Source organism: Cylindrospermum stagnale PCC 7417, from assembly GCF_000317535.1.
Lineage (GTDB): Bacteria > Cyanobacteriota > Cyanobacteriia > Cyanobacteriales > Nostocaceae > Cylindrospermum > Cylindrospermum stagnale.
In genome coordinates this window covers 1,957,472-2,015,142 of record NC_019757.1, presented here as the reverse complement: position 1 = coordinate 2,015,142, position 57,671 = coordinate 1,957,472, and the positions used below count along the sequence as shown (strand labels likewise).

General features: G+C 41.6%; 49 protein-coding genes and 1 pseudogene (1 of these 50 cut by a window edge). 20 read left to right on the top strand and 30 right to left on the bottom strand.

The annotated features are described in order from the left end of the window. On the bottom strand, positions 1-889 hold the 5' portion of the coding sequence (locus CYLST_RS08285; protein WP_015207263.1) for a pyridoxal phosphate-dependent decarboxylase family protein. It extends 686 nt beyond the left edge of the window; the window shows 889 of its 1,575 coding nt (coding positions 1-889); its start codon is at positions 887-889; its stop codon lies off the left edge, out of view. 1,268 nt (positions 890-2,157) lie between these two features. Between CYLST_RS08285 and CYLST_RS08280 the strand changes: the two genes are divergently transcribed. After that, positions 2,158-3,345, top strand: coding sequence for an NAD(P)/FAD-dependent oxidoreductase (locus CYLST_RS08280; protein WP_015207262.1), 1,188 nt, complete (start codon positions 2,158-2,160; stop codon positions 3,343-3,345). On the opposite strand, the gene CYLST_RS08275 is transcribed toward CYLST_RS08280, so the two are convergent. The 3 genes from CYLST_RS08275 to ilvD form a co-directional block, all read right to left on the bottom strand. Next, positions 3,342-4,079, bottom strand: coding sequence for a hypothetical protein (locus CYLST_RS08275; RefSeq protein WP_015207261.1), 738 nt, complete (start codon positions 4,077-4,079; stop codon positions 3,342-3,344). The two genes, CYLST_RS08280 and CYLST_RS08275, sit on opposite strands and share 4 nt — an antisense overlap. An 8-nt stretch (positions 4,080-4,087) precedes the next feature. Then, positions 4,088-5,404, bottom strand: a complete 1,317-nt coding sequence (locus CYLST_RS08270; RefSeq protein ID WP_015207260.1) for a cytochrome P450 — start codon at positions 5,402-5,404, stop codon at positions 4,088-4,090. Between the two features lie 185 nt (positions 5,405-5,589). After that, positions 5,590-7,281, bottom strand: coding sequence for a dihydroxy-acid dehydratase (gene ilvD, locus CYLST_RS08265; RefSeq protein WP_015207259.1), 1,692 nt, complete (start codon positions 7,279-7,281; stop codon positions 5,590-5,592). 186 nt (positions 7,282-7,467) lie between these two features. On the opposite strand from ilvD, the gene CYLST_RS08260 reads away from it, so the two are divergent. Further along, on the top strand, positions 7,468-7,758 hold the full coding sequence (locus CYLST_RS08260) for a YlcI/YnfO family protein (RefSeq protein WP_015207258.1): 291 nt from the start codon (positions 7,468-7,470) through the stop codon (positions 7,756-7,758). Here the strand turns inward: CYLST_RS08260 and CYLST_RS08255 are convergent. Continuing rightward, positions 7,715-8,488 carry a pentapeptide repeat-containing protein gene (locus CYLST_RS08255; RefSeq protein WP_015207257.1) on the bottom strand — a complete coding sequence of 258 codons (774 nt, stop codon included), beginning with the start codon at positions 8,486-8,488 and terminating at the stop codon, positions 7,715-7,717. The two genes, CYLST_RS08260 and CYLST_RS08255, sit on opposite strands and share 44 nt — an antisense overlap. A 98-nt stretch (positions 8,489-8,586) precedes the next feature. Further along, complete coding sequence (locus tag CYLST_RS35135; RefSeq protein ID WP_015207256.1) at positions 8,587-8,733, bottom strand: hypothetical protein; 147 nt, start codon at positions 8,731-8,733, stop codon at positions 8,587-8,589. A 651-nt stretch (positions 8,734-9,384) separates the two neighbouring features. On the opposite strand from CYLST_RS35135, the gene CYLST_RS08250 reads away from it, so the two are divergent. The 4 genes from CYLST_RS08250 to CYLST_RS08235 all read left to right on the top strand — a co-directional run bounded on the left by CYLST_RS08250 (position 9,385) and on the right by CYLST_RS08235 (position 12,862). Continuing rightward, positions 9,385-10,647 carry a general stress protein gene (locus CYLST_RS08250; protein ID WP_015207255.1) on the top strand — a complete coding sequence of 421 codons (1,263 nt, stop codon included), beginning with the start codon at positions 9,385-9,387 and terminating at the stop codon, positions 10,645-10,647. A gap of 110 nt (positions 10,648-10,757) precedes the next feature. Beyond that, positions 10,758-11,216, top strand: a complete 459-nt coding sequence (locus CYLST_RS08245) for a BON domain-containing protein (RefSeq protein WP_015207254.1) — start codon at positions 10,758-10,760, stop codon at positions 11,214-11,216. A 280-nt stretch (positions 11,217-11,496) separates the two neighbouring features. Continuing rightward, positions 11,497-11,937 (top strand): CAAD domain-containing protein, encoded by a 441-nt coding sequence (locus CYLST_RS08240; RefSeq protein ID WP_015207253.1) that lies wholly within the window; start codon positions 11,497-11,499, stop codon positions 11,935-11,937. 517 nt (positions 11,938-12,454) lie between these two features. After that, positions 12,455-12,862 carry a hypothetical protein gene (locus CYLST_RS08235; protein ID WP_015207252.1) on the top strand — a complete coding sequence of 136 codons (408 nt, stop codon included), beginning with the start codon at positions 12,455-12,457 and terminating at the stop codon, positions 12,860-12,862. 61 nt (positions 12,863-12,923) lie between these two features. Here the strand turns inward: CYLST_RS08235 and CYLST_RS08230 are convergent, their stop codons facing one another. From CYLST_RS08230 to CYLST_RS08220, 3 genes are all read right to left on the bottom strand, one after another. Beyond that, positions 12,924-14,498, bottom strand: coding sequence for a metallophosphoesterase family protein (locus CYLST_RS08230; protein WP_015207251.1), 1,575 nt, complete (start codon positions 14,496-14,498; stop codon positions 12,924-12,926). A gap of 6 nt (positions 14,499-14,504) precedes the next feature. Then, complete coding sequence (locus tag CYLST_RS08225; RefSeq protein ID WP_015207250.1) at positions 14,505-15,482, bottom strand: YegS/Rv2252/BmrU family lipid kinase; 978 nt, start codon at positions 15,480-15,482, stop codon at positions 14,505-14,507. A gap of 457 nt (positions 15,483-15,939) precedes the next feature. Next, positions 15,940-16,428, bottom strand: coding sequence for a hypothetical protein (locus CYLST_RS08220; protein ID WP_015207249.1), 489 nt, complete (start codon positions 16,426-16,428; stop codon positions 15,940-15,942). A 243-nt stretch (positions 16,429-16,671) separates the two neighbouring features. On the opposite strand from CYLST_RS08220, the gene CYLST_RS08215 reads away from it, so the two are divergent. Continuing rightward, a complete protein-coding gene (locus tag CYLST_RS08215) occupies positions 16,672-18,537 on the top strand; it encodes a DUF3352 domain-containing protein (protein WP_015207248.1) in 1,866 nt (621 codons plus the stop codon). Positions 18,538-18,540: 3 nt separating this feature from the next. Here the strand turns inward: CYLST_RS08215 and CYLST_RS08210 are convergent, their stop codons facing one another. Then, positions 18,541-19,308 carry a circadian clock KaiB family protein gene (locus CYLST_RS08210; protein WP_015207247.1) on the bottom strand — a complete coding sequence of 256 codons (768 nt, stop codon included), beginning with the start codon at positions 19,306-19,308 and terminating at the stop codon, positions 18,541-18,543. Between the two features lie 49 nt (positions 19,309-19,357). Continuing rightward, positions 19,358-19,912: pseudogene (locus CYLST_RS33210) on the bottom strand (zinc ribbon domain-containing protein). A 212-nt stretch (positions 19,913-20,124) separates the two neighbouring features. Between CYLST_RS33210 and CYLST_RS08200 the strand changes: the two are divergent. From CYLST_RS08200 to CYLST_RS08185, 4 genes are all read left to right on the top strand, one after another. Next, positions 20,125-21,390 carry a dihydroorotase gene (locus CYLST_RS08200; RefSeq protein WP_015207245.1) on the top strand — a complete coding sequence of 422 codons (1,266 nt, stop codon included), beginning with the start codon at positions 20,125-20,127 and terminating at the stop codon, positions 21,388-21,390. Between the two features lie 82 nt (positions 21,391-21,472). Continuing rightward, a complete protein-coding gene (locus CYLST_RS08195) occupies positions 21,473-22,111 on the top strand; it encodes a hypothetical protein (RefSeq protein WP_015207244.1) in 639 nt (212 codons plus the stop codon). 18 nt (positions 22,112-22,129) lie between these two features. Beyond that, the gene (locus CYLST_RS08190) at positions 22,130-23,305 is read left to right on the top strand and encodes a DNA cytosine methyltransferase (protein WP_015207243.1); all 1,176 of its coding nucleotides are present in this window, start codon (positions 22,130-22,132) and stop codon (positions 23,303-23,305) included. 32 nt (positions 23,306-23,337) lie between these two features. Next, the gene (locus CYLST_RS08185) at positions 23,338-24,792 is read left to right on the top strand and encodes a PDDEXK family nuclease (RefSeq protein ID WP_015207242.1); all 1,455 of its coding nucleotides are present in this window, start codon (positions 23,338-23,340) and stop codon (positions 24,790-24,792) included. Positions 24,793-24,900: 108 nt separating this feature from the next. On the opposite strand, the gene CYLST_RS08180 is transcribed toward CYLST_RS08185, so the two are convergent. The 3 genes from CYLST_RS08180 to CYLST_RS08170 form a co-directional block, all read right to left on the bottom strand. Then, the gene (locus CYLST_RS08180; protein ID WP_015207241.1) at positions 24,901-25,125 is read right to left on the bottom strand and encodes a type II toxin-antitoxin system HicB family antitoxin; all 225 of its coding nucleotides are present in this window, start codon (positions 25,123-25,125) and stop codon (positions 24,901-24,903) included. Next, complete coding sequence (locus CYLST_RS08175) at positions 25,122-25,352, bottom strand: type II toxin-antitoxin system HicA family toxin (RefSeq protein ID WP_015207240.1); 231 nt, start codon at positions 25,350-25,352, stop codon at positions 25,122-25,124. The genes CYLST_RS08180 and CYLST_RS08175 overlap by 4 nt, the downstream gene beginning before the upstream one ends. Before the next feature lie 214 nt (positions 25,353-25,566). Beyond that, positions 25,567-27,066, bottom strand: coding sequence for a phytoene desaturase family protein (locus tag CYLST_RS08170; protein WP_015207239.1), 1,500 nt, complete (start codon positions 27,064-27,066; stop codon positions 25,567-25,569). 233 nt (positions 27,067-27,299) lie between these two features. On the opposite strand from CYLST_RS08170, the gene CYLST_RS08165 reads away from it, so the two are divergent. Both CYLST_RS08165 and CYLST_RS08160 read left to right on the top strand, forming a co-directional pair. Next, complete coding sequence (locus tag CYLST_RS08165) at positions 27,300-28,082, top strand: ABC transporter ATP-binding protein (protein ID WP_015207238.1); 783 nt, start codon at positions 27,300-27,302, stop codon at positions 28,080-28,082. Positions 28,083-28,201: 119 nt separating this feature from the next. Then, entirely contained in the window at positions 28,202-29,743 is a 1,542-nt protein-coding gene (locus tag CYLST_RS08160; protein WP_015207237.1) for an MlaD family protein, read from the top strand. Here CYLST_RS08160 and CYLST_RS08155 read toward each other — a convergent pair. The 4 genes from CYLST_RS08155 to CYLST_RS32200 all read right to left on the bottom strand — a co-directional run bounded on the left by CYLST_RS08155 (position 29,714) and on the right by CYLST_RS32200 (position 33,834). Next, positions 29,714-30,985, bottom strand: coding sequence for an RNA-guided endonuclease InsQ/TnpB family protein (locus CYLST_RS08155; RefSeq protein WP_015207236.1), 1,272 nt, complete (start codon positions 30,983-30,985; stop codon positions 29,714-29,716). The two genes, CYLST_RS08160 and CYLST_RS08155, sit on opposite strands and share 30 nt — an antisense overlap. Positions 30,986-31,317: 332 nt before the next feature. Continuing rightward, positions 31,318-32,280 carry an aldo/keto reductase gene (locus tag CYLST_RS08150; protein WP_015207234.1) on the bottom strand — a complete coding sequence of 321 codons (963 nt, stop codon included), beginning with the start codon at positions 32,278-32,280 and terminating at the stop codon, positions 31,318-31,320. 59 nt (positions 32,281-32,339) lie between these two features. Continuing rightward, entirely contained in the window at positions 32,340-32,990 is a 651-nt protein-coding gene (locus CYLST_RS08145) for a L,D-transpeptidase (protein ID WP_085960764.1), read from the bottom strand. Between the two features lie 403 nt (positions 32,991-33,393). Continuing rightward, complete coding sequence (locus CYLST_RS32200) at positions 33,394-33,834, bottom strand: hypothetical protein (protein WP_015207232.1); 441 nt, start codon at positions 33,832-33,834, stop codon at positions 33,394-33,396. A 450-nt stretch (positions 33,835-34,284) separates the two neighbouring features. Here CYLST_RS32200 and CYLST_RS08135 point away from each other — a divergent pair, with 450 nt between their 5' ends. Together CYLST_RS08135 and CYLST_RS08130 are read left to right on the top strand one after the other, a co-directional pair. After that, positions 34,285-34,875, top strand: coding sequence for a DUF1802 family protein (locus CYLST_RS08135; RefSeq protein WP_015207231.1), 591 nt, complete (start codon positions 34,285-34,287; stop codon positions 34,873-34,875). Between the two features lie 367 nt (positions 34,876-35,242). Then, positions 35,243-35,503 (top strand): hypothetical protein, encoded by a 261-nt coding sequence (locus CYLST_RS08130; protein WP_015207229.1) that lies wholly within the window; start codon positions 35,243-35,245, stop codon positions 35,501-35,503. Here the strand turns inward: CYLST_RS08130 and ggt are convergent. Then, positions 35,497-37,227 (bottom strand): gamma-glutamyltransferase, encoded by a 1,731-nt coding sequence (gene ggt / locus CYLST_RS08125; RefSeq protein WP_015207228.1) that lies wholly within the window; start codon positions 37,225-37,227, stop codon positions 35,497-35,499. The two genes, CYLST_RS08130 and ggt, sit on opposite strands and share 7 nt — an antisense overlap. A gap of 174 nt (positions 37,228-37,401) precedes the next feature. On the opposite strand from ggt, the gene CYLST_RS08120 reads away from it, so the two are divergent. Together CYLST_RS08120 and CYLST_RS08115 are read left to right on the top strand one after the other, a co-directional pair. Continuing rightward, a complete protein-coding gene (locus CYLST_RS08120; protein ID WP_015207227.1) occupies positions 37,402-38,580 on the top strand; it encodes an AAA family ATPase in 1,179 nt (392 codons plus the stop codon). Then, a complete protein-coding gene (locus tag CYLST_RS08115) occupies positions 38,577-39,188 on the top strand; it encodes a DUF4276 family protein (protein ID WP_015207226.1) in 612 nt (203 codons plus the stop codon). Before CYLST_RS08120 ends, CYLST_RS08115 begins: the two co-directional genes overlap by 4 nt. Before the next feature lie 76 nt (positions 39,189-39,264). Here the strand turns inward: CYLST_RS08115 and CYLST_RS08110 are convergent, their stop codons facing one another. The 4 genes from CYLST_RS08110 to CYLST_RS08095 form a co-directional block, all read right to left on the bottom strand. Then, on the bottom strand, positions 39,265-40,002 hold the full coding sequence (locus tag CYLST_RS08110) for a phytochelatin synthase family protein (RefSeq protein WP_015207225.1): 738 nt from the start codon (positions 40,000-40,002) through the stop codon (positions 39,265-39,267). A 351-nt stretch (positions 40,003-40,353) separates the two neighbouring features. Next, entirely contained in the window at positions 40,354-42,276 is a 1,923-nt protein-coding gene (locus tag CYLST_RS08105) for an ABC-F family ATP-binding cassette domain-containing protein (RefSeq protein WP_015207224.1), read from the bottom strand. Positions 42,277-42,352: 76 nt separating this feature from the next. Then, positions 42,353-42,769: a DUF1824 family protein gene (locus tag CYLST_RS08100; RefSeq protein WP_015207223.1), complete on the bottom strand. Its 417-nt coding sequence runs from the start codon at positions 42,767-42,769 to the stop codon at positions 42,353-42,355. 80 nt (positions 42,770-42,849) lie between these two features. After that, a complete protein-coding gene (locus CYLST_RS08095; protein WP_015207222.1) occupies positions 42,850-43,698 on the bottom strand; it encodes a prohibitin family protein in 849 nt (282 codons plus the stop codon). Positions 43,699-43,827: 129 nt separating this feature from the next. On the opposite strand from CYLST_RS08095, the gene CYLST_RS08090 reads away from it, so the two are divergent. Together CYLST_RS08090 and ccmS are read left to right on the top strand one after the other, a co-directional pair. Further along, entirely contained in the window at positions 43,828-45,636 is a 1,809-nt protein-coding gene (locus tag CYLST_RS08090; RefSeq protein ID WP_015207221.1) for an ABC transporter ATP-binding protein, read from the top strand. A 111-nt stretch (positions 45,637-45,747) separates the two neighbouring features. After that, complete coding sequence (gene ccmS / locus CYLST_RS08085; RefSeq protein ID WP_041233509.1) at positions 45,748-46,176, top strand: beta-carboxysome assembly chaperone CcmS; 429 nt, start codon at positions 45,748-45,750, stop codon at positions 46,174-46,176. Positions 46,177-46,225: 49 nt separating this feature from the next. Here the strand turns inward: ccmS and CYLST_RS08080 are convergent, their stop codons facing one another. From CYLST_RS08080 to CYLST_RS08070, 3 genes are all read right to left on the bottom strand, one after another. Continuing rightward, entirely contained in the window at positions 46,226-46,633 is a 408-nt protein-coding gene (locus tag CYLST_RS08080) for a helix-turn-helix domain-containing protein (RefSeq protein WP_015207219.1), read from the bottom strand. Further along, on the bottom strand, positions 46,614-46,916 hold the full coding sequence (locus CYLST_RS08075; RefSeq protein ID WP_015207218.1) for a type II toxin-antitoxin system HigB family toxin: 303 nt from the start codon (positions 46,914-46,916) through the stop codon (positions 46,614-46,616). The genes CYLST_RS08080 and CYLST_RS08075 overlap by 20 nt, the downstream gene beginning before the upstream one ends. 275 nt (positions 46,917-47,191) lie before the next feature. After that, positions 47,192-48,490, bottom strand: coding sequence for a hypothetical protein (locus CYLST_RS08070; protein WP_015207217.1), 1,299 nt, complete (start codon positions 48,488-48,490; stop codon positions 47,192-47,194). A 523-nt stretch (positions 48,491-49,013) separates the two neighbouring features. Here CYLST_RS08070 and CYLST_RS08065 point away from each other — a divergent pair. Next, entirely contained in the window at positions 49,014-49,493 is a 480-nt protein-coding gene (locus tag CYLST_RS08065) for a hypothetical protein (RefSeq protein ID WP_015207216.1), read from the top strand. A 294-nt stretch (positions 49,494-49,787) separates the two neighbouring features. Here the strand turns inward: CYLST_RS08065 and CYLST_RS08060 are convergent, their stop codons facing one another. The 4 genes from CYLST_RS08060 to CYLST_RS08045 form a co-directional block, all read right to left on the bottom strand. Beyond that, positions 49,788-52,007, bottom strand: coding sequence for a GumC family protein (locus CYLST_RS08060; RefSeq protein ID WP_015207215.1), 2,220 nt, complete (start codon positions 52,005-52,007; stop codon positions 49,788-49,790). Positions 52,008-52,842: 835 nt separating this feature from the next. Then, positions 52,843-53,802: a ribonuclease Z gene (locus tag CYLST_RS08055; protein WP_015207214.1), complete on the bottom strand. Its 960-nt coding sequence runs from the start codon at positions 53,800-53,802 to the stop codon at positions 52,843-52,845. A gap of 950 nt (positions 53,803-54,752) precedes the next feature. Next, the gene (locus CYLST_RS08050; RefSeq protein WP_015207212.1) at positions 54,753-56,639 is read right to left on the bottom strand and encodes a CHASE2 domain-containing protein; all 1,887 of its coding nucleotides are present in this window, start codon (positions 56,637-56,639) and stop codon (positions 54,753-54,755) included. Between the two features lie 112 nt (positions 56,640-56,751). Next, positions 56,752-57,429 carry a response regulator transcription factor gene (locus CYLST_RS08045; protein ID WP_015207211.1) on the bottom strand — a complete coding sequence of 226 codons (678 nt, stop codon included), beginning with the start codon at positions 57,427-57,429 and terminating at the stop codon, positions 56,752-56,754. Positions 57,430-57,671 lie beyond the last annotated feature (242 nt).

The window sequence follows — 57,671 nt, the reverse complement described above, 5'->3', positions numbered from 1 at the left end:
AAAAATCTGCTAACTCAGAAAGTGGATCGATTGCTCCACTGTTGGTTGTTCCTGCATTTGCGACTACACAAAAGGGTTTTTTCCCTGCTGCACGATCAGCTATGACTGCTTGCCGCAGGTGTGTTACAGATAAACGAAAATCATCGTCGGTAGGTATTTTGCGAATCTGCTCTGGTTTAAACCCTAATATCTTTAGAGCTCGTGAAATTGATGAATGTGTTTGCTCTGAAAAATAAACAATTGCATTCTCAATCTGATTGTTGAGCTTTACCTGACGTGCAGTTGTTAAAGCTGTGAGGTTAGCTATCGAGCCACCGCTGACAAAAATTCCGCCTGCTGTATCTGGTAACTTAAAAATTTGTCGCAACCAATCAATGGTTAATAGCTCAATTTCTGATGCACCAGACCCTACTAACCATGCACCGGCAAACGTATTAAATCCAGATGCCAGAGTGTCAGCCATAACGCTGACAAAGTTACTCGGACCAGGAACAAAAGCAAAGTAACGTGGGTGATCTGGGTGAGCGATATTGCTGAAAACATCTTGCTGAAGCTGTTGAAGTATGTTTGCAGGATCAGTACCCGATTGAGGAATTGGTTGACTTAGGCGATTTTTTAACTCTGCTCGGCTAGCTTTGCGTGCTACAGGCTTGTTGGGTACACTTTCAAAATGTTCAACTAGCATATCAATAACTTGATATCCCAACGTCTGCATTTCTGTGCGAGTTAGCTGAAGGTTTTTCTTAGAACTCAACCCAGGAAATGACTTACTACACTCGTTTGTACTGGAATTTCGGCGCTTAATCTTGGCTACACCAAACCCTGGAGTAAGTCTGTAACTAACGAGTGTTTCCTGAATTGGTTCTGTTTGAGCTTGTACTTTTTTCATTAATAGAGACACCTTAATTTACGAAAATTGATTCGCGTTTTTCAGCGATACTCAGCCGAAATCTACACTATCCAGTGAAAATAACCACGAATAGTGTTTGCAGAAAGAAGAAACATTCTTTCTGGTTTTTAATTATTGACGTGTATACCTAAGTGCGATTTAGGCAGTTGCCATCTCGTTTATCAAAACAGGGGTTTTAGCTTAAAGGCTATCAGATTAGATTGTCTCAGTATATACGCCAGTAGTCAAGATACCGCAAAAAGAATATTACCGCGTTTTTACTACATTAATTCTAATAAATGTAGCTATTGATACAGTTTTTCCCTTAACTAAGATGCGGCAACAAGGTTTGTTTAATCCACTCTGGTCTTGGTATGGTTGGATAAATTTTCATGATAGCTCTGAGCTGTGCCCTCTTTTGCTGATTTTTGCGGCATCCACTAAGTTAAATGGGTAACAATAAAACTATACATTGAGATACTGATATTCGCAATTACTCTCAGCCTTATAGAGAAATTCTTCATCATCTCTTTAATAAATTGGCTGCATAAAGACTGCGAGCTACTACTGAAGTTTATATTTTTTAAAAAGTTTGATGTTCCCGCTTTCAGCATATTGTTACAAATTTTCATAATCAGTATTCTTGATGAAAATCTTCTTCCAAAATCAGGCAGGAGCAGAATTTACAAGTGAGGGTATTTTACTCTCATCAAATAAAAATAAATTTGCTTAGAAAGCGCCTATTTATAGGTAAGCTGTTGAGAAAGCAAATCCAATTACTTACGTGCTGTAAATTTGCCGGATACGAGCAGTAAAGATTGAAAATAGACTAAATTGCCACTATTCCCATAGTCTTATGCGTGATTATGGCTGAAGGTGCCGGATGGAAAACCCAAGCTATAAAATAAATTAGCAAGTAATAGAACATTATTGTCAAATAGGCAATGAGTGTGGTTAAATATTGGGATTTAATGGCGGATGGAGCCTAGAACATGGGCAATAATTATTGCTAAACTATGTCAAATGCTGGTGGTGTATCGAGGATTTTGAAAAGCTTTTTGGCGTGCTAATAGTTTTGTTTCCATGTGACTAACTCCCAATATAGTTGTTTGAATCCTGGTGCAGCACTGGACTATACTATCAGCTATCTCAATCATGAATCTTCATACTGTGGGCATATTGAATAACTAAATTACAATGTAATATTGTTGTAGTTGAAAAAAGTTATTCTCTAGGCGAGTTAGAGAAAATATTCAGCTAATCAAACTATGGAAACCTACGATTGGATTGTGGTTGGTGGTGGGATTACGGGTGCTGCACTCGCCTATGAACTGGTAAAAGCAGGCTTTTCCGTAATTTTACTAGAGCGGCAGGGAAAACCACAGAATGCAACTCGCTATAGTTATGGTGGACTTGCCTATTGGTCGGGTACAACACCAATGACATGCCAACTATGCCGAGAAGCGATCGCACGTTACAAGATCCTGTCTCAAGAGTTAGACGCTGATATCCAGTTTCGTGAATTAGACTTATTACTGACTATTCCTGCTGACAGCGACCCAGAAGTAACAGCTGCATCTTACGCCCATCTTGCCACTCCACCTCGTTTACTCACCATTCAAGAAGCCTGTGAATTAGAACCATTATTAAACCAAAAGGCGATCGCAGGTGCCTTAACTATCAAACATGGTCATATCCACCCAGAACAAACTACGCAAGCCTACATCCAAGCTTTTCTGCATGCTGGGGGAAAAATGCAAATTGCCCAAGTGCTGGAATTACAAACTACTCAACAAGCAGAGAAGAGAACCGGAGGTGAAGTGAGGTTTACAGGTGTAAAGACCACCACTGCAACCTTCCACAGTGCCAATATTGTGATTTGCGCGGGTGGACTTAGCCGACAACTACTAAAATCTGCCGGCATTCCCATTCAGCTATATTTTTCTCACGCAGAGATCATTAAAACCCCACCGGTTGATCTACGTTTGGACACCTTAGTGATGCCAGCTAATCTGCAAAGATTTCAATTAGAAGCTGAATCTACCCAAGTTGATGAATTATGGAATGAACCGGGTAATCAGCCAGTAGCACCGATTTTAGATGCGGGTGCGGTGCAGTTTCTCGATGGGAGTTTGGTTTTGGGTCAAATTAGCCGTACTCTCACAGATCCTGATGCGAAGGTTAACTCTGAAGAAAGTGAAAAGTGGTTGCGTCAAAGCGTCGGCGAAATTTTGCCAGCTTTGGGGGATTTACCAGGCACTTGGCATCATTGCTTAGTGGCTTTTAGCAACAATCGTCTCCCCTTAATTGGCGCTATTCCAGGATTTACAGGTGTTCATGTTTTCTCTGGTTTTAGCAACCCGCTGGTGATTGTGCCGCCTTTGGCAAAGCGCTTTGCTAAATTCATAACTGGGGAGGAAGATGAAATTATTGCCTTGATGTCTCCTACCCGTTAGCTGTTTAATTTCACTCCAGGTATTTTGATCTCGATGGCGTCTGCGGCAATTAGGTCTGCTGCTTCTTGCAAAAGCTGATGCTGTTCTTGCTGAATTTCTTCTAAGCGACGGGAAATTTCGGCTAATCGTTGCTGTTTAGTTTGGTAAATTGCTGTATAGCTTACAGGCATTACTTCTGAGGTTTTCGCACCTGTGATTTGCTGCACAGCTAAACTACCAACTTTTGTCAAGGAGAGAAAGCTAACTTTAATCAAAGACTGAAGTAATTTTAAAGGAACTTGCAGTATTGACCAACTGGCTGTTTCAATCAAGCGGACGATTGCTTTAATGATGCTCCAAGCTATAGCGATCGCAAATAGCAAAATCACTAAACTGATCATAGGGTGATTAGTCGCCCAACTCAGTGTTTCCACTAACCGAAAAAATACGGGGTGTTTTGCTAACCAATCCCCAACAGCAGAAGAAATTGTTGTTTGAATCGCTCCTGACGTTGTACTCTTAATTTCCTCAGCTGATTGCCAGCTATGTTCTAGAGCACCTTTAGCTTGCTCAATAGTTGTAGTAACTGCATTAATTGCCTTGTCGGTACTTTGAGTTGCTGTTTCCTGCAAAGACACTCTAAATTGATGCGCTGAATTAGCTAGAGAGTTAATACTGGCATTAGCAGAATCTTTGAGAGTTTGCCAACGTTGGGAAACTCCGTCAGGCAAATGTATGTCTATTTGGAGTGCCATAGAACATTTTACCGGGGCTGAAATCTAACCTTGAAACCATCTTTAGGGTGATTTATGGGAATTCGGACTGGGGTTAAACTTTGATTGGGCAATATTCCCCAATCATAGCGGCGTAAAAGCTGGGCAGCAACAATTTTCATTTCCATTTTGGCAAAGGCGATGCCAACACAGATGCGCGGCCCACCGCCAAAACCGATTAAACTGAAAGGATGTTGTCTATGTTCTTGGCGTTGAGGACTAAAACGTTCTGGGTCAAAACGCTCTGGGTCTGGATAAAGTTCTTTGAGTTGGTGAGTCATGAAAATCGAATAGTATAATTGCCAACCTGCGGGAATGCGAAAGCCATTAAACTCAAATTCTTTAATTACACCACGAAAGCCGCCGGCAACTGGTGTATTTCGTCTTTCAACTTCCCATAAAACTTGGTCTAAATAAGGCATTTGCCCCAATTGTTCTAAACTCAATGCACCAATACTTGCAAGCTGCAATTGTTCTTCCCTAGCACGTTGCATTACTTCTGGGTGACGGGCTAATTCTAAACACAGCCAAGTTAACATTGATGTTGTTGTCTCATGTCCAGCAAAGAGTAACAGCACTGCTTGGGCGATGAGTTCTTTTTCACTCATGCAATTACCTTCTTCATCCCTAGCTTGGACTAACAAACTGAGGGCGTCGTTGGTGGGATTTAGCTGACGTTGTCTGACAACTTTAGTCAAATGCTCTAAAATTTGATTACGAGCTGCTATTGCTTTACCAAATTTAGTAAATGGTAAAGATAAAGGGTTAATTGCAAGCAAACCGTTCGTCAGGTTTTCAAATAATCGACTCAATCGGGCGGCTTCAGCACCGGGATTAGTACCTAGTAATAATTGACTAGCAATATCAAATGTTAGTTGTTTAAACTCCTCTAACCAGGTAAATTCCTGCTTTTGCTCCCACTTTTTGAGATATTTATCGGTAATATCTACCATTGCATCTGCATAATTTGCCAATGCTGGCCCATGTAAGGCTGGCATAATTAAGCGGCGATTTCGGCGATGTTCCTCTCCATCTTGAAGAAACAGTGATTCTCCCAGCAATACCTTGAAATTATTGGGCCATCCTTCACGCCAGGAAAAAGACTCCATGTGACTAGAAAGGAAAAACTCCAACGCTTGTGGCCCAACCATGACAACTGTTGGTCTACCGATAATATTAGTTTTAAAGATAGAGCCATACTTTTGATAACGCTTATTGACAAAGATATAGGGATCAGCTGCAAAGGCAAATGTCTCACCAAATAAAGGTAGACCAAAACTTCCAGGAGGGGTGAGATCGTTTTTCATAAAAAATTATTTCAGAACTCTTAAAAATCAGAGATGAGTCATTAACTTTTGACTAGAGATGAGTCAAAAGTTAATGACTCATAAGCTGTTGCACATTTAACTTGCATATTTTGGGCGGACGAGACATCCACCCCACAAGAAATGTACAATTTAACATTATGCAAACTAGATGTAGTTTAGCTTAATTAATTATCAAACAAGTCTAGATCAGTAACTGCACCGACACTACTAGAAGATACCAGTTTGGCGTATTTTGCTAGTACGCCTTTAGTGTAACGGGGTGCGGGGGGTTGCCAGTTAGCACGCCGTTGGGCTAATTCTGCATCAGAGATATTTAACTGCAAACGGCGAGCCGGGGCATCTATTGTGATGCTATCACCTTCTTCTACTAAAGCGATCGCACCACCAACAGCTGCTTCTGGGGCGACATGACCCACAACCATGCCGTAAGTACCGCCAGAAAAGCGCCCGTCGGTAATTAATCCCACCGCATCGCCCAAACCAGCACCGATAATTGCCGATGTGGGAGCCAGCATTTCCCGCATTCCCGGCCCGCCTTTGGGGCCTTCGTAGCGGATAACGAGAATATCACCGGCTTGAATTTTACCCGCCAGAATTGCATCTAAACAAGATTCTTCTGATTCAAATACCCGTGCGGGGCCGGTAATTACTGGCTTTTTAACGCCTGTAATTTTGGCAACTGCGCCTTCTGTGGCTAAATTGCCTTTGAGAATAGCTAAATGTCCTTGAGCATACATCGGGTTATGCCAAGGACGGATCACATCTTGGTTGGGGGATGGTTCTGCGGGTATGTCTGCTAAGACTTCGGCAACTGTTTCACCGCTGATTGTCAGGGCATCTTCATGTAATAAGCCATGCACCAGGAGCATTTTCATTACTTGGGGAATACCACCGGCTTTGTGTAAGTCTGTAGCTACATACTTACCACTGGGTTTCAAGTCGCATAAAACGGGGACACGGGCGCGGATCACTTCAAAGTCATCTATATTCAGTTCTACACCAGCGGCATTGGCGATCGCTAAAAAATGCAAGACGGCATTTGTCGAACCACCCACCGCCATAATTACCGAAATAGCATTCTCGATAGATTTACGGGTGATAATCTGGCGGGGTAAAATTTGTTGACGAATGGCATCGACCAAGACAAAGGCCGATTTTTCGGTACTATCAGCTTTTTCGGCATCTTCTGCTGCCATTGTGGAGGAATAGGGTAAACTCATCCCCATAGCCTCAAAAGCTGAAGACATGGTGTTAGCTGTAAACATCCCACCGCAGGAACCAGCACCGGGACAAGCCAGACTTTCAACTGCTAAAAGTTCCTTTTCGTCAATTTTGCCGGCGCTGTATTGACCGACTGCTTCAAAGGAACTGACAACGGTGAGATCCCGTCCGTTGTAGTGTCCGGGTTTAATCGTACCACCGTAAACAAAGATCGCAGGAATATTCATGCGGGCGATCGCAATCATTGCCCCTGGCATATTTTTATCACAACCGCCAATGGCGATTACACCATCCATACTTTGCCCTGTGCAGGCAGTTTCTATAGAATCAGCGATAACTTCCCGCGATACTAGGGAATATTTCATCCCTTCAGTTCCCATGGAAATGCCATCGCTAATAGTAATAGTACCGAAGACTTGCGGCATTGCCCCGGCATTTTTAATACTAATTTCTGCCCTTTGTGCCAGTTGATTTATCCCCATATTGCAGGGAGTAATAGTGCTGTAACCGTTAGCAACGCCGACAATGGCTTTGGTGAAGTCTTCATCCTTAAAACCAACTGCCCTGAGCATCGCACGATTTGGCGATCGCTGTACTCCTTGAGTCACAACTTGGCTTCTCAAATTTTCTGACATCTTTTTTCTTTCCCTGCCGTTATCTCACCTGATTTTCTCAAAATATGCTGCACAATTGAGCATGATTCCAGAGGAATGGGTGATCACAGCCTTACGAGTGGCGATCGGCAAAGTCAAAGTATCTAGACTGGTGCAAAAAATATTTATACTATATGATATCAAGTCCTAATTGTATAGGCTGGAACTATGGAGCGAGAAGCTGTAACTGTCCGCATTCCTGCCGACCTACTTCAGCAAGCAAGGCAGTTTCGTGAAGGTAGCGAGTCTTTTAATGAGATGGTTGTTGATGCGATCGCCCGCGAGGTACGACGACGGCGTTCGCTGGCCGCACATCAGCGGATTGTGGCTCGTAGTGCCGAAGTAGAAGCGTCAACAGGTATCCAATCAAGCTCTGTCGAGTTGATCCGTCAGCTTCGAGCAGGTGAGAAACGGCCTAAAATTGTAGGAACTGAAGCAAGGCTGAACCAACGCCATTGACAAAATCAAAGAAACTAGGTTTACCAGTACTGACCTTACTGCCATCGTAGGGTGTTTGCAGTTCTTTAATAAAAGCTTGGGCGGTTTGCATTCCTGGAGCGTTTTGTTGAGATGTAAAGAGTTTTTCTGCCATTTGGGCATCTTGTAAAGCGCTTTTTCTGTCTAAGCTTTGGTAGCGAGCAACACCACGAGATAGATATGCGCCTGCATAGTCGGGTTTAATGGCGATCGCTTGACTGAAATAATCAATCGCTGGTTTTAGATTACCTTTTTCCGCCTCTGCTACACCCCATGCATAAAATTCTTCTGGTTTGGCAATTTGCAATGGTATGCCAATTGCGCCTTGTAAGTAAGTGCTGCTGAGGTTAACACCAGTCAATTCTGCATTAATTAGATAGGTATTTCTCAAGTCAGCACCTACAAGATTTGCGCCACTGAGTTTAGCTTCGCTCAGGTTCACTCCAAATAAACTAGCACCGCTCAAGTTTGCACCCCGCAAATCAGCACCGCTCAAGTTTGCACGGCTGAGGTTAGCACCTGTGAGATTGGCTCCGCTCAAATCGGCTCCCGATAAGTCAGCCATTACCAAACCAGCTACCCTAAGGTCACAATTTTGACATTTTTTAGTAGCCAGTAATTGCCTTATGTGTTCAAAATTCGCCGCTTGGACTGTGGTTGCCAGGTTAACGGTGGTTAAAAATACGGCTGTTGCTAGAATTTGGCTTTTCATACTCGGTGACGCGATCGCTCTTAATCCATAGCTTAGATAGATTTATACCTTAAATCATACGAGTAATCTGAGCAGATTGCCCTCCGTAGATGCCCATATTACTTGCGAAGTTGAGTGAGAGCCAAAACCTCTTGGTTTTGCAAGGACATTTTGGCTGTTTCCTGGCTAGAAGAAGGCAAACTCATTTGAGCAAATAAATTAAGGCTAAATGTTAAGATAACTGCTAGTAAAATTTTCTCCGACATAATAGTAACTCCTCACAAACACCAAGTAACCACTAAAAATTTATCTTCTTCAATTAGTATATTTTATTCTTCCAAATGCCAAGTGACCGAATAATAACTTAACAGTGAGTTAACGGTTGACTATCTGTGATCCTGGTCACATATTTTTGAAATTTAGTCATTGGTTAATCATCGTTCTTTACTACTTGGTAAGCAAAACATTTTCTAGGTAGTTTACTTACAGAATTTCTGGGCATATCGGCATCGGCGAGATATGTGTTTATGTAGATACATACTTACATTATATTCACTGATGTTTTCCTGTCAGGTTTATATTCGCTTATTTTTAGATAGCAATTCCAGATAATATTTAATTTACTGAATTTTATAATTAATGTTAACTCTTAGTAATCAAACACAGATGTCAACTTACCATTAAATAAAATTGCTGAATTTAAAGAATAAATCTGGTATTTTTGGCTTGATTTGATTGAATTATCTGTTGATTATTCAAATTTTATACACAAATACAGATATACCTATACCCATTGACAGAGATAAAAATTACTCCAATTGATTGAGGATAAATTACTAAAAAAATGTAGTAATAAGGCTATTGAGATCAATAAATTCAAGAATAAGTGCTGGATATTTTGTTAGGAGAATATAAAGATGGTTGTAGCTGTGCGTAAGCGTGCTGTAGGCGTATTTCCTCATCGTCGGGATGCTGAAGAAGCACTACATGAGTTGAGAGATTCTGGCTTTCCAATGGACCGAGTTTCTGTGATTGCGCGGGATGCTGAACACAAAGGTGATCTTGCTGGAACCGCAGTGCAAGAGAAGGTTGGCGATAAAGCTGATGAAGGTGCGAAAGTCGGGGCGGTTTCTGGCGGTGCGTTGGGCGGTTTAACTGGCTTATTAGTTGGTCTTGGCACCCTAGCAATTCCGGGAATCGGGCCGATCATGCTTGCGGGAGCAGCAGCGACGACCATAGCTACAACTCTAGCCGGTGCTGGTCTTGGTGCCGTTGCTGGTAGCTTAATCGGGGCATTGATTGGTTTAGGAATCCCCGAAGAACGCGCCAAAGTTTACAACGAACGAGTGCAGCGAGGAGACTATTTAGTCATTATTGATGGCACTGATGCGGAAGTGGCTACAGCACAAGCAATTCTCCATCGGCGGGGTGTGGAAGAGTTTGGCATTTATGACCACCCAAATCGCGAACATGCAACGACTAATGTGACTCCAAGTGCTCATGTAGCTCCTGTAACTCCCATAACTTCTGGCAAACACGCCAGCGCCAGGCGAGCGATCGGTGTTTTTTCTCACCGCCGAGACGCAGAAGTAGCACTGAGAGAACTGCGCGATTCTGGCTTCCCGATGAATAAAGTCTCTTTGATTGCCAAAGACACACAGGGAGAACGCGTTGGTGCAGGTAATAAAGCAGACGAAGGGGCAAAAGCAGGTGCAGCTACAGGCGGCTTATTAGGCGGTTTAGGCGGCTTATTAGTCGGTCTTGGCGCTTTGGCAATTCCTGGAGTAGGGCCCGTAATTGCGGGTGGTGCATTGGCAACCGCTTTGGCAAGCACAGCGGCTGGCGGCGCTATAGGTGCAGCGGCTGGAGGTATTACTGGCGGACTCATTGGCTTAGGAATACCTGAAGATCGAGTGCGGATTTATAGCGATCGCTTCCAAAGAGGTGATTACTTGGTAATTGTTGATGGCACAGAAGCCGAACTTCACCACGCTGAAGCAATTCTCAAACGTCAAGGAATCGAAGAATTTGCCGTCTATGATGCCAGGGATGTAGGCGAACATCGCCCTGGTTCCGACAGAGTTGAGCACCGTGAAACGCCAATTGCTAGCAATGTTCACGTCCATCACGCAGATGATCCTGCTGTGCTGATTATTGATCGCCGAGATCAAAAAGTTTAAGCCAATTTTTAGCAATTTTTAGGAGCAAGATGCTCAATATTTTGCTCCTAAAACTCGCATATACTGCGAGCAAAAACACCATTTTCTGATTTATATCAAGAATTCAACCAATGAAAAAACTAACTGCCTTGCTAATTAGTTCTTTTTTACTTTTGAGTGCAGCTGCTTGTCAAGATACAGCTAAAACAACTGTAACTGCACCAGAACCAGGCGAAGCGCCAGCAGCACCAACTTCACAAGTAACGCAAGCGGCTAAAGAAGATGCTCAGAGTGAGGTCCGCAGAAGACAACTTAATTCTGATATTCGCGCCCGCGAAGAGCGGAATAATACAACTGGGGGCGATACAACCAGAGCCACCGGTGACCTGGCTAGTGAAGTTCGCTCTAAATTGGAAGCTAACATTCCCAATGGTCAACTAACAGTTAATGCGACAGATGATGGTACTGTAACTGTCGCAGGAACTGTGAACGATCAGCAGCAGTTAGCCAAAATTGAACCTTTGGCAAAAGAAATTAAAGGTGTCAATAAAGTAGTCGTCAAAGCAGCCGTTGCTCCTCCAAGCCGCTAAAGTTGCTGAAACCAAATTCCAGTAAATAGGTGGACATCATCAATAAATCCTAATAGTCAAGGCTCAAAAGAAAGAAATTACCCGCACTTTGTGCAGCCTTACTAACAAATTACAAGTCAGGGGCTGCACAAACAAAGATGGACTAAGTTTATTTGCTTCTGCCATTTCCCCCGCCGGGTATTTTTTTTAGTCATATGCTCTTGTTTTGACTGAAGACTGTTATATTTATTTACGTCCATTTATTGATCAAAACTGTTGTGCTTGCCCAACAAGAAACACTATGGAAACCCAACAACAGCAACCGGAATCAGTCAATACTATCTCATCACAAGGTTTGCTAGCCCTTGATGGTACAAACTCTGCTAATCTGCCTAAGCTACCGCCAGCTAGGGAATCTGAAGCCCAATGGCAGCAAATTGGCAGACAAGTTTCTGACTTTTTAGCGCAATTGCCTGAATACATAGGCAGTCTTTTTAACAAATATAAGCAGGCTCTACTATCCCTGGCTGTAATTTTGTCAGCGCTGATTACAGTCAAGGTAGTGTTAGCAGTACTGGATGCGATTAATGGTATTCCGCTGCTATCACCGACATTTGAGTTAATTGGCATTGGTTACGTAACCTGGATTATTTTCCGTTATCTCATCAAAGCTGAAACTCGGCGAGAATTAGCTGAGAAACTTGGATTCTTCAAAAAAGAAATTGTCGGTAGAGAAGGTTAAGAAAGATTTAACTAGCCCTAGCAGCTAATTTAATGTAGGGTGGGCAATGCCCACCTTATATTTGAGAGTATGAATTATTATTTATCTATATACTCCACTTTATATTTGAAAGGTTTAACAACTATTTATCTATAGCAATCCTATCTGATTTACGTTGGCGTATACTGCGCGACAGAGTTAGACAATTAAAAATTAAAAATAGCGCCTCTGGCAAGCCACGCGAACAAAAATAAATTTATTTTTTGTCTCACTCAGAGTCGCAGAGAATGCTCCCGAGGATAAAATAAGGAGCATTTTTCCTAAATAATTTAGGATGACGATGAATAGTCAGCTAAATAAATTTTATCCATAAATTTGTTTTGGTTAAATTTGCATTTACAATGCATCTTTAGATACAGAAACATAGCTAATCTTTTAGTTTTATTCACTCCTCTAGGTAGTATCTTTACCAAGTCCAATAGTCTAATCTAATTATCAAAGTTATTCTGCAAGCAAATTTTTCAGGAGGATATGATTTATGGCTAATGAAGCAACTAATAAAGCGATAGATTCACATGAGCGAGCTGAAGTTGATACTTATGACAGGGGAATTATTCCCGCTGAAACTGCGGCTCGTAAAGAAAGAGAAGGACAAAACTACAAAACTCTTCCAACAGAACAAAAGCTCTCAGATCAGGCTACCGACGACCAAACCGATACCGAGAGCATACGTACCACTGATGGCTATACGGTAGATAAAGAAGGGTTGTTGAATAACTACGCAGTTGAACCGGAAATGTATTATGAAGAACCGGGTGATGCCCAGCAAGCAGCGGCACAAGACACCGCAGAAAGGGTTGAGGAACTGCGAGAAGTTAATCAAGAACAGGAAGGTGAGTTAACAGCCAAAGGTGACAGACGGGGTAAGGGAACGGGAAAAATTTAGTTGTTTTCAAGACGGCATTGTGATGGTGATGATCAGGTTTGATTCTTGATCATCGCTTTTTTCAAATAATTATTGGCTCAAGTTCTTGATTATGCCACTGTCGCTGATACCATTCGGCAACCAAAGGACGGACAATAAACTGAGGATGCCTTGAGCCTTTGACATCAATGCGTAAACAAGAGTAAGGTCTTCGCTTGTGGGAACCTTGACCACTGCGACCAACAAAAAGTTGCGATCGCGCTACTAAGCGATTTTCTTGTTTACCCCCAGCCGCGAAACTTTCCAGCAAATCTGGCCCTTCAGTCCGCTGATGTCGCAGACTAAAGCCACTACCACCACAAACAATCCACTGGATATGAGCATCACCGTGTCCTGTATCCCCTGTTTGCAGGTGTTCTAAGCAGTGTGCATGACCGTTTAACACCAAATCCACCAAAGGACGCCCCTGACTCAGGGAACCTACGGTTTTAGCTACTGCATCCAGCACACCACGTAAGCGGCTGCGAATTGCCAAAGTTTGCGCCTGTTGCCACTTCGTCGCTTCTGTCACATAGGGAGGATGGTGAAAATAAATCACCCTGCCACGAACTTCTGCGGTATTCCAAGAGACAATTAGTTTTTCCTTCAGCCATTCTAGTTGGGCAATATCGGTCTGCGTTGATTGGTCAGAATTTAGCTGTTTGTCGATATCAAGAATAATTTCCTCAATTTGAGACAGCTTGGTTTGCAAGTCGTCCAACTCGTCAGCGTCGCTGTGGTTTTCAGGATTTAGCTTGGTTGAAACTTCCATAATTTGCCGCTTGGACTGCTCTAAATCCTCTCGGCGTTGCTGCAAAAGTCTGCGGTCTGCTGCGCCTTTTTTGGTTTTCGGTAGCGGTGGCGGATCATTAAATGTATTCGAGTCCAAAGCAAAGAAGTCTATACCACCGTAGCGAAAGGTATAGTAACGATTGGGGAGACGGGTGAAGCTTCCAGGCTGGTAGTTAAGACAGCGCCCGTTGTCTATCTCGGCAGTGTAGTATTTATCTAAGTGTTGGGCTAACTCCGCTGGGGAATTAAACCTCTGAAGGTAGTCGAGAAAAGCCTTGGCATAAGCGTCACCTACTCCTGAACCATGCAAGCCCACATCCAAGTCTAAACGCGATCGCAATAAATGACGGACAGGTAGTGTCGTCAGCGATATTAAACTCAAGAGCATCGGCAAATCATAGTAATCGTGATTTCCCAGCACAGGGAGAATCGGCAGTTTAAAAACCATTTGGTCGTAGGCGATGCCCTGGGGATGCTCACCGCCTACGAGAAACTCGCGGTAAGGTTTGATAAAGTTCTGCTGGTAGTATTCACTCGACCCGACTAAATAGACTACATCACCCGTGTGCAACATAAAACGGCATGCTTCGTGATGTTCAAGCATGAGTTTCGCTACCTGACGTTGGGGGTTGTGTCCCCGGTGACTTCCTGAACCACTGTCACCCACAACCAAAAATGAGAACTCAGGATCATTTTCTTGACCATCTTCCAGCACTAGCTGCGTTTGGTCGATGTTCCGTTCCTTAATTAACGGATCTTGCCATCGTACCCGCTGCTGCATTTTGTGAATTTTTTTAGCGATCGCCGAATCGGAAACAAGTTTCAAAGCAGCTTACTCTCCATTATCTGCTGTCTCTTTCAACTCCACAGTCAAATTAGGCAGTCCCTCTAATTTTTCCGTTAGTACCTCTTCTTCTACTGTAGGCACAAAAATCGTTAAACCTGCGGGTACACACCTCACTTCGATCGGCGTTGTCCCGACTAACTCACCATCCACGACCACCTTCTGCGGTGGATCTGTGGTGATTTTAAATTGTTTGCCTCGCAAATAGCCAATATCGTTCCGTTCCACAGCTGTACCAGTAGAAGCAGTTTGAAATAGATGGAACGTTGCCGCGATCGCACCCGCTTTACTAACTGGAGCGACAATTGTTAAATCTAGCAACCCATCATCCACAAAAATCCCCGCCGGACCTTGAGCCAAAACTGATGTGGGTGGTGCAGCATTTGCCACTGTTACCGCTGCGGCAGTCGTTTTAATGATCTTATCTTCAGTTTCAATTTCCACATCAAATGTCTGAAAGTTTCGCAGTTCTTGAAATCCCGCCAGGACGTACGCCAACATCCCAAAGCGATTTTTAGCTGACCTGTCTGCCCGTTCTACGGTTTCCGCCTCAAAGCCAATACCTGCCAGCAGCACCATCGGCTGGTCATTGCAATAGCCTATATCTACCTTCCGAGTTTTACCCTGCAAAATTGTCTCACAGGCAACGGCGATCGTGTCTGGAATGCCTAAAGCTGCGGCAAAAGCGTTTGCTGTGCCCCGCGAGATAATCCCAAACGGAATATCAGTCCCGACTACCGCCGCCGCTGCTGCTGACAAAGTGCCATCTCCCCCGGAAGCAATGATCGCATCTACCCCCCGTTCTACGGCTGCATAGGCGAGTTGATCAGCATCTATTTCTTCCGTTGTGTAATAAATATCTAGGTCAATTTCTGGCTCTAACATTGCCCGAATCTGTCCCAGTTCTAATTCTGGGTCACCCTGACCCGCAACCGGATTAAAGATAAGGCAGGCGGAACGACGCATAAAATTAACAATAAACTTTTAGATAAAACTAACTAATTTTATTGTAGCATTTCTATCAAATTTAAACTTTCCTCTGGCGGTAGGTTTGGCTATGTGTAGGGTGGATAAATCTCAATCTGGTTCGATCAGATCCTCTAGGCTTGTCCTGTTAGGCACATTGCACAAACAACGACTCGCTTAAAAAGAAAGTAAAAAGAGAATCTATCCCTGAAAATTTGAATAAGAGATCCCCTAACTGTATTAATATAAACTAATTTTAAATTTGTCATCTGAAATCTGCTGTTTACCAAAGTTTATAGCGCCTATTGTTTGCCAAAAAATAAAGATGCTCCCCAACAATGTTGTGCCCCAAGGGATAAATATTGAATTATTACATGCAATTAATTACAAACTTTTTGAATTAGTAGTATTGTTAATTTAACTGCATTGTTCAATATTCCTTGCTTTGGCAATAATCTTAACAAGGACAAATGCAAGGATAACATACAATTTCACCATTTTCTAGTACACATCTGATACAGTCATTCGCAACAATCTTACTATCTGTTTTTGTAATTATGCTTGCAAGATTCTGAAATTGTCGCTTATTAACACCAATTGAAACTTGATTGTCAGTTGGGTATGAACTGTTCTGAAGTTTTAGTATGTCATCGCCTAATGTACTGTAAGTTTGATTCGTTATCGCACTTATATTATTCTGAAATTTTGCAGCTTTCTGGAAGTTGAACAGGCTGAAATTGGAGAAAGAAACCTGGTTACAACTGCGGGACTGATTACTTCCAGATTGGTTTCTACCTTCAACTGTTCTGATATTCTCTTGTGTGGCAACATCAGAATTATTAGGTAGAGTAGCATCCTGGGTAATATTGGCAAGAGCAGCGTTTCCAGAGAAAGCTATTGCACCACTTATGGAAATTCCTTTAACCCAAACCCAAAGTTTATTCATGGATGATATTACATCTTGCTAACTAAAATTTAACAACCGATGGTGGCGCTACACCTGTCTTAAATTTTGCATACACTGAGCATAAGTATATCAAATTTAACAAAACTTGATTTGTCTAGAGCTTTTGTCCTCAAAAAATATGGCATTCTAACACTTTATTTCGGCTTAATTATACGAAATAATACTAGATAATTTTGTAGTTATTGTGATATAAAAAAGCTAAATATACCCAAGGTGGAGAAGATGAAATATTTTGTAAAAGGGGGAGCTACAGCGACATTAATCTGGCTGCTATGCTCAACAGCAGCACAAGCAGCAAATTTTACTCAAACTGTCAAACATCAACGCTATCTGTCTCAAAGCTCTAGTGAAGTTGACAAGAACCTGCCATCAGCTACCCCAGTACCAAAAACTTTAGAAGAAAACAGGGAGGAAGCAGTACCAAAAGCTATCGCATCTATCTTACCAGCCGATACACCAGTGGTAGCATCAATTAACACTAAAGCCGAGGCTTGGAGTTCCTTGAGTCGGTTTCAGTATTTTCAATCAATTGTTGAGCTAGTATCGCGGTATTTACCGCCAGATATCAAGTTTGACTATACCAAAGATATTGAGTCTTGGTTGGGAGAGGAAGTTGTGCTGGCATTCTTGCCAAAAACTGAAGATTCCACGGCTATCCTCGACGCTACCTTTCTCATGCTGGCTCCCATTAAAGATGAGACACGCTTACAGCCGTTTTTAGAAAAATTCAAGGAAAAAACAGCAGAAGCAGAAGAGCGGGACTACAAGGGTTTCACCATTTTAGAACTGAAATTTCCCGAATCTGGGCCGATATTACCATCACCTTTGCCTCAAGTTAATCGCTCTACGAACGTTCAAGCTTATTCTGCATCGAAGTTAGAGAAGCCAGCGCCGAAAAAAAGACAACGCAGTTTAGCGATCGCTACTCTACCAGGATATATTGCCGTCGGCATCACCGCTAAATCGATTGAGCAGTTAATCGATACTTCAGAAGCAAACGCCGCAACTTTAGCCCAAAATCCCCAATATCAGCAGGCCAGCCAGTCACTTCAGGCTAGTCAAACGCTGTTTACACTTTATGAGAATCCAACTACTTTTCTGACCTTATTACAGGAAATATCAAAAGATCCAAGTTTGTCTATTCCTGTGGTTGGTTTCGATGCCATCAATTTAGAACAAATCAAGGAATATGGCAGCATAAATGCCATGCTTTCAACGCAAACCGAAGGACTGCGCTTTCAAATCCATGCTTATCGGCAAACACCTACAGCTAAAACTCTTAGCCCCCAGCCCGAGACAATTCTCACTCGGATGCCGGCAGCAACTTACTCTGCTTTCACCGGTCGCAATCTCAACCAACAGTGGCAAGTCCTGACTACAGCAATTAGTGCGAAACCGGAACTTAAAGAATGGCTGACAAAATTCCGTGATTTCGTCCGTACCAACAGTGGTTTAGATGTAGACAAAGACATCCTCAGTTGGATGGAAGGTGAATACGGTTTCTTCCTATTTCCTACTAAGGGAGGACTATTTAAAATCTTAGGGGGCGATTTTAATTTAGGAATAGGCTTGGCTGTGCAAACGAACAATCGAGCCACAGCAGATACTACCCTGAAAAAGTTAAATGAATTTGTTAACTCCTCATCCAGCGGGGGAATAGAGGTTAACACTCACACCATCAAGGGTCAGCCTGTCACCAGTTGGGATATCCTAGGCGATTCCTCACAAAGCTTGCTGGCTTATAGTTGGGTAGATGAAAATACAATCGTTGTGACAACTGGGTTTGGGGCAATTGCCGACTTAGTACCACAGCCTTATATATTGTTGCCTTCGACGTATAACTTTACCACTGCTACCAAGTCCCTCCCCCATCCCAACTACGGTTATTTTTATGTCAATATGGGGTCTTCCCTCTCATGGGCTTACGGGCTTGTACCAGAAGAATATAGCAACAACGAATACTTCCGAACTTTTAAACAGATTATTGGTTCAATTTACAGCATTAGCGCTACAAGTTCCACCACAGTTGACCGAGAACAATTTGACTTTCTCGTAGTTTTAGCACCCACCAGAAAACAAAAAGAATAAAATTTAAAATTCTTTCGCACCTAACATCTGCAAGAGTTTTTCTACATTATCCAACCCACCGACAATGCGCCGAATCGGGTGAGGCCAAATCTTCACGAGGGTAGGAGTTGCTGAAACCTGATCGATTTCTGCTTGTTCTGGGTGTGTTAAAACATCAATAACTTTTAGGGTATAAGGGTATCCGAGCGATCGCTCTAGCAGTTCATGCAAATTCTGGAGAATGCGTTCTGTAGTCCCGCTATGTCCAGCCACAAACAAGCGGAGGACATAGCCTTGAGTCATGAGTGGCGGTTTTTGGGCAGTAATTACTGGTTGGTGGTATTGCGGTACTGGTTCAGAAAGGTCTAAGCGGACAATTAAGTCGTGATCTTCCCAAAGTTGCGGGAATGAAGAACGATAAGTTGCCAACACCATGCGATCGCACAATCCCTCCTGCCAGGGCGCTGCTTGCCATACTAGGTCACCCGTGCCAAAAATCGCGTTTAGCACAGCCTGATGGCGAATAACCGCCGGATAAGCTTCTGCAAATGTTCGCACTTGTTGGTTGCGCGGATCTAACCAGTGGTCAATAGTTGCCGTATAGCAAGGTACTAAAAAGTGAGGTGGCTCTGATAAATCGAGGATTTCTTGTAAAGCACTGCACAAATGCGAATGCCATCGACCTTGCTTGCTAGGATCGATGCAGTAAATCAAATCTCCACCAGGTGTAAACAGCGTAATGCCTTTGAACAACTGGGGTCTAGATAGTTTGTCTGTAGTTAACTTAGTCACAGGCAGCCAGGGAACTCAAACGTCAACATTGACATTCTCCCACCGCTAATCAGTCCTTTCCTGATAAAGCGGGGGATTCCAAAGATCGCTCTTTGGGCTTCCTCTTTCCACGACTCGGCTTACTTGGAGGAGTTGCCCCACCCAGGCAGAGGTCGATGTCTCCAGAGGCGTTAGTTCCGACGTGAAGAAACCGTACTCAGTGCTTTTTCTAAGATATTTCGTGCTGCATTATGGTCGCGGTCTTGAGTATGCCCACAGTGAGGGCAAACATGAGTTCTGGACGAGAGAGATTTTTTGACAATCTCACCACAATTAAGTTATCAAAAAACCGAGCAATAGCAGACCACGCTCTTTCAGCAGAAGCTTGCCTTGCCAACGCGCTTCGCGCATGCTACGCAAACGAGTTCAACTTGGATACCCAAGAAAACTCCTTATTAGCAGCGAGCACCGCACAGAATTTACTCAGGTCGTATCGCCCAATGCCTTTGTTGTCCAGCCAGTATCTCAGGCAAGCATTGCGAACAAAACGAGCAGTTCTAATCGCCTCATTCAGCGACTGATACTGCTTGTTTGTTCCCTCAAGTTTGGCCTCAAATACCAGCATATTTACGTCAGGTACACTAAGATAAATTATATTATGTCAGCACCCCCTAATGTGTCGGACTTTGAAACCAAAGCTGAAATCCTCCAAAGGTTTTCGGGCTTGAGGTGAAATTCAGATGCAAGCCCCTACGCACTGCGGTACTCTGCGAGTGTGGCGGGTAGTTTACTCACATCAATAGCTGAAGTGCTGATAAGTAATAGCTGATAGCTCACATGACTACTGAACTGCTGCAAAAAGTACGGGTGATAGACCCGGTTTCGGAAACTGATCAATTAGCGGATGTGCTGATTGCTGATGATTATATTCAAGCAATCGCTTTAAATATTTCTGATATTAGTCCTGATACTCAAGTCCGCGATTGTCGGGGATTGGTTCTCGGCCCTGGGTTGGTAGATTTGTATAGCTACTCCGGCGAACCGGGGTTTGAAGAACGAGAAACCCTGTTATCTTTCTTGCAAGCTGCTGCTGCTGGTGGTTTTACGAGAGTGAGCATTTTACCGGATACATCTCCACCCATCGATAATCCTAGTCTTGTAGCACAGTTGCAGAAAATGAGAGGGGGAGAGAAGGAGAAAACTTTCCCTCATATGCATCTATGGGGTGCGATGACTCTGGATGTTGCTGGTAAGCAATTGACTGAATTAGCTGATTTAGCAGCAACGGGAGTTGTTGGTTTTACTGATGGTAAACCGTGGGAAAATTTGGGATTAGTGCGAAGAGTGTTGGAGTATCTCCAACCTTTTAATAAACCTGTAGCATTTTGGCCGTGCGATCGCCAATTATCTGCCAATGGAGTGATGCGGGAAGGTTCCGAGGCGTTACGTTTGGGTTTACCCCCCGTACCCGCCAGCACTGAAACCACCGCTGTTGCCGCTTTGTTGGAATTAGTCGCCGCTATAGGCACACCAGTACATATTATGCGTGTCTCCACAGCTCGCAGTGTAGAGCTGATAGCAGCCGCAAAAACTCAAGGTTTACCCGTCACTGCCAGCACCACTTGGCTGCACCTGTTATTGGATACCAAAGCGGTTAAAAGTTATCACACTTCGTTGCATTTAGACCCGCCGTTAGGCAATCCCAGCGATGTTGTTGCCTTACGTGCGGGGGTGCGTGGGGGGGTGATTGATGCGATCGCTATTGACCACAGGGGCTACACCTACGAAGAAAAAGTGCAGGCATTTGCCGAATCGCCAGCGGGGGCCATTGGTTTTGAGTTAGCATTACCCCTACTATGGCAGCATCTTGTAGAAACTGGGGAATTGACTCCTCTAGAATTATGGCAGGCATTGAGTAGCAGACCAGCGCAATGTTTACAGCAAAAAGTAAATGCGATCGCACCTGCTCAAAAGGCAGAATTAACATTATTTGACCCCCAGCAAACTTGGCAAGTCAACAGGCAAAATCTTTATACACTTTCTAGTAATACATCTTGGTTTGGGCAACAATTAACAGGTCGCGTCGTTCAAACTTGGTGTTAATTCCCTCTCTTATCAATACACAATATATGTAAGACAGGCATCTTGCCTGTCCAAGAACAACGTAAACATAATTACTCCAATTATGGCAATATTAAATGCCCAAAATCTATCACTAGAAGATGTGCAGCGTCTTTTCGGCTTTCAAGAACAGTATGCCGACACATTTACTCAATTTTTATTATCTTTAGAACCACTAACAGAAGTTGAACAGAAAGAACTTTTACAAATACGAGACGATTTTCGGCGTTACCTCACAGCCGGCAAAGTTTCTGAAGGACAAGTTAAATTTCTCGCCCTTGCTCCATTAATGCGATTAGCTGGTTTTTATCGCTATCCTATCGAGATTATTTTAGAAGAAAATATAGAAAATATTGAAATTGCCGATGAAGATACAATAGTTAAAGGTAGGTTAGATATCTTAGCTGTCACTAAAGCTAAACCCACAAAAGTTAATGCCTATTTTTGGGTATTGTTAATTGAATCTAAAAATAGCCAAATTGATGTTTTCACTGGCTTACCCCAATTACTAACTTATGCTTATAAAAGTTTGGAGCGTCAAAATTTTGTTTGGGGTTTAGTGACCAATGGCAGAAGTTATCAATTTGTATATATTCAGCAGAAAGAAGTTGCAATTTATCACCTGATGCCATTATTAAATTTAATGGAATCTCCCCGTGCAATTGAATTACTACAAGTTCTCAAAGCAATTTGTCAGCTATAAGAGTGAAGTACGATCATTGTGATAGAAAATCAGCTTATATCAATTGGTTTATTTGCAGGTGCTGGTGGTCTAGACCTAGGCATGGAACAGGCAGGGTTTCACACAGTTAGTGTAGTGGAAATAGACGCTGATGCCACAAAGACAATAGCTGTTAATCGTCCATATCTGTCTGAAAGTGCAGTTCCTAGAGATATTCGCGCTACTCTACCCCAAACATTACTAGAAGAAGGGGGACGAGTTCTTAACCTTGGTAGACCTTTAAAACCGGGGGAAGTGGATCTAGTAACAGGGGGGCCACCTTGCCAACCTTTCAGCACCGCAGGAAAGCGTGGTTCTGTTATGGACCCACGTGGTAGCTTATTTATGGAATTTATCAGGATCATTGAAGGCATACAACCTCGCTTTTTTGTGATGGAGAATGTTAGAGGTTTGTTATCTGCACCAATTCGCCACAGACCTCATGATCAGCGTGGGTTTGGTTTCCCTACCCTAGAACCGGAGGAAATGTCTGGTTCTGCACTACAAGTTGTGCTTTCGGAAATGAAAAGTTTGGGATATAAAGTTGCTCTTCCCAAACTATTAGAAGCAGCAGATTATGGAGTTCCGCAAAACAGGAAACGAGTGATATTTATTGCTTCTAGAGAGAGTCAATCATTAACCTTTCCTTTACCCACTCACAGCGAGAATGGAATGAATGGGTTACCTAAATGGCTAACTATCAAAGATGCATTGGAGAATTTAGAAGATCCTAAACCAGAGTATTTGTCTTACTCAGAAAATCGTCTTAAGTATTTGCGTCTACTAAAAGCTGGTCAAAACTGGAGATATTTACCCGACGATTTAAAGCAAGAAGCGATGGGGGGTGCTTATAAATCAGGAGGGGGAAAAGTTGGTTTTTATCGTCGTTTATCTTGGGATAAACCATCGCCGACTATCACCACAAGTCCGCACCAAAAAGCAACAGATATGTGCCATCCAGAAGAGTTACGCCCTCTGAGTATTAGAGAATGTTTGCAGATTCAGACTTTTCCTGATAACTGGGTATTTCATGGCTCAACTGCCTCTAAATATCGTCAGATTGGTAATGCAGTTCCAGTGTTACTCGCTAAAGCTATAGGTGAACATATCTATAAGCTTATTAAGAAAGAGGAAGTTACAGGAATACAGGAACCATATCAACTTACACTATTTTAATTAGCAAATAAAAATCTCAAAACATATTATCTATGACTGACAAAGTAATCCTGAATATTTTACTTAAAGATGCTGGCGTTAAACGTTCAGCATTACTTGCAGAAAATATCGTTGATATGGAAAAATATCTAGACATCAGTGATGATGATCTAAAAAGTATTCGTTGGGTGGACAAAAAGGGCAAGTACATACAAATGATTACAGATGAAGAAATTGACAAAATAATTGTTAAGCGAAGTATTTATCTGGCAGCAGTTGAACAGTCTGAGCAAAGGCGAAAAATAGAATCAGTTGCTCTTCAATTATCAGAACAGCCTATAATAAGAAAATTATTGAACTATTTTGTTCCACCTAAAAAAGCAGTAACAATTACCACGATTGTTCAAAGTTTTGAGAATATAAAAGTTAATTCTCTATCTTGGAGTCAGGCTTTGATAAGTGTATCTAACCAAGAACGCCTAGATATGTCTCAATTTTTTACACAGCAACTTAAATGGGATGCTAATTTATTAGAAAAAATGTTAATTCAAGTAGAAATCCTAACTAGGATAATTATCTTGCTAGGCAAAATTAACAATAAACCGCTGGTGGGAATATCATCAAGCCAAAACGGGTTAATTTTTAAAAAATTTTTATTAAAGAACTGGGTAATGCTCCAAAAAACACCTCTAGTGTTTCTTCCAGATATTCAACATTTACTATTTGATACAGGTGATAATGATATTGCAATTCTTAATATTATAGCAAGTTTATTTAGCCTGAAACAACAATATTTTGATATAGCCATACTATTCCTTGAGAAAATTATTGGAATGGAAAATACTACTTTAGAAATGGCTCAAGAAGCTATATCAACTGGTAATCCGTTTTTATTTCGCTCATTATTTTTGAGTTTCCCTGAAGCTAGAGAATTTGCTGTAGGAGGAAAGCTAAATAGTAGCTTAGAGACCAAATATGGCTACCTTTTTGAAACTTTAGTGAGTGCATTTGGGAATTGCCGAGAAATTTATGATGGTGGGGTTGATGTAGTTGTGGGAAAAGAAGCTTTTGATATTAAAAGCGGTCCTGCTGTGATGAATAAGAGTATGGTAGATGCTTTTTCAGCTAAACAAAGACTGATACAGGAAGAAAATTTACTGCCTGAAATCAGCACATATAAAATTGCTTTAGGTTACGGTAAGCGGGAAAAGCTTAATTCATTCATGGCGAAAATTGATACAGAAATACTTACGGCTAGAGAAGCTTGGACAAAAATTACAGGTGTCGAACATAGCCCTGAAATTGTCTTTGCTATTGCTGGATTAGTTGCGAGGATATTTAGTTCTAAAAGTATAGTCAATCAAATGTTGGGTTCTGGGGAAAATTATGTAATTCTTGAAAAAGATGATGAAGATTTTAATCAATTTTTATTATCCACGTTTGACCCAATACAGTTAACTCCAGAAGCACAGCAAGAAATTGATTTTATTAATTCATTGCTAAGGTAATTGTACCAATAATTATTGTAGATTGGGTAGCGCTATTATATTTAAGCCAACCAAAAAATAATCAATGTTGGGTTTGAAAGTAAAACCCAACCTACATAAATGTAAAAATTACGCCACTTTTAAAGACTTTCCTAGAACTTGCGGTTCGGGAAGTGGTTCACCATCTTCCAAACACGACTCAATCAGCATTTCTAACACTTCCTGAGCGTTTTTCAAAGCTTCTTCGTAAGTTTCTCCATGAGTACAAGGCTGCATTACGTTAGTAAAATCAGGCAGTGAAACTACATAACATTGATCTTCTTCAGACCATTGAATAATTATTGTATATTTCATTCTTCTGGTTTCTCCTGTTCATCTGCTTCAATCTTCTTTAGTTCTGCCAGTGCTTCCGTTACCTGCTTTTCTAAATATGCTTTAGCATCACTGCCATCTTTACCTGCAATAATAATAGCTTTTGAGAATTTTGGATGTATCCATTTGCTATGACTTCCCTTGGCAGGTTTATAAGCAAACCCAGCTTGCAACAATAAACTTTTCAATTCTCTAATTTTCTTGGGCATATCTGCTCAGTTGTTTCCTTCATGCCCGCAATCTTTCCATTATCATAAAACCTTAACTCACCTACTTTATAGCTCTCTTGGCGCGAAACAAAAAATACAGTACTTTGCAAGTAAATGAAGTACACATCTTAATATTATAAATCTTGTGGGTTGGGCAGGATGCCCATCCTTGTTTACCTCACCCAAAAGAAATTGGCGTAACTACTCTAGATATCTATAACAACTCCAGCATCTGCGATACACTTACCAAAGTATTAGCGCGCAAAATACCAGATGCAGCGGCGGCTGGGACGCCAATTCCTGGCATTGTGCTATCACCTACGCGGTACAAACCTTTGATTGGCGTTTGTGAACCGGGAAACATTCCTTTACCCGCTGATATAGCAGGACCATAGGTTCCGTGATAACGTCTTAGATAATGGGCATGGGTTAGGGGTGTACCGATAAGTTCCAACTCTACACGCTGGCGAATATCGGGGATAATTTTCTCTAGGGCGCGATATAAAGATTGGGCTTTTTCTGTTTTCTTCTGTTCATATTGATCATTCCGTTCCCAGCCAGCGAAAGGTTCGAGGGTGTAAGCATGAACAACGTGATGTCCTTCAGGGGCTAAAGTTGCATCCCACACACTGGGAATGGAAATCATGCAAGTATTACCTGGTGTGGTGATGTCTTGACTAGAATCGTGAACCACCACATGATGTCCGGTTAAGTTTTCTAAACCATCGGCGCGGATGCCTAAGTGCAAATGCATAAAACTCTCAACCGCTGGCGTATCTAAAGCCGCTTGGCGGTAAGCTGGGGGTAAGTCTTCAGGACGTAGCAGGTGTTTGTAGGTATCCCAAATTGTGGCGTTGGAAATTATTATAGGCGCTTTGAAAATTTCACCCGTTCGCAATTTGACGCCAACGGCTTTTCCAGATTCCACCAAAATTTGTTCAACGTGGCATCCCAGACGCAACTCACCGCCCCAGCGTTGTAAACCCCGCACCAAAGCATTGACGATCGCTTTACTGCCTCCCAAAGGATACTCTACCCCAACACGCGATCGCTCCCCCAACATAAAAGCTACCTCTGGAGCAATTGTTCCATCTGCCTTTAAGCCAGAAAGTAGAAAGCATTCTAGATCAATTAGTCGCCGTACCCAAGGATCTTTAACCGTTGCATCCATCACACTACCTACAGATGCTTGGATGATTGGCAAGTTGAAGAACATTTTTGCTAAAGACGGCAGGTAACGACCCAGTAATATCGGCAGCAATTGCCAATCAGCCCTCAATGCTATAGTGGGAATGCCTTTCATCGCCTCATACAAACCTAACAAGCGTTCTTCAAACCGCTGGAGTTCTTTAGCACCTTGGGGCGTGATTTTATGCACCTCCTGTCGGTATTCTTCAGGGTTGCTATAAACCGCAACAGAACCTTCGGGAAAGTGGTAGTGTCCTAAGGGATTATAGGGTATAACTTGGAGGGATTCACCGAGAACATCCAGAATTTGTTTTACAGGATTCAAGCTCTGGGCATCGTTCAAACCACAATAAAAAGAAGGGCCAGAATCAAATTCAAAGCCCCGCCGTTTAAAGCTATGAGCAGCACCTCCAGCAATTGTATGACTTTCACACACAATGACTCGCTTACCGTAACGAGCAAGTAACCCGGCAGCAGATAAACCGCCGATACCACTACCAATGACAATGACATCACTATCTTGCATATTTGTTCTTGATCCTCTGTTGGTTAATTATTTTCCCCTGACCAATGACCAATGACCAATGACCAATGACCAATGACCAATGACCAATGACCAATGACCAATGACCAATGACCAATGACCAATGACCAATGACCAATGACCAATGACCAATGACCAATGACCAATGACCAATGACCAATGACCAATGACCAATGACCAATGACTAATGACCAATGACTAATGACTAATGACTAATGACTGAACCATTGATTGAACTGAAAGGCATTTCTAAATCCTTTGGTAACAATAAGGTTTTAGATCATGTGGATTTGACGATTCACCGGGGGGAAGCACTGGGGATTATTGGCCCTTCAGGGACTGGTAAATCGACGGTTTTAAGAATAATAGCTGGGTTATTGCAACCTGATGAGGGAGAAATTTATGTGCAAGGGGTACGGCGAGATGGGTTGATTGAGGATGCTTCCGATCCAATTGGGATTGGGATGGTGTTTCAACAGGCGGCGTTATTTGATTCGTTGACGGTAGAGGAGAATGTGGGGTTTTTGTTGTATCAAAATTCTAAATTAAAGCGATCGCGCATTCGAGAACTGGTAAATGAAAAATTAGACATGGTAGGCTTACCGGGAATCGGCAACCTTTACCCTGCTGAACTTTCTGGAGGGATGCGAAAAAGGGTAAGTTTTGCCCGTGCGATTATGTCTAACCCCGATAAACCCGCTGATAGCCCATCTGTCTTACTATACGATGAACCAACAGCCGGACTTGATCCCATTGCCTCAACAGTGATCGAAGATTTAATCCGTCATTTGCAACTTACACAAGGTGCCTGTAGTACCTATGCGATTATTACTCACCAAGACAGCACCATTCGGCGGACAGCTGACAGACTAATTTTTCTTTATCAAGGTAAGGTGCAATGGCAAGGTACAGTTAATCAAATAGATAGCACAGACCACCCTTTGATCAGACAATTTATGAGTGGGAGTGTGCATGGGCCGATTCAGGTTGTCGGTTAAGCTAGTGCTGAGTTTTAAATCCTGAGTAGATTTTTCCCACTCAGCACAAGCTGCGCTGTCAGCGCAGCCATCTAGGGCTTTAGAGCACTCAGGAATAATAGTCGGGTAGAGGAAAAAAAATGCGAGGTTTAATGTCAAGCCGCTTCGCGTCTGCGCGAACATTGAGAGAAGGTTCTGTAGGTCTATTGATTCTGTTAGGACTAGGGGTATTTGGAGTAATTATTCTGTGGTTGAATAGATTTACCGGGGGTAGCAGTTCCTATAAAGCGATTGTGGAGTTTGCCAACGCTGGCGGGATGCAAAAAGGCGCACCAGTTCGGTTTCGTGGCGTCAAAGTCGGCAGTATTACCAAAGTTCAACCAAAACCAAATAGCGTTGAAGTGGAAATTCAAATTGCTCCGGCTGACTTGATTATTCCTAGTGAGACGGTGATTGAAGCTAATCAAACCGGATTAATTAGCGAAAGCATTATTGATATCATCCCCAAGACATCCCTACCTACTGGGGCTACTGTCGCTAAACCCCTAGACAAAAATTGCAATCCCAGCCTGATCATTTGCAATGGCTCACGGTTAAAAGGTCAAATTGGTATCAGTACCGATGATCTAATTCGCCAATCAACTAATTTCGCCGCTGCCTACTCTAACGAAAAATTTGCTCAAAATGTGAATAAACTGATGGAAACCTCTGCCGATGCGGCGTCCAGTGTCGCTGCACTTAGTAAGGATCTCCAGAGTTTGAGCAGAAGCTTTAAAGGGCAACTAGGCATATTTTCGGGCACTGCTGTGACATTACAACGGGCAACAAATCAACTCACAACAACCACGACGAGAACAGCAAATGTATTTGGTAACACGGCGAATGAATTCAGTACAACGGCAAAACAATTTAGTTTAACCGCAAGTCAAGCGAGTCGGTTGCTGAACAATTTGGATAATTTGGTGACAACAAATCGTTCTTCGTTGGTTGGTGCTTTGAACAATATCACCCAAACTAGCAACCAACTGCGGCAGACAGTTACTAGCCTTTCGCCTGCGGTGAATCGCTTAACCCAAGGCGAATTACTAAAAAACTTAGAAACTCTCTCGGCTAATGCCGCTCAAGCCTCAGCTAATTTACGGGATGCTAGTAAAGCCTTAAACGATCCGAAAAATAGCGTGCTATTGCAACAAACCCTAGATTCAGCGAGAGTAACTTTTGAAAACACCCAAAAAATCACTTCTGATTTGGATGAATTGACAGGCGATCCCGCTTTCCGCAAAAATCTTCTGCAATTGGTGAATGGTCTGAGTAAATTGGTGTCTTCCACACAACAGATGCAGCAGGAAGCACAGGTGGCTGTGACTTTAGACGCACTCAAAGCATCTGTGAATCAGCCAGATGTTGCGATCGCCAAACCTAAAGCCAAAGCATCTGTGAATCAGCCAGATTTGGTGATTCCTGCCCTCAGTCCCAAAGTATCTGTGAACCAGCCAGATTTGGTGGCTCCTCCCCCTCCTCCTATCCAGCAGCCGCTGATGATTAAACCCGCACCGTTATCTGTTGAGAGGGCGGATAATCAGACTCAAACAACTGCTACTCCGCGTACTTCGGGTACTCCCAATTCATCCCAAGAACAGCTAGTGCAGCAACTACGGGATTATGGGAAGCAAGGAAATTGACACTCTCAGGTCTAAAGACACGCTCGATTCTAACTTCACCCTAGTTACTTGCTCTACCAGGTTTTCACCAAGCAAAGTAGAGGTTACTAGTCCATTAGCGTTACTTCGGGAATGCCCTTCCCTAGCTTTTGCAAGATTAAGAATATTTATTGCTGCGTTTGTATCTCTATGTAACTCGCATCCACAACTACAAACGTGAGTGCGGGTTGATAGAGATTTTTTAACAATTACGCCACAACTGCTACACTTTTGACTAGTGTACTGAGGTGTCACAGGTATAGCTAATTTGTCAAATTTAGCAGCAAAATATTCTATCCATTGCCTAAACAAATACCAACTAGCGTCACTAATTGATTTTGCTAAACAATGATTTTTAACCATATTGGAAACTCTTAAATCTAGCCTTCGGCACGGCGAAGCGCCTACATAGGCTACAACGTCGTTAGACCTGCATACGTTACGCGCTATTCTCTTAGCGTGTTCATTCCGTTGCCTACTTACTTTTAAGTGTTTTTTAGCGTAAAGTTTTCTAGCTTTTCTTCTTCCGCTAGAACCTTTGACTTTTTGGAAAATTTGTCTTTGAGAGTGCTTAATTTTAGATTCAGCTTTTCTCAAAAACTTAGGGTTGGGTTCTTGGTATCCGTTTGAGTCAGCGTAAAAACTCTCAATACCAACATCTAAACCTATATCGCTACCCGTTTTTGGTTGAATATCTTTGACATTAATACCGACACAAAACTGAGCGTAGTAACCATCAGCACGACGTATTAGGCGTACTCTCTTAATATCTTTGATGCTGTAGGATTGAATGTCCCACTTACCCAAAAGTTTTAATTCGCCAATACCTTTTTTATCGGTAAAAGCGATACGTCTTTTTGTTGGATGAAGCTTCCACCCTGATGTTTTATATTCAACCGAACGGCAATCTTTTTGAAATTTTGGCAACCCCTTTTTCCCAGGTTTATTTGATTTACAGTTATCGTAAAAACGAGATATAGCAGACCATCCACGTTCAGCAGCAGATTGGACTGCCATAGAATTTAGTTCGGCGACAAAGTGAAATTCTTTTCTTAGTTCGGTTGAATACTTGTTAAGCGCAAACCTATCAACTTTTAACTCATGTGGAGCATCCATCCAATATCTTATCGCTTTATTGCGAATGAATTGAGTAGTACGAATGGCATCATCTATTGCATTACATTGAGTTTGTTTGCCTTTAACCTTGTATTCCAGAACTATCACAGTTTTTCCTTTTGTTTCTAAACTACTACTTGTTTACGACCTATTTAGATACTAACATATATGTGTCGCTATTGTGTCTCAATCATGGCAAAAAAAGAATTACATATTAGGATTAGTGAGCGTCGGTTGCATAAACTACGTTTATTAGCAGTTGAGAAAGATAAAACTGTTACTCAAATAGTAGAAGACTTAATCGATATGTTACCGGAGCCTAGAAAGATTCAATGCGACTAAAGTCGCCCGTGTCGCTTATATCTCTTTCTCTGAAGCCACTGAGTTTTACGCATACCGAGTTATCTTATAAAAGGTGGATACTGCCAGATTTTTACAGTTTATTCCCAACTCCACATCAGCGGGTTATCGTCGAGATGGTCTGTAACAATGCGTCCAATACGATCAATTTCGGCAACTTCGGCGGCAGATAGTTTAACTTCAGCGGCTTGGGCGTTGGCTGTTGCTTGTTCGGGATAACGCGCCCCAGTGATAGCCTGAGTTTGGGGTTGGGCAATTAACCAAGCGATCGCTAACTGAGCCAGGTTACAATTGTGGCGATCGGCTATGGGGCGCAGTTTATCTAAAGCTTGTTGGGCACGTTCAAAGTTTTCACCTTGAAATAGCTTATTTTTAGACCGGTTATCTTCGGGTTCAAATTTATGTCCAGGAGCAAATTTCCCGGTTAACAATCCCTGGGCTAAAGAAGAATAAGCGAGAATAGAAATATTGTTTTCGATACAATAAGGCATGGCATCCTTTTCTACCTGCCGCCAAAATAAAGAATAAGGTGGTTGTAAACTATCAATTCGTCCATACTTGGCGGCTTCTGCTAGTTGGACGCTAGAAAAGTTAGAAACACCAATCGCCCGAATTTTTCCTTGCTGTTTGAGGTGATTCAGAGCGTTCATAGTCTCTTCAATTGAGACTATTTCACTGTTGAAACTGCCAGAGGGCCAATGAATTTGGTAAAGGTCGATGTAGTCGGTTTTGAGGTTTTTTAAGGAGCGCTCACAAGCTTCAATCACTTGATTATACTTGAGATGGTTGGCAAAAACTTTCGTGGCATACTCCACGCGATCGCGCACATCAGATACAGCTTCAGCTACAATCTGCTCAGAGTGACCCTCACCATAAACTTCAGCCGTATCAATAGTAGTGATTCCAGCTTCATAAGCTGCACGGATAGTTTTAATCGAGTCAGCATCCTCAATTCCCACCCACATCCTTTTCCCAGCTTGCCAAGTCCCCATCAGAATGGGGGTGATTTGCACGGTTGATGTACCCAGTGTTCGCTTGAACATCTTTAAAACCTGGTTGAGAATACCTCTTCATATTATCCATCTGAGGTAAATAGCTGTTGCTATCGCACTACAGTAACTGGTGTTCCGGGACTCACCTGATGGAATAATTCCTTAATATCTTTGTTGTACATCCGAATACAACCATGTGAAACTGCTTTGCCTACTGACTCAGGATTGGGGGTACCATGAAAACCAACCCAATTGTGACCGTTTGTCCAAAATCCAATCCAGTAGTTACCAAGAGGATTTTGCGGTTTTCCTCCTGCAATAGCTTTACCAGTAATCGGATGTATCCAAGTAGGATTTTTCAACATTTCCAGAACTTGGAAATTACCGATTGGGGTTTCCCAGCCTCGACGGCCTACTGCAATAGGATAACTTTTAATTCGACTTTTCCCTCGATAGAGAGTTAAGCGGCGGCGTTTCAAACTGATTTTTATTTCAGTAGGTTGAGCAATTAAATCCTCAATATAAATACTTATTTTAGTTTCGGAATTATTAGATAAAGTATGATTAACAACTTTTGAATCAACCTGACTTTTGACATAATCTGTAAAAATTATCCTCTGACCTAAACTTCTAGTCTTCTTGCCTACAAGAGAAGGTGGAGAGACGGTTTCTAGATTATCAGCTAATGATATTTGTCCACTACAATATAACAACCCAAATGCACAAATGAAAATAACAGAGTTAATTGATCGCTTGAGCATATTAATCATTAAGTAGGTAGGCGTAAATATTTGTTGTTGGCATTAGGCACTATTTCACTCATGCCAGAGGGTTTTAGACTATTTCAAATTTGTTTACACAGTTATCTTTATTGTTCAAGTAGATTAGCAATTTTGGCAAAGTATATCTTTAGGTTAGTTTTTGTAAAAATTACTCCTGACAAATAGTGCAGTCTCACCGCTAGTTGCCAGGAGTAGCTTCGATATGGAGAGAAAGAACATGATCACGATTTGCTGCCGTATACATCTCATCAATTGACAGTGCAGTTTTTTGTTCCTACCGGCCCGCTTATTGGTAGCAGCCAACTTTTTAAATTATCCAACCGGAGTTAGCAAGGTTAACAAGCTTGCCAGTGTGTAGAGAACTAGAAAATTATCAAGTAATTTACCACAGTCCTCTGACTCCTTGCCCAGTATTTTGTCTTTGTCTTCTGTTGTTAACACCTTGGTCTTGCTGCGTTCCAGGAGTTTGCTGTGTTCCGGGAGTGGTAGTATCTGGGTATTGCTGCGTTCCGGGAGTAGTCGTATCTGGGTATTGCTGTGTTCCGGGAGCTTGCTGTGTTCCGGGAGTAGTCGTATCTGGGTATTGCTGCGTTCTAATAGTGCGGTTATTTGGCAATTGCTGTGTTCTTGGGGTGGTAGTATCTATGGGTTGCCTTGTTTGGGTGTATAACCTTCCACTTGCAGGGACTTCGCTAGTTTTAATACTCCGAGAACTGGAATTTGGTAAAGCTAATACTGGGAGAATGAGTAAAGCGCTGGTACTAGCAACTCCCACGAGGCTAGCAAGGATTTTGAACAAATTCTGACTATTGTTTCCGCTCATTAGCGCCTCCTAATTTTGAAGCTAAAAGATTTTTAAATTCCTCAGTAACTTGCCAAACTTGGGGGAAAGTTTAGCTCCATTTCTGAACTACAATTAATTATGTCAATCAGAAATGTTGAACTTAATGTTGGCGGTTCATTTATCAAACTTAGATCGCTTTACTTCCCGAAGCGTCTGTCTAAAGCATAGTCTCAGGTGAAAAAAATATGTAATTATGAATACTTGTTTTGCCGGAAAACAGGCATTGTTTTAATGCCTTAGATATAGGCTGGAAACATAAATTCATGGTAGGCATTTTAAAATGTTTATTTTGATTGCAAAAATCAAAGCAGGCAGAATTATTGTATTAAATAAAAGAGATTGATATTTCTCTATCATTAGGCAGAGATAGAGAAGAAGTGAATCAATACAGATGATATTAGCCGATAGTAAAAACGCAGATAAGCACCTATGCTAACAACCACTATCCACGCGCTGAAAGAATGGGCAGTTGCCGTAAATGCTTTGGAATGCGGACAAACGATTATGCTGCTGCGTAAAGGTGGTATCCACGAACATCATGGACGTTTCCAAGTTGCCTATAATCAGATTTTGCTTTATCCCACTTATGAACATCAGCAAGCTTTTATGCTGAAAGCTGAGTATGCGAATCTTGTCTATCCTGTAACTTCAGGCTGGCATCCAGAAACTGTTCGCATCGGCAGTTGGGCAGAGATTACTGATATTTTACCAGTGGCTGATGAGTCGATTGTCAGTGATTTACTTCCCTTCCACATTTGGAATGAGCATTTTATTAGCGATCGCTTAAAATGGAAACCACGCCAACCCCTGTATATCCTCCTGCTGCGGACTTACACCCTACCCCAAGCCCCAGAAATTCCCTATCTCTCTCAATACGGTGGTTGTAAGTCATGGATTGATTTAGCTCAGGAAATTTCTTTAAAAGCAGCAAAACCTGTTTTGTCTGATTCTGCTTACACCCAGCTAGTAGAGGCAATTCGCGGCATTGTTGGCGATAAGTTATACGCTTCATCCCTATGACTACAGACGCGGATTTAGTAGCTAGTTTTAGAACTCCGCGTCTGTGTAACCAGGAAACCAAATCGCCCAGTCCTGTACTATCTCACACAATAGTAGTTATTGTTACATACAGTTGTAAAAACCGTAGATATCATAAGAAGGATATCGACACAAAACAAAATATCAGGGACAAACATTCTTCTGTTTATCTTCCTATCTGACGGACATCTGACCAGAGGAGTCTGCATTTTTAAGTAATTTACTGGCATCAATAGTATCAAATTTCCATAGCCTAACATTTTAGGCAAAAACTACCCCACAAGAATGAGGCAGGTCTTGACAAAAGCCTGTCATTATGCAACATAAGCTAAACCCATAGGAGTTTACCATGCATCGACAAATGTGCTGGTTATCTAAGTCTGGCGGCGATGGGGCAAAAGTCTTGCATTTGCAGACTGCACCCAGCCAACCTTGGCGTCCCTACACGGCTTTTCCGCATTTTTCAGTCCCAGATTATCAAATTCCTGGCGGTTCTAAAGGTTGGGCAACTTATCAAAAACTGTTGAAAGCAGGCTGGACATTAGTTCCTAGCGCACGGGCCAATGAGTTTGCTAGCAGCTTTGCCGAGTCAACAATTCAAAATCAGTAGCTTCTAGGGGAACCCTCACCACGAGGATCAACCGCTCCTTCTAGGGTATCATCACCTGTGACAATGATCGCATTTGCATTGCCCCAAGGCTGAGTTTCCTGAATTTTGTGTCCGCGCCGGCGTAAGTCTTGCAGAGTTAGAGCATCCATTCCCCAAGGTTCCACACGTAACTCATCTGGTAGCCACTGGTGATGTATGCGTGGGACTGATACGGCTGCACCCACATCCATTTTGTATTCCAAGACATGCAAAATCACTTGCAATACTTGGGTGATAATGGTGCTACCGCCTGGTGCGCCCACTACCATCCGCAGCCGGTCATTTTCGGTGATAATTGTCGGAGTCATGCTGGATAGGGGCGTTTTCAGAGGGGCGATGCTGTTTGCTTCGTTACCCACCAAACCAAAGGCGTTAGGAACTCCCGGTGCTGCTGCAAAATCATCCATCTCGTTGTTGAGAACAATCCCCGTTCCTGGTGAAACCACACCAGCACCAAAGCCGAGGTTAATCGTGAAAGTCAAACTTACGGCGTTGCGTTGTTCATCGACAACTGTGAGATGACTGGTTTCTGAGGATTCTTTGGAATTTTTGGTTGTATCGAGTCCTGGTTTGATTTCAGTTGCAGGTTTCGCTACTTGCAGATTAATTTCTTGACGGCGTTTTTTGGCGTAGGCTGGGCTGACGAGTTGTTCTACTGGGACTTTGACAAAATCGGGATCACCTAAATATTTGGCGCGATCGCTATATGCAATCTTCATTGCTTCTACCATTAAATGTATAGCGTCGGGGTGATGCCATCCCCAAGATTTCAAATCGGCGTCACCGATGATATTCAACATCTGCAATAGGTGAACGCCTCCTGATGATGGTGGGGGCATTGAACAAATTTTAGCTTGGCGGAAGTTGCCGCAAACGGGTGTACGCCAAATGGGTTTGTAGGCTTTTAAGTCTGCGAGGGTAATTAAACCGCCGTTTTTAGCCATGTCAGATGCGATCGCACTCGCTATACTTCCAGTGTAGAAACTTTGGGGATTTTGGGAGATAGAGGTGAGAGTTTTAGCTAAATCCCGCTGTATTAATTTTTCCCCTGGTTGATAAAATTCGCCGTTGCGAGTGAAAATATCCCTTGCTGCTGAATTGTCGAGAATTGGCTGTTTACGGTTCTCGTAAGCTGACAGAGAACGCCATGTAGTCTGAGGGCTGAGGATAAAACCATCTTTAGCGAGTGCGATCGCAGGTTTCACCACCTCACTCCACGATAACTTACCATAGCGGCGATGAACTTCAGCCAAACCCGCCACAGTCCCCGGAGTTGCTACAGCCAAATAACCATTTACACTAGCATTTGGACGCACCTTACCCCCAGCATCCAGATACATATTTCTTGTAGCCTTCAGCGGTGCGCGTTCCCGAAAATCCAACGCTTTAATTTCCCCACTTTTCCCAGAATGCAGCAGCAAAAAACCACCGCCACCGATACCCGCCGAAAAAGGTTCAACAACAGAAATCGCAAAAGTTGTAGCCACTGCTGCATCTACCGCATTACCACCTTTAGTTAACATCAAAATACCCGCATCACTTGCTAGGGGATGGGCCGAAACCACCATCCCCTTTTTGCTGCGTAGGGATGGAGTGATAGTAGCTGATACAACTTGGCTATAAAGGAGAACGCTAAGAGAGAAGACAGCGAAGACAACCCGCTTAGTTTTGGCAACAATACGCATTTTTACGCTATTTTTTTCGGCAGTATGTGCAATTTCTCATAAAATCATCCTTTTGAAAATACTTGCTCATAAAAAGTCACATAACAACTTTTTTAGATAAGCGCAAAATACAACCAGCCTTACTTGCTACAGTAAAGAAACAGCAGAAAAAAGTGAGATGAGAAAATAAGACTTATGAACTCGTTTAAACGTATAAAAATTGAAGGATATCGTCGTCTGCATAACGTAGAAATCGAAATGCGACCTTTGACGGTGATGATAGGTGCTAATGGTGTAGGTAAAACTTCCCTGTTAGAGATATTTTCACTTTTGGCAGCTTCAGCAAATGGTCAACTGGAACCTAAAATTTCCGAATTGGGCGGACTGAATGAAATTATCACTCGCGATAAAGCTAATAAGATAGCAATTTACTTAATAGATGCGCTAGATTATCTGAAATCTTCGTCTACATTTGATTATTGCTTAGAAGTTACTCCTAAAGGCTTGGCATATAAAATTTCTTTAGAGACACTTACTGAAAATGATTATAAAGATTATAATATGCGATCCCCCCAACCTGTTACTGTGAAGTACATTGAATCTCATAATTTAGATATTAAATACTTGAATCCAGAAAGTAAAAAATTATTAACTCCAGAATGGGAATACAACCATTTAGAGACTTCTCTTTCTCAAGTTCCTAAAATTTACAAATTACCTGAAAGATTCCGTAGACAATTAGCTTCATGTACGTTTTACGGTTCATTGAATGTTACGCCTAAAAGTCCAGTGCGCTTACCACAACAAATGCGTCCAGTAAAATTACCAGGTGCTAACGGTGAAGATTTAGTTTCCTGTCTTTACTATTTACGAGAAACTGATCCAGACAGGTTTGAAATTATCGTAGATACCCTTGCTGCTGCTTTTCCAGATTTTGAGCGTTTAGGATTTCCTCCAGTAGCAGCAGGAACTTTCGCAATGACTTGGAAAGATAAAAACTTTTCTCAGCCAATTTATATGCACCAACTATCAGAGGGAACTTTACGCTTTCTCTGGTTAATAACATTGTTGCTAAGTCCGGGTTTAACTGCTGTGACTCTTATTGATGAACCAGAAGTTAGTTTACACCCAGAATTATTACAACTACTAGCTGATGTTATGCGGGAAGCCTCAGAAAAAACACAGCTAATTGTTGCCACTCATTCAGACAGATTAATCCGATTTCTAAAACCTGAAGAAGTGCTAATTTGTGACACCACTGAAGATGGGTTAACAACCATGAAATGGGGTGATTCTTTTGATTTAGCACACTGGCTAGAAGATTATAGTTTAGATCAAATTTGGGCAATGAACTTAATCGGTGGTCGTCCATGAAGATAGCGATTTTAGTTGAGGGTAAAACGGAAACGGCTTTTAAACATATTTTATTAGATTTCCTCAAGTTGCGCTTGCAACAAAAAATGCCCAAATTAAACTTTATATCCGATGATGGTCGAATTGCCAAAGAAGAAAAACTTAGGCGCAAGGTAGAACTTTTGTTAACAGGTAAAGATGCTGTTGATGCTGTAATTGCACTAACAGACGTTTATACAGGAACAGGAACAAAAGATTTTCAAGATGCAGCAGATGCAAAAGCTAAAATGAGAGATTGGGTAGGAAATAACCCTAAATTTTATCCTCATGTAGCACAACATGATTTTGAAGCTTGGCTATTACCTTATTGGTCAAGAATACAAAAGTTAGCTGGACATAATAAGTCAGCACCAGGAGGTTCACCTGAACAAGTGAATCATGATAAGCCACCAGCAAATCGTATAAAAGAAATATTTGAGTTAGGTAAAAAGCGTAGTTACAATAAAATTCGTGATGGAAATGCTATCTTGAAAAACCAAGATTTGATGGTTTCGGTTAATCAGTGTCCTGAATTAAAAGCATTTATAAACACGATTTTATCTCTTTGCGAAGTTGATTTAATTCCATGAATGTTCCAAATTCTTTTAGTCCGCGAAGGCGGACTTCGTTTGTGTAGCCGCGATTTCTAATCGCCGAGTATATTTGCTAATTCTTACTCGCAAATACAAAACCCCGCGTCTTCCCTGAAGTTGAATCAACAGTCGCCATCGACTTCCATAAATCCGCCGCTTTTACCCAAACTGGCGGATACTTATAACGAGAAACATCCAAAATTAAAAATCTATCCGTCTGCTCATTATACGCCGCCAAGGGGGAAATATGCCCGCCTGTTTCTTGTCCAATAGCCTTACGTAAATAATTAACTATAACGAAATTTCCCGGTTGTTTTAAATTCTCTGCTGCTAACTTACGAAACTCTGTTAAACTGGTATCACTAGCACGGTAAACCTTCACCTTAACACCGTAACTTCCTAACAATCCTCCCAACTCATTTAGAGTCATGCCTTGACGAGATACAACCTCAGCAGATAGTACTTTTGTAGTATTCTCATTACTGAAAAAATTTTCTTGAGTAAACACTTTATAAGGCTTATATTGGGGTGCTTCCGGTGCGGTAACTTTCAAGCCATTCAGCACCATCACCATACTCGCAACGCCACAATATGCTTGATTTGTTTGGGTGACAAACTGCATACTCAACGGAAAAAAATCATCCTTCGATTTACTTTCAATTAATAATTTTTCACCTTCAGGAGAATCAAAACCAATCAAGTTAGGCGCAAGAGGTAGTGTTTGAGCAAAAACATTTCCTCCAGCCAAACATGCTCCTAAAATTAGATACTTGAGCGATGTTTTAAGAGTTTTGATTTTTTGAATTTTCATCTTTATATTTTTACTAAAATAAGTGCATTTACATAGAATATACTGTATATTGGCAACGCTTGAGCAGTTTAATGCTCAGAATACAATAAAAAATTGTCAATAAAAAATATTTCAATCTCTGATTCTGAAATCTTCTTTGGTTGCTAGTTAATTCGTGCGTTAGGGAACGCACGCTACGTGTTCGTGAAAATGTCTCTTTATTCTCTTTGCGTCCTCTGCGCCTCTGCGGTTAGTTCAAAAAAGAATATTTTCACAAACAAATCAGATATAGCATTCCTATTTTAAAGCTCAGATCCCCGACTTCTCTAAGAAGTCGGGGATCTTGTTATTCAATGAATGCACATTATGAGATTAAGATTCCACCTCAGCCAATTCTAACCAGCGCTCAGTCGCCACATCAATCGCTTGCTTGAGGTTTTCCACCTGTTCATAAAGCTTTTGCACTTGGCTATAATTTCCCGGAGAGACATTCACCAAAGCTTTTTCCGCTGCTGCCTTTTCATCCTCTAACTGAGCGATTTTCCCTTCCAATTGCTGAAATTCTTTCCTTTCCCAATTAGATAAACCGCGCCGCTTTTTCTTCTCTGTTTCCTTAGGTAGAGATGTAGTTTTTTCCACCTCGATATTTTTGGCATTATTATTAGCAGCCTGTAGCTGTGCTTCCTCAGCTTTTTTAAAGTCCAGATAAATAGAGTAATTACCTGGATATTGCTTGAGATTTCCGCCTTCTTCAAAAGAAAAAATTGTGTCTACAGTCCGGTCTAAAAAGTAGCGGTCGTGAGAAACTACAATGACACTACCAGAAAAATCTTCTAAATAATCTTCAAGCACCGCCAAGGTTTGCACATCTAAATCATTAGTCGGTTCATCTAAAATTAAGACATTCGGCGCACTGATGAGCAACCGCAACAGAAATAACCGCCGTTTTTCCCCGCCAGAAAGTTTATGAATTGGGGCATATTGCTGATTTCCGGGAAACAAAAACCGCTCCAACATTTGGGAAGCAGTAATTTTAGTACCGTCGGTTATTTGAATAAATTCCCCTTCTTCTTTGATGTAATCAATCACGCGCTGATTTTCGTTTAACGCCGTGAGTAATTCTTCAGAATGCTGGTCAAAATAACCGATGTGAATTGTTCCCCCAATTTCCACACTACCAGAATCTGGTTTAACCCGTGCAGTGATAATATCCATTAAAGTCGATTTACCTGCACCATTACCGCCGATAATGCCGATGCGGTCTTCTGGGCTAAATTCGTAGGTGAAATTATTAATTAAAGTTCTGCCATTGTATGCTTTAGCAACGTTATTTAATTCAATAACTTTTTTGCCAATACGCCGACCAACTGTAGAAATATCAACTTTACCTTGAACTTGTTTAAACTCAGTGTCACGCAGAGCATGAGCGCGGTCAATTCTGGCTTTTTGTTTGGTACTTCTAGCTTTTGGCCCGCGTTTTAGCCATTCCAACTCGCGCCGCAATACGCCTTGATGTTTGCGCTGAGTACTAACGGCAGATTCCTCAGCTAAAGCTTTCTTTTCCAGATAATATGAATAGTTACCTGTGTAAGTGTAAATGTCCCCTCGGTCGATTTCGATAATCCGATTAGTAACACGATCTAAAAAATAGCGGTCGTGTGTTATCAGCAAAAGCGCCCCGCGAAAGCGATTTAAATAACTTTGTAACCATTCTACAGAAAGAGCATCAAGATGGTTTGTTGGCTCATCCATCAGCAAAACATCTGGTTCTGATAGCAAAGCTGTTGCTAAAGCAATGCGTTTGCGATAACCTCCAGATAAAGTCCCGATTTTCACGTCAAAGTCAACAATTCCTAATTTTGTGAGGATGATTTTAGCGTTGGTTTCCAGTTCCCAAGCGCCAGTTGCATCCATGCGCTGCATGACTACAGAAAGTCGGGACATTAGCTGAGTATCTTCTGAAGAGTGAGCCAATTTATCAGAAAGTTCTTCATACTCCCGCACTAAAGCCATGTGTTCACCACTGTCAGCAAATATTTGCTCTAAAACTGTGTGGTCTTCATCTAAATCTGGCTGCTGGGGTAAGTAAATAATTTTTGAACCGGAACTGACTAAAATTTGCCCACTATCAATCGATTCTAGCCCAGCGATCATTTTTAATAACGTTGATTTGCCAGAACCGTTAGTACCAATTAAGCCTACTTTGTCGGTAGTATCTAGACTAAAGCTAGCGTCTTTTAAAATTTCTTTGATGCCAAAGTCTTTTTTAACTGATTGTAGTGTAATAATACTCATAATTTTTGCATTTCCTATGGCAATTCGTAGGCAGGGTATATTTCCTACCTACGGATAATCTAACTTACTAAAAATTCTATACAAATAAATCCAGGGGTAAATGTCCATACATTTCATTGATTCCCCCTTCTTGGTAAGACTGGCAAGACACCAATACCCCGCGATGATGTCCGGGATATGAATCAAGATAGCACAAGCCATTTTTGCCATTTAATTTGATATAAACTGGCCCTTCAGGTTTAGGTAAATTATTTGGTGCTTCATAACCTAACGCCTGAGAATAAGTTTGCATTGCTAAAATTCCTTCTTCGGCGGTATCAGCACAAATTCCTAATATTTGGTAGTCAGAAAGGCTGGTAATTAAAATTAATGCCCGGCTGATTGAACCTTTCTCTGATGGCTTGAGGACAGGTGCAATGTCTAGACAGTTAAATTTGTTCAGCAGTTTTTTAGCTTCCTCGGCTGTGAGGCTGTGATGATTGGGAGTAGGCATAAATTACTTGATTATTTTCCTGGTGTTGCTTCTGTGTCTAAGGTGGGACTTGCCCACCTTACTAGTATTTTTGACTAAAATCAAGGTTGATTTTGCAGCTTCCCTAGGTTGAATATGAAGGGGACGCTACCTTGGGAATTTTCACCCATAACGAGGACATTGGGCATGTGAGCGCCGCCACTCTTCCAAGCTTCAATTGCTTCTTTTTGCAGAACTAACTGCCCTCCTTGGGCTTTGAGGGTTTCTGCCAAGAGTCTTTGAGCTTCTGCCCTACCCTTAGCGCGGTTGATGTCTGCTTGTGCTTCTTGTTCGGCTTCCCGCGCTACATAGACGGCTCTTTGCGCCCGTTGTTCCGCGATTTGTTTTTCTTCAACTGCTCTGGCAAATTCTGGTGAAAAAGCCAAGTCAACTACGCTCGTATCCAAAACGATTATCCCATATTTAACTAAGCGATCGCCTAAAGTGCTATCAAAGTCTTCTTTTAATTCGCTGCGTTTGGTAATTGCTTCTTCTACAGTTCTTCTAGCGGCGGCAATTTTGAAGGCTTCCTGTGTCTGGGGAGCGATGATTTTCGACACAATATTTTCTAAGGTACCTTGTTTCCTCCTCACCTCAACTACCTGCATCGGATCGAGGCGAAAGTTGATGGCAAATCTCGCAGATAAATTTTGCAGATCCTTAGTTGAACTCTCCGCTGGTACTTCAAATTTTTGCACTGTTAAATCATACACATCTATCACAGAGATAAATGGTGGTTTTAGGTGAATACCTTCTAGTAAAGCGCCATCTGTAGCTTTACCCAAGATGCTAATCACTCCTGCTTGTCCTGGGTTGATAATTATAAAGGAATTGAGTCCGATAGCCACCAGTATTGCCAAAACAATTCCGATAATCGTAGTTGGCAAATTTGCAAATTGCTGAGTTTTCAATTTTCTCTCTCCTGTTCTGTTGTGAGGCAACTCCTGTATTATGTTGACACGTCACCCTGGATACGCCTAATAAATGCTACAAAGGTGAGTTCTTGTGCTAGTATTAGCTGCACGCAACTGTAAACGGCTGTGGCTATAGCATCTAAATCTCATCGGGAATCAAAAAGGCGTAGACATGCTGTAAATCCCCTCCAGCGCCTCTTTGACTATGGACATCAGTATCGGCAACAAATTTGGCTGGCAACTACTTATTCTATCCTCAATAAATTTTTCGACTTGGCACCACCAGGCTTAATTGGTATTGCGGTGGATGTGGTAGTAAAACAGCAGGATTCTATTATTGCCAAATTGGGGGTGAAGGATGTCTTTGGACAATTTTTGATTATTTCCTTGCTCACTGTGATCGTTTGGGTACTAGAATCGATTTTTGAATATGCTTATGCTCGAATTTGGCGGAATTTGGCGCAAAACATTCAGCATAACTTGCGTTTGGATGCATACAAACATTTGCAAGATTTAGAATTGGCTTATTTTGAAGAACGCAGCACTGGCGGTTTAATGTCCATCCTCAGTGATGATATTAACCAATTAGAGCGGTTTTTGGATGTAGGCGCGAATGATATTATCCAAGTTGCCACAACCGTTGTAATTATTGGTGGTGCTTTCTTTATTTTAGCTCCCGGTGTGGCGTGGATGGCTTTATCGCCAATGCCATTTATCCTCTGGGGTTCGTTAGCTTATCAACGGTTACTTGCGCCTCGCTATGCTGATGTGCGAGAAAAAGTAGGGTTTCTCAATTCCCGTTTGGCAAATAATATCAGCGGTATTACTACTATTAAAAGTTTTACTGCTGAAACTTATGAAGCGTCACGCTTGGAAGTAGAAAGTGATGCTTATCGCCAAAGTAATGCTAAGGCAATTACTCTTTCTGCCGCCTTTGTTCCTTTAATCAGAATGCTGATTTTGGTGGGGTTTACCGCATTGCTACTGTATGGCGGTATGGCAGCGGTTGCCGGAAAGATGTCTGTCGGTGCTTACAGTGTTTTAGTGTTTTTAATCCAGCGCTTGCTCTGGCCGTTAACCAGATTAGGTGAAACATTTGACCAATATCAACGGGCAATGGCTTCTACTAATCGGGTGATGGATTTGTTGGATACTCCAATTGCTATTGATGCCGGAAATATTGATTTACCTGTAGATTTGGTGCGCGGTGCAGTGGAGTTTCAAAATGTCACTTTTGCCTATAATGAGAGATTAGCAGTTGTTAAAAATCTGTCTTTGGATATACCCGCCGGAAATACGATCGCCATTGTGGGTTCGACTGGTTCTGGTAAAAGCACTCTAGTCAAGCTTTTATTGCGGTTTTACGAGGTGCAAACGGGAAAAATCACTCTGGATGGTGTTGACTTACAAAAGCTGAATTTGCGGGATTTACGCCGCTGTATTGGCTTGGTGAGTCAGGATGTGTTTTTATTTCATGGTACGGTGGCAGATAATATTGCTTATGGCAGTTTTGAGGCGACAGAACCAGAAGTTATCATGGCGGCGAAGGTCGCAGAAGCCCACGACTTTATCAGCCGCTTGCCTCAAGGTTATGAGACAATTGTCGGGGAGCGGGGGCAAAAGCTATCTGGTGGACAAAGACAACGAATTGCGATCGCCCGCGCCGTGTTGAAAGATCCGCCGATTTTGATTTTGGATGAAGCTACCTCAGCGGTGGATAATGAAACAGAAGCGGCAATTCAGCGATCGCTAGAACGGATAACTGCCAATAGAACAACAATTGCGATCGCACATCGTCTTTCCACCATCCGGAATGCTGATTGCATTTATGTCATAGAACATGGAGAATTAGTAGAATCGGGCACCCATGAACAACTGCTGGAGAAAAATAGCATTTATAGCAGTCTCTGGCGTGTGCAGTCTGGTTTGAGGTAAGCCAAACCAAATCTAGTTTGCATAGTGTGAAATTATACATTTCTTGTAGGGTAGGCGTCTCGCCTGCCCAAAACACCCCAACCAATTTTGAATATTTAACTTTAGATTATGATGATGTTTGGTAGTACCCAGCCGGAAACAACAGAAAACAAGTGGCGTGGCCAATTAGATAGATTTGTCAAAGAAAATCGACCAGAATTAGCGGCTCTGTTTTGGGGGTTGTGGTTAGCAAATGGTGACTCTCAGGGTACTATCGGCATTGATTTACAACCCACACTACATTTTGTTTATTGTCCCAAAGAAGCTATAGAAAAACTCAATAATAATGTTGACAATCGACTTCAAGAGATTTTGGGAATTGTCGAAAATCACAAACCAGAAATTGAAGTAGTGATGATTGGCATTGGTAAAGGTGAAGTTAAGTTAATTCAGTTTGCACCAGAACCACCGCCACCGATTTGTTTTGAACAGATTGCTTTGGATGTTGATGATTTATTGGAATTGCTGGAACAGAGAATGAGTGAGGAAATTACTTTTTAACGCTGAGGTACGCAGAGGGAAGTGCTGAGGAGAGAAGGATGAGGTTAATTTATGACTGAAAAAATGTATCTGGTGGAATATGGAAAAACTCCGCAAGTTTGTGAATGTGATCAATAGTTAATTGGCGTTCTTCATTCAAAACTTCAGAAAGAATAGACTCAGTTTCAAAAATAGGAACTAAGTCTTTTTGCTGCACACTAAACTCATCTATCAAAGCCTTGAGTAACTCCACGCCATAAATATCTGGGATAGTATTATGCTGTTCTTCATACTCATAAACTAGAGTACCTAAAACATTTAGATAATCTTCTTCATCTTGTGTTAATTCACCTTTATCAATTAGGGAATCAATTACTTTTTGCGTAGCGAAGAATTCTTCCTCCGAAGTGATGGGACGCGGCGGAAAAGATTTGAGTAATTCGATATAAGCGTTAGTGTTACGTATACCAGTTGTCATTTTTCCAGTCCTCCTTATCGTATTCTGCATGGGTGAGGACATGGCGGATAAAAACTTTTTGAAAGTTGTAATCTACCAAGGTAATTAGTCGATATTTATTATGGCCTATATCAAAAACTGTGAGATTACTAACTTGATCAGCTGATGGGAAGGTCTGACGTAACTCTACAAAGTTCTGCCATTTAGCCTTCGATGTATTTTTGAGCCAAATTTTCAGGCTAGTTTGTGAGTTGGGGTGCTTTTCCCAGAATTTAGTCAGCCTAGAAGCGGTAATAATATGCAATCATCATATGAGTTGACAGACATAAGCGTTATTTTAGCATATTGCAAAAATTATTGGCAAGCACTACCCACCCCAGTTTTGACAAAACGGCATACTCACAAAAGATAACACTCGAAAGAAACGTCCTTGTCTTTCGGTTAAAGTCACAAATTTATCAACTCCCATGATGTTATATGCTGCAAAAAATCAAAAATAAAATCATCAATTCTATTCGTTAGGACGCGTAAAGTAAAAAATAAAAGGCAGGCATTGCCCACCTTTTTTAGGTAATCAACTTAATCTTGTGACGCGTCTAATCGCCGTTGCCATTCAGCATCAATTTGTGCAGAATGCTCAACTTCCTGTTCAAGTAAATCCGTTTCGGTAGAGTAGGCTAAATCTTCCTTACCAATGACTTTTTCTCCAGCAAACTGACGGGCGTAAGTAATCTTCTGCTGTAAAGAATTATCCGGGTTTGCCAATATCCTAGCTCGGTTAAGACGATTGTGGTTGCGATCGCTAATTTGGCGATTGCGCCACTGAATCCAGAAATAACGCACTAAGGGTACACCCAAAAAACCCGCTCCATAAGCCAATAGCAGCCAATAAATCCCTTGTACAAAAGCCACCAATCCACCCAATTGAGCCGCAACTGCGCCGTCTCTCAACAAACTTCCCAGTACCAACGCACCAACAAAATTGAGTACACCTAAGCCCGCACTCAGCAAGACTTGTCCTGAACTTGCCGCACTAAAACGCCAGGGAAATTCCTCTAAATACGTTGCTATTGCCTGACGACGCTTTTTAGTGGCACTCACCTGCAACTCAGGGAAATAATAGACAATTTGCCCTTCAGGACTTACCGTCGGTTGCCCATTGAATCGGATCAACACCGGCAGCATATAATCTTCGTACTCTTGTTGATATTTTTCACCAATATGATCAAGATAAGGAGCAATTTGTTCTGCTACTACTGCACCACGGTTATTCCGAATCACAGTACCAATTTCTTGCCAGCGGCGTTCTTCTAAATTGGCATTAGGATTACCATCACCAAACAAAAACGAAAACACAGCCTCAAAGAAATTGAGATCGCTGTTTTCCCCCCTTTCCCGCCGGCGTTCCTGGTTGTTAGTCTCATAACCTGGACTAAAATACCAGAATAAATCTGGGAAAAAGAAAAACCCACCACCACCACCAGAATTACTACTCCTATTGTCACCGTCGCGATCTGAATTGATAGCCGTAATGATGACCATGATGGTAACCGTTATCAGAGCGATAGAAACAATTAAGAAAACTCCAAAGGAAATACGAATTAAGTAAAAAAGCACCCCCCAGACTTTTTTCCACCATTCCTGCAACCGCAACTGCAAGTATTTATTACGCAATATTCCCCGGAAATTCTGCGGAAATAGGTAGACAATATCACCTGATTCTGCTACCTGTAAATGTCCGCCAGCATCAGACGCCAAGGCTAATAAGCCCTGACTCGCTTCAGCTACATTTAATCCTGCAAAGCTTGCCACATCACCAACAGTGACTCGGTAGCCCAATTGTTCCACAGATCGCATGATGCTGGGATTGGGAGCCATTGCTCTCCCCTCCTGTTAAAATTCACTTTCTCTTTCTTCAGTATAAAGTTTGATTTTGGGCAACAGATCAAGACTAGTTCAATACTTCTCGGTTAAAACTCGATTTGCCCCTTTTTTAAGGGAATGGGGAAATTTAACCCCTCGTCAAAATGGCTAGCGTGTACACACAACTCTATATACCCCGCTTTTGTCACTTTCCGGGAGGGCAAGCTCTGAAAGCCTGATCAACCAATCAATCCAACCTATCCTATTAGAAAAAAATGGGTGTTGTATTTGTTATTAGAAAGAAATTGTGCAATCGCTTGGTAGATAAAAGCTCTAGAATTCAGAAATAGCAAATGTTTTCGGAGAGTGACACAACAGGGTTATATAAAGCTTTTCATCACTAACCGAAAAATATTAAAAACTGATTAATCTAGCTGGTAGCCGTCGAGGTCTAGCTGCAACAAGTCATCTAGCAGGGGAGATTTCATGTTATGATAATTTGCCCGGATTGGTTAACCAGCAATTTTTCCGCCTAAATATGGTTCAGTACACTCTCGTTCAAAGTCCAGAAATTATCCTCACTGTTCCTGGCAAAGATTCAGCCAAAGCCCGTGAAAAAGCAATGGATCAGCTGATGGAGTTGATGGATGCAGGTAAGCTACCCACGGAACTAGAAGAAGGATTTAGCCCTCAACAATTAATTGAGGTGAAGGAAGCAATCACTGATACTGCTAGCGGTGAAGACGCCATTACACAAGCTGTTCAGGTTCTAAGCAACCTGGCCACACTCAAGCTAAAAGTCCAGGAATCACGCGCTGAAGCATTAGAAATTCGTCAGGCTGTTGATGTTCTGTTCTCAGATCAGTCAGTGACTGAAGAAGAAATTGCTCGTCTCAAAGAAGGTTTTAAAGTTCTCAAAAATTTTGCCCAAGCTAATCTACGTTATCAAGAAGCGCGAACTAAAGCAGAACAGGCTAGGCACGTTTTGGATCAGGCTCTCAAATCACCAGAGAATTAACATTCTCCCTCAGGTAATTATATCCTTAAAGAAATAGTAAGTCCTGAGTAAAGTTACTCCACCCAGAGCAACAGAAACATAAACCAACAGTATTGGCGTCTATTTAATAATTTTAGGCATTTTGAAGCATCGTAGTTTTTACATTGAGGATTCCTGTCATAAATGCCACGTAAATCCCTTTTTTCTCATCTAACTTAACCATATTGGGTATGGTTGGTTTAAATTAGATTTAAAAACTTAGATTCAAAGCTTGAAGGGTAATTGAGAAAGAATAGGGATCTGTTGGTTTATGGTCTAGGATGCTAGGAGTTTTGGAGAATTGCTCACTTCATTAGCCACAATGCCAATTAAATTCAACTGGTTCAAAACTTCTGTAGCTTGAATCAGTTCATTTGGAGATACCTGACCAATACGCCCCACCATAATAATCCCATTACACAAAGATGCCACAATCCTGGCATCAACCGTGCCGAAAATAGCCGGTGCATCTATCAGCACTAGGTCATAGGTTTGCTCAAACAACTCAATCAATTCTTTCATCCGCTGAGAACTTAGCAAATTCACCGCATCATCTGGTGTCGGACCAGCAGTCAAAATATCAATATAGGGATGAATCGGCTGAATATAATCATCAAAATTGGCATCTGTCCCATCCACTAATAATAGAGATAGCCCCCAGTCATTGGACAGTTCTAGAATTTTGTGCAGCCTAGGGTATCGCAAATTGGCATCAATAACGAGTACCCGTCGATGCATATGGGCCGCACTAGCCCCAAGCCCCAAAGCCAAGGTTGTTTTGCCTTCCCCAGGTAGCGCTGAAGTCAACATCAGTGACTTGAAACGGAAGGGATACTTTAATATTTGAATGTTTTGATAGATTATATCCAGGGTTTCATGGACAGGCAACCCAGTACTAGCTTCTACCATAGAAGGAGCTTCGGTTCGCCATCCCTTTAAAGATAGGCTCTTGGTTCGCTTGTTCTTACCATGTGGCGCTAGTTTTGGCACTGACCCCAATAACGGTCTGTTTGTTAGCTTCTGTAAATCTTTTGCCGAAAAAATAGCATTATTAAAAAATGCCCAAATTAGGGCTGCTGCTACACCTAAAATCGGCCCAATTAGCACTCCCCCAAGTAACAGTAATAATCTACCATTGCCCATGTAGATTCCTAGTTCCGGTTCTTCTACAACTTGCCAATCAAACCCTCCCTGAGCAATTTTTAGTCCCAGAAACTGTTGTGATTGAAGTAGTTGCTCAAGTGCTTTGCGAGAAGCTCCCACCTCCGGCAGCAGACGGTTGTACTCCGCTATGAGGCTGGGGTACTTATTTAGCTGCGAGCGGATTTGCTGTTCTGACTCAGCTAGATTCTTTTCATTGGTAATTAGTCCAATAGCAGTCGTCTGCACCTGAATTAACTCGTTTACTAGCTGCTGGTCAACCTTCGCCATCTGGTCTTGTGTCAATAATGGTTTTGCTGTACTGCTGGTGGTAGTAGCTTTGTCTGCCATCTCTTGCTGTAATAGCGCCAGTTGACTTTGGCGTTGCTGCTTAAGTTTTTTTACTGTTGGGTAGTCGTCTGTATAGCGCATCTGCTCCTTAGCTAAGTCCATTTCCGTCTTTTGAATCTCGTTCAGTAGCGCTTGGTAGCGGGTTGACTGACTCGAAGGCGAGGAAATTAATGGGTTCTGGGTAGAAGATGCAATTTTTTGCTCTAGATTATTGTACTGAGCCTGTAACTCTTGGATCTGTATACGAGTGGTTTGTCGCTGTTTTTGAACCTCAGCAAGAGATCCCAGCAGGATTTTACTTTGTACTTGCGGATCGAGTAAATTATGTTGCTGACGAAACTGTTCCAACTTTTTCTCAGCTTCTCTCACCTCCTTTTGAATTTTCGGCAGGCGATTGTTAACCAAAGCTAGCCCCTGATTCAAACGCTGCTGGCGTTGCTCTATATTGTAGTCTTGGTAAACTTTTTGTAGGGCTTGCAGCACTCTTTGGGCTTTCACTGGGTCATGGTCTTTAAAGGAAACTTCAAAGACTTGACTAAAAACCCGATTAACTCCTGATTCTCCTGCAACTTGAGTCACTTTCAGTGATGATATTTTGCTGATCGCCCTTTTACCTTTGATATCTTCTAAAGTGATATTTGGATAATTAGAACGCAGCAAATGTACAGCTTTTTGGATCAGTTTGGAACTCAGCATTAATTTCATCTGAGTCTTGTTGTCAACAACTAAAAAATTTACGTCATTTAATTCGCTAGTTACATCTTTCTGAACATTTGTTGACCTTACCTCTTTATCCAAGTTAGAACTCACCAGTATCTGCATAGAGCTTTGGTAAGTCGGTTTGGTAACAACAGCCAGAAGGCTTGTAACTGTCATGACTAGGCAGGAAACACCCAAGATGAGAAAGCGTCGCTGAAACAGAATTGTAGATAGTTGTCTGATCTCAACTATGCCTTGTGCAGAGGTAGTAACCATTTCTTCTCGATTCAGACCAGTTTTAGCCACTATCAAAGTCCTCTAATGTTAAAACACTATATCTGGAAGCTCATTGTGGTAATTTGGGTTGAGATGTAGTTATACTCAATGATTTCTAGCAAATTCTCAACAATTATGCTTCCGTTTATGGCAGAACTACTTCCTAGAATATTCTCCTAAGTAGCGCTTGCATTTTTATGAATTCATGCCTATGTGTTGCTAATCAGCATTGAGTTAACAAGTTTTTTCAAAAATTTATTTTATTGGGTTTGTTTAAAGAGGAATTAAAGGTTACTAAGTTCTAGTTAAAACAGTAGTTTTTGTATAGAGTAAAAACTCTGAGAATTTTTTGGGCTTTTTATTTACAATCTTTAGGCAGCGAGGGTATTCATGACTATAACTGCAAAGTAGAAGTAGGCACTACAATAAATTTACGCTGAAAATATTTGAAGTTAGATGGCGATTTGAAGTAATAAGGTTGAGGCTAAAGTAAAACTATGGAGATAGTCAATCCTCGCTCTACATCTTTACAAAAGACTTACTAATTAAGGATTTTATAGCTTGGAGTAAGTTGTTAATTTTATACTAATATTTAGTCTTTTATGGATATAGTTCAGTTCCTAGTAATAAGCCTAAAAACTTTAAATCTATAGGATTAAATTATTATATAATGTACTTTTTGTGACAAGAAAGTAGAAAATTAAAGTAAAAATTAGGCTGAGGGTGATTATTAAAATTAAAGATTTTATAAACTCAATAGGAAATTTGTAAAAAACAAGTTGACTGGCTCTGATAATTAGGTAGGCGCAAATAATTAGAAAAGAATTTAGGGGTGTGTTACGACTTCCGTAACGCCCCAAAAAGTTCAAACACCTACTTTAGTTAACTCAACTTCCCGCCGCCTGGGTACGTCATAAACCATGAAGTCATGAGCCATGTCCGTGCTGGGAAAAATAGCACGGGCTTCCTGAAGTAGATCCTGAAGATCTAGGGTATTTCCAGGAGCATAGCGGGGGCTGAAATGAGTCATAATAAGTCGATGGGCCCCAGCAGCTAAAGCTGTTTGCGCTGCCATTGTGGTTGTAGAATGCAACCTTTGAAAAGCCATGTCTGCATCTTGATGGGCAAAAGTTGCCTCGTGAATTAACACATCCGCATCCTGTGCTAATTGCACCGCGCCGTCACAATAAACTGTATCTGTACAATAGGAAATCTTACGGCCAATTTCTCTAGGTCCACATAATTCGCTGCCATTAATCACTCGTCCATCATCAAGGGTCACCGTTTCACCACGCTTAAGTTGACCATAAAGGCGACCGGCAGGAATTTGCAATGCCTTAGCTTTTTCTAGATCAAAGCGTCCTGTTCGGTCTTTTTCGGCTATGCGGTAGCCAAAAGCTGTAATGCGATGATGCAATAGACCACAGCTAACGGTGAACTCATCATCTTCGTAAATTACCCCTGGACGAACGGCGTGAACTTTGACAGGGTAAGAAAAGTGAGTGTGGGAGTAACGTGAGGCAGCTTGCAGGTATTCATTTAATCCAGATGGACCGTAGATATCAATTCGTTCTACATTCCCAGCTAAACCACAACTGGCAAGAAGTCCCATCAAGCCAAAAATGTGATCACCGTGCATGTGGGTGATAAAAATTCGGCAGAGTTGGCTACTTTTCAAGTCACTCCGCAAAAGTTGATGTTGAGTACCTTCACCACAGTCAAATAACCACAGTTCTGCCCGTTGCGGTAATCGCAGGGCGAAGCTGGAAACATTACGTGATCGCGTGGGTACCCCGGAACTCGTGCCTAAGAATGTTATCTGCACAGCGTTATTTAGCCTTCCTCTTGCTCAAGATGACACTCTACTGTCTATATTGGCACGGTTGTTGAGCAAAATACGTTTGGCAAGAAGCCACTTTTAAAGGCCCAACTGTATAACACTGAATGATTTATGTGTGATTAATTACAGTAATTATACATTTATCTCTAAAATAACATTATATTTTTTGATTAAAGATTAAGAAATATTTTTTTGACAAAAACTTTGCTATCTAAATGTATTGCACCACATTCTTGCTTCGGCATAGAGATTACCTTCGAGGGGGCAAAGTAGTTCTTCCAACGTAGGTTGCTGGAGCGAGTAGTGTTAGCGTCGCCCGCCGATTATTGTGAACTCCCCTGACTCCTGATGAGTCGGAATGCCCACTTGGAGGTTTTTGATCGGGCGGTGGCTGATATCCAGCTAGTGCAGTCTGACTTAAACCCAGCGTCATACTCAAAATACAACTTGTTAAAAGTTTGGCATCCAAAAGTTTGTGCAGGAGCCACTTCCTGTGAATCATTATCTTGTCTCCTTCGGCATCGCATTGAAAAAATCATAGAATCGTCCCTTGATAACCCATTCTTGACTTTGGACACTTAGTAAATCCTGAATTTTTAACTTAAACATTATCATTAGCTACATTTTTTATTAATGTTGCCAATCATCTGTGCTATTTATCCAAAATTTCCGAGAATATTGGCTAAAAATATTAGATAATTTTTCTCTCTAATTTTGAGTAAAATGCCTAAATTAATAGTTAAATACTAATGCAATTAAAGCTAGATTGGTTTTTTGTTTTCTGGTTGTTTTACAGGCATAATTACATCTTTCTCTGTTCAAAATTGATGATAGGAAACACCCCTATTTTGCTGGATAAAATGGTATTCTTAGCAAGACGAAAATCTATCCAAGGGGATAAATTGTCAATAAAATAGGTAATATATATTTTTTTATTACCACAAGTAAAACTTTACTACAGGCCAAGACAACTCACAAAGAGTCCCTCTAGGAGTAAGTGCTACTCGCCTAAATTTGCCTTTGAGTTGTCGAGCTAAATTTCTAAACTGCTGTGTTCCCCGACCTTCTCTAGATGAGTTTATACCCAAGCCATCATCTATAATGCTTAGAGTGTACCAGCCTTCAGATGAAGAACAAGTGACTTCAAGGCGGGTTACTGCTATGGCGTGTTTGCCGACATTGCATAAAGCCTCTTCCAGAAAGCGGCAGAGTCCCCGCTTTATTTCAACACTTAAGCCTCGCTCATCTATAGGGTCAAATGACCGGATTTTAACTCTAAGCTTTCTAAAGTAGGGAAAGTTTCGCTCTAAGACATGACTGTAGACTTGATAAAGAAGTTCGTGAAGAGGATCTTGCAAATTCAACTCTAAACCTTTTCCTAAATAAAGGCTACTATCTTGAGATGGAGGTTCTCGCTGTAAAAATTCATGAATTCCCCGTAGGTCATGATTCAGTTTTTCTAGTTCTTTTTCTATTTCTGCAAGTAATTCTGCTGATGGCGAATCTTGATCTCGAATACGCTTTAAAGCTTTTCCGAGTATTTGCAGTGGACCATTGTGAATCGTTTCAAATGTATGCTCAATGACGGTTTTGTGGGCTTTAATTCGAGAACGTAGTGCCTGATCATATTGATAGAAAGCCGTCATTCCTACACCATTAAAAGCCAAAACTATTATTGCTGGTATAAATGGAACCCACAAACCCCAAGTTAGAAATAAATAACTAATGGCTACTAGACTAGTGCTAGCAATTCCAACAGCCAAAAGATTTATTAATGGAGATGTTGTGAATCTAGCTAAACAAATCCCCAAGCTACCCCAACCTAATATCCAGATATATTCCCAGCCGTCAGACCAAGTATTTATTAGTGCTCTATTGTCAAGGGTTGCACTGATAATTTGGCTAACAGCATGGGCATGGATTTCTACTCCATAAATTTGCCCTGGGGCAGATTTAGTTGTAGATGGAATAGCAGAAGTGGTTGTGAAATCTTTACGACTAGGGGTAGTCATCCCAATAATCACAATGCGATCGCGTATCCACTCAGGCTGAAAATTTCCTGTTTTGATATCATTCAGAGATAAAGTTCTAAATCGTTCTCGACCACTACGAAAATTGAGTAGTACTTGAACACCACCAGCATCGGTTCGCACATATCCCCCAGAGTTAGGTAAAAACTGGGGTAATTCAGTATTTCCAAACCGCATAGCAGCGAGATCATGCTTGCCGTTTTCTAAACTAATGCCTTCAGCTGCTAAATAAATTTTTGCCAAAAGTAGAGACAATGAAAACTTGTATCCTTTAGGTGTTGGTGTTCCCAGCAGACTACGTCTCAATTTGCCATCAGCATCTGGGATTTGATCTACAAAACCAACTTGTTCAACGAGCAAGTATGGTGGTGCATCAACTTTCTCAGGTAATACTTTTTCAATAGTAATTAAATTCTTCATCTCCTTAACTGTTGTTACTAGTTCAGAATGCCCAGGTTCAACTGGCAGATCCCTAAAAATATCGAGTCCAATGACTCTAGGACTATAGGTTTGTAATTTTTTCAGCAAAAATGCGATTTCTTTATCTGGTATCGGGTAGGTTTTTAAACTACGGATGTCCTCTTCATTAATTCCCAGAATCAGAAGTCTTTCATCTATCTGTTCGGCAGGACGTATATGGAGAAAACTATCAAAAGCTAACCACTCTAAAGATTGTATTAAACCAGTTAGACGAAGGATAATCACTAGCCCTATCACTGCAATTCCTGGGATCGCGCCTACATGCCATATAACAATTTCCTCTTTAATTTTTTTCAGAAGTTCAGGCTGCATAAGTTTATTTCCTAATATTGATGCTTTAGTCATTAGTCTCTCGGTATTCGCCAATCAACAGATGAAACTCTTACTAATGACTAATGACAATTTATTAGCGAGCGACTCTCGGTTAATCAATTAACCCTTCTGTCCTAGCTCGTATTTCAGTTTGAATTCGAATATTTTTGCCTTCTTCAGGATAAACGTTTAAAGCATCTTGTAGCTTACTCCAGTAATGACGCACCATGCGTTCTGATATGCGCATTCTTTCAGCAATTGTCTTATCTTGCAATCCTTCTTCAAATGCTAATGTTAAAACCCTAAGCCACTCCGGTTTTACCTCTAATCCACAATGGATTCCTTTGATATCCTTTGTATGAGTTAATCCCTGTAATGCCCAATCAACTCTAGTCAACATTTCTTCGGTGGAAAGACTTTTATCCACGACTGTAAATCCTCCCTTATGAATATCAATATCAGGTCTAACCCTCACCAGTGTTCTGATATGAGCGCTTTGGACAACAATATTTAGGTTGGGGTAGTCTTTCATCAGAATTCTGAGGAGTTGAACACCTATATCGGGGCGTGCTGTCACTTTAGATTTTTCTGGAATTGAAAGATCCATAACCACAAGATCGGGCTGTGAAGTAGTCAGTTGAGTGAGAGCTTTGTTAGCATTGATAGCGGTGAAAAATTCAGCCCCTGGATAGTGTCTTTGCAGTACATCTACTGTTCCGCCCAAAACTGATTCATGGTCATCAATTACCAGAATTTTTAGCAATGCCTTCTCAGAAAAAGCTAGTTTCATAATAACAGCCTACTGATTGATTATGTAACTAACATCTTTTGCTTTTAATCTACGTAAACAAATCTGCTTATATTTGATTGTATTACTTATAATTTTTTAGTGATATGGCATTTCACGGCTATATTTATAACATTTGCGTAGATATCCGGTGAAGGCATTAAGGCAGAGTTATGAGTGATACTTACTTGTATTAGTACCGAACAAGCAGTAAATTACTATTACTATGAAAACATTTTATTAAG

Excerpts from the sequence above, each read along its gene's own strand:
- CYLST_RS08280 (WP_015207262.1), top strand. The coding sequence starts at position 2,158 with ATGGAAACCTACGATTGGATTGTGGTTGGTGGTGGGATTACGGGTGCT.
- CYLST_RS08275 (WP_015207261.1), bottom strand. The coding sequence starts at position 4,079 with ATGGCACTCCAAATAGACATACATTTGCCTGACGGAGTTTCCCAACGT.
- CYLST_RS08270 (WP_015207260.1), bottom strand. The coding sequence starts at position 5,404 with ATGAAAAACGATCTCACCCCTCCTGGAAGTTTTGGTCTACCTTTATTT.
- ilvD (WP_015207259.1), bottom strand. The coding sequence starts at position 7,281 with ATGTCAGAAAATTTGAGAAGCCAAGTTGTGACTCAAGGAGTACAGCGA.
- CYLST_RS08260 (WP_015207258.1), top strand. The coding sequence starts at position 7,468 with ATGGAGCGAGAAGCTGTAACTGTCCGCATTCCTGCCGACCTACTTCAG.
- CYLST_RS08255 (WP_015207257.1), bottom strand. The coding sequence starts at position 8,488 with ATGAAAAGCCAAATTCTAGCAACAGCCGTATTTTTAACCACCGTTAAC.
- CYLST_RS35135 (WP_015207256.1), bottom strand. The coding sequence starts at position 8,733 with ATGTCGGAGAAAATTTTACTAGCAGTTATCTTAACATTTAGCCTTAAT.
- CYLST_RS08250 (WP_015207255.1), top strand. The coding sequence starts at position 9,385 with ATGGTTGTAGCTGTGCGTAAGCGTGCTGTAGGCGTATTTCCTCATCGT.
- CYLST_RS08245 (WP_015207254.1), top strand. The coding sequence starts at position 10,758 with ATGAAAAAACTAACTGCCTTGCTAATTAGTTCTTTTTTACTTTTGAGT.
- CYLST_RS08240 (WP_015207253.1), top strand. The coding sequence starts at position 11,497 with ATGGAAACCCAACAACAGCAACCGGAATCAGTCAATACTATCTCATCA.
- CYLST_RS08235 (WP_015207252.1), top strand. The coding sequence starts at position 12,455 with ATGGCTAATGAAGCAACTAATAAAGCGATAGATTCACATGAGCGAGCT.
- CYLST_RS08225 (WP_015207250.1), bottom strand. The coding sequence starts at position 15,482 with ATGCGTCGTTCCGCCTGCCTTATCTTTAATCCGGTTGCGGGTCAGGGT.
- CYLST_RS08220 (WP_015207249.1), bottom strand. The coding sequence starts at position 16,428 with ATGAATAAACTTTGGGTTTGGGTTAAAGGAATTTCCATAAGTGGTGCA.
- CYLST_RS08215 (WP_015207248.1), top strand. The coding sequence starts at position 16,672 with ATGAAATATTTTGTAAAAGGGGGAGCTACAGCGACATTAATCTGGCTG.
- CYLST_RS08200 (WP_015207245.1), top strand. The coding sequence starts at position 20,125 with ATGACTACTGAACTGCTGCAAAAAGTACGGGTGATAGACCCGGTTTCG.
- CYLST_RS08195 (WP_015207244.1), top strand. The coding sequence starts at position 21,473 with ATGGCAATATTAAATGCCCAAAATCTATCACTAGAAGATGTGCAGCGT.
- CYLST_RS08185 (WP_015207242.1), top strand. The coding sequence starts at position 23,338 with ATGACTGACAAAGTAATCCTGAATATTTTACTTAAAGATGCTGGCGTT.
- CYLST_RS08180 (WP_015207241.1), bottom strand. The coding sequence starts at position 25,125 with ATGAAATATACAATAATTATTCAATGGTCTGAAGAAGATCAATGTTAT.
- CYLST_RS08175 (WP_015207240.1), bottom strand. The coding sequence starts at position 25,352 with ATGCCCAAGAAAATTAGAGAATTGAAAAGTTTATTGTTGCAAGCTGGG.
- CYLST_RS08170 (WP_015207239.1), bottom strand. The coding sequence starts at position 27,066 with ATGCAAGATAGTGATGTCATTGTCATTGGTAGTGGTATCGGCGGTTTA.
- CYLST_RS08165 (WP_015207238.1), top strand. The coding sequence starts at position 27,300 with ATGACTGAACCATTGATTGAACTGAAAGGCATTTCTAAATCCTTTGGT.
- CYLST_RS08160 (WP_015207237.1), top strand. The coding sequence starts at position 28,202 with ATGCGAGGTTTAATGTCAAGCCGCTTCGCGTCTGCGCGAACATTGAGA.
- CYLST_RS08150 (WP_015207234.1), bottom strand. The coding sequence starts at position 32,280 with ATGTTCAAGCGAACACTGGGTACATCAACCGTGCAAATCACCCCCATT.
- CYLST_RS08145 (WP_085960764.1), bottom strand. The coding sequence starts at position 32,990 with ATGCTCAAGCGATCAATTAACTCTGTTATTTTCATTTGTGCATTTGGG.
- CYLST_RS32200 (WP_015207232.1), bottom strand. The coding sequence starts at position 33,834 with ATGAGCGGAAACAATAGTCAGAATTTGTTCAAAATCCTTGCTAGCCTC.
- CYLST_RS08135 (WP_015207231.1), top strand. The coding sequence starts at position 34,285 with ATGCTAACAACCACTATCCACGCGCTGAAAGAATGGGCAGTTGCCGTA.
- CYLST_RS08130 (WP_015207229.1), top strand. The coding sequence starts at position 35,243 with ATGCATCGACAAATGTGCTGGTTATCTAAGTCTGGCGGCGATGGGGCA.
- ggt (WP_015207228.1), bottom strand. The coding sequence starts at position 37,227 with ATGCGTATTGTTGCCAAAACTAAGCGGGTTGTCTTCGCTGTCTTCTCT.
- CYLST_RS08120 (WP_015207227.1), top strand. The coding sequence starts at position 37,402 with ATGAACTCGTTTAAACGTATAAAAATTGAAGGATATCGTCGTCTGCAT.
- CYLST_RS08115 (WP_015207226.1), top strand. The coding sequence starts at position 38,577 with ATGAAGATAGCGATTTTAGTTGAGGGTAAAACGGAAACGGCTTTTAAA.
- CYLST_RS08110 (WP_015207225.1), bottom strand. The coding sequence starts at position 40,002 with ATGAAAATTCAAAAAATCAAAACTCTTAAAACATCGCTCAAGTATCTA.
- CYLST_RS08105 (WP_015207224.1), bottom strand. The coding sequence starts at position 42,276 with ATGAGTATTATTACACTACAATCAGTTAAAAAAGACTTTGGCATCAAA.
- CYLST_RS08100 (WP_015207223.1), bottom strand. The coding sequence starts at position 42,769 with ATGCCTACTCCCAATCATCACAGCCTCACAGCCGAGGAAGCTAAAAAA.
- ccmS (WP_041233509.1), top strand. The coding sequence starts at position 45,748 with ATGATGTTTGGTAGTACCCAGCCGGAAACAACAGAAAACAAGTGGCGT.
- CYLST_RS08080 (WP_015207219.1), bottom strand. The coding sequence starts at position 46,633 with ATGACAACTGGTATACGTAACACTAACGCTTATATCGAATTACTCAAA.
- CYLST_RS08070 (WP_015207217.1), bottom strand. The coding sequence starts at position 48,490 with ATGGCTCCCAATCCCAGCATCATGCGATCTGTGGAACAATTGGGCTAC.
- CYLST_RS08065 (WP_015207216.1), top strand. The coding sequence starts at position 49,014 with ATGGTTCAGTACACTCTCGTTCAAAGTCCAGAAATTATCCTCACTGTT.
- CYLST_RS08050 (WP_015207212.1), bottom strand. The coding sequence starts at position 56,639 with ATGCAGCCTGAACTTCTGAAAAAAATTAAAGAGGAAATTGTTATATGG.
- CYLST_RS08045 (WP_015207211.1), bottom strand. The coding sequence starts at position 57,429 with ATGAAACTAGCTTTTTCTGAGAAGGCATTGCTAAAAATTCTGGTAATT.